Annotated in this window: 46 protein-coding genes and 3 pseudogenes (1 of these 49 cut by a window edge); 32 read left to right on the top strand and 17 right to left on the bottom strand. The window is 71.5% G+C overall.

The features are described from left to right. Positions 1 to 374 precede the first annotated feature (374 nt). Complete coding sequence (locus ABD339_RS15405) at positions 375 to 4,289, top strand: ABC transporter ATP-binding protein (protein ID WP_344566653.1); 3,915 nt, start codon at positions 375 to 377, stop codon at positions 4,287 to 4,289. Between the two features lie 76 nt (positions 4,290 to 4,365). On the opposite strand, the gene ABD339_RS15400 is transcribed toward ABD339_RS15405, so the two are convergent. Next, positions 4,366 to 4,596, bottom strand: a complete 231-nt coding sequence (locus ABD339_RS15400) for a hypothetical protein (protein ID WP_344566317.1) — start codon at positions 4,594 to 4,596, stop codon at positions 4,366 to 4,368. Between the two features lie 16 nt (positions 4,597 to 4,612). Then, positions 4,613 to 5,161, bottom strand: a complete 549-nt coding sequence (locus tag ABD339_RS15395; protein WP_344566315.1) for an NUDIX domain-containing protein — start codon at positions 5,159 to 5,161, stop codon at positions 4,613 to 4,615. 166 nt (positions 5,162 to 5,327) lie between these two features. Between ABD339_RS15395 and ABD339_RS15390 the strand changes: the two genes are divergently transcribed. Beyond that, complete coding sequence (locus ABD339_RS15390) at positions 5,328 to 6,743, top strand: S28 family serine protease (protein ID WP_344566313.1); 1,416 nt, start codon at positions 5,328 to 5,330, stop codon at positions 6,741 to 6,743. A 167-nt stretch (positions 6,744 to 6,910) separates the two neighbouring features. Here the strand turns inward: ABD339_RS15390 and ABD339_RS15385 are convergent, their stop codons facing one another. Then, positions 6,911 to 7,792 carry a sugar phosphate isomerase/epimerase family protein gene (locus ABD339_RS15385; protein WP_344566311.1) on the bottom strand — a complete coding sequence of 294 codons (882 nt, stop codon included), beginning with the start codon at positions 7,790 to 7,792 and terminating at the stop codon, positions 6,911 to 6,913. A 281-nt stretch (positions 7,793 to 8,073) separates the two neighbouring features. Here ABD339_RS15385 and ABD339_RS15380 point away from each other — a divergent pair, with 281 nt between their 5' ends. The 3 genes from ABD339_RS15380 to ABD339_RS15370 all read left to right on the top strand — a co-directional run bounded on the left by ABD339_RS15380 (position 8,074) and on the right by ABD339_RS15370 (position 11,347). Then, the gene (locus ABD339_RS15380) at positions 8,074 to 9,246 is read left to right on the top strand and encodes a Gfo/Idh/MocA family protein (protein ID WP_344566309.1); all 1,173 of its coding nucleotides are present in this window, start codon (positions 8,074 to 8,076) and stop codon (positions 9,244 to 9,246) included. Positions 9,247 to 9,251: 5 nt separating this feature from the next. Further along, positions 9,252 to 10,442 carry a dihydrodipicolinate synthase family protein gene (locus ABD339_RS15375; protein ID WP_425576005.1) on the top strand — a complete coding sequence of 397 codons (1,191 nt, stop codon included), beginning with the start codon at positions 9,252 to 9,254 and terminating at the stop codon, positions 10,440 to 10,442. Positions 10,443 to 10,510: 68 nt separating this feature from the next. Then, entirely contained in the window at positions 10,511 to 11,347 is an 837-nt protein-coding gene (locus tag ABD339_RS15370) for a sugar phosphate isomerase/epimerase family protein (protein WP_344566306.1), read from the top strand. A 311-nt stretch (positions 11,348 to 11,658) separates the two neighbouring features. Here the strand turns inward: ABD339_RS15370 and rbsD are convergent, their stop codons facing one another. The 5 genes and pseudogenes from rbsD to ABD339_RS15345 form a co-directional block, all read right to left on the bottom strand. Next, positions 11,659 to 12,048, bottom strand: a complete 390-nt coding sequence (gene rbsD, locus ABD339_RS15365; RefSeq protein WP_344566305.1) for a D-ribose pyranase — start codon at positions 12,046 to 12,048, stop codon at positions 11,659 to 11,661. Further along, positions 12,045 to 13,106 (bottom strand): ribokinase, encoded by a 1,062-nt coding sequence (locus ABD339_RS15360; protein WP_344566303.1) that lies wholly within the window; start codon positions 13,104 to 13,106, stop codon positions 12,045 to 12,047. Before ABD339_RS15360 ends, rbsD begins: the two co-directional genes overlap by 4 nt. A gap of 71 nt (positions 13,107 to 13,177) precedes the next feature. Then, positions 13,178 to 15,141: pseudogene (locus ABD339_RS15355) on the bottom strand (ABC transporter permease/substrate-binding protein). A 19-nt stretch (positions 15,142 to 15,160) separates the two neighbouring features. After that, positions 15,161 to 16,711, bottom strand: coding sequence for a sugar ABC transporter ATP-binding protein (locus ABD339_RS15350; RefSeq protein ID WP_344566301.1), 1,551 nt, complete (start codon positions 16,709 to 16,711; stop codon positions 15,161 to 15,163). Next, complete coding sequence (locus ABD339_RS15345) at positions 16,708 to 17,715, bottom strand: LacI family DNA-binding transcriptional regulator (RefSeq protein WP_344566299.1); 1,008 nt, start codon at positions 17,713 to 17,715, stop codon at positions 16,708 to 16,710. Before ABD339_RS15345 ends, ABD339_RS15350 begins: the two co-directional genes overlap by 4 nt. A 283-nt stretch (positions 17,716 to 17,998) precedes the next feature. On the opposite strand from ABD339_RS15345, the gene recD2 reads away from it, so the two are divergent. Then, entirely contained in the window at positions 17,999 to 20,245 is a 2,247-nt protein-coding gene (gene recD2 / locus ABD339_RS15340) for an SF1B family DNA helicase RecD2 (protein WP_344566297.1), read from the top strand. Positions 20,246 to 20,389: 144 nt separating this feature from the next. Next, the gene (locus ABD339_RS15335; protein WP_344566295.1) at positions 20,390 to 21,712 is read left to right on the top strand and encodes a citrate synthase; all 1,323 of its coding nucleotides are present in this window, start codon (positions 20,390 to 20,392) and stop codon (positions 21,710 to 21,712) included. 706 nt (positions 21,713 to 22,418) lie between these two features. Here ABD339_RS15335 and ABD339_RS15330 read toward each other — a convergent pair. Then, positions 22,419 to 22,682 (bottom strand): heavy-metal-associated domain-containing protein, encoded by a 264-nt coding sequence (locus ABD339_RS15330; protein WP_425576004.1) that lies wholly within the window; start codon positions 22,680 to 22,682, stop codon positions 22,419 to 22,421. Positions 22,683 to 22,823: 141 nt separating this feature from the next. Here ABD339_RS15330 and ABD339_RS15325 point away from each other — a divergent pair, with 141 nt between their 5' ends. Beyond that, entirely contained in the window at positions 22,824 to 23,633 is an 810-nt protein-coding gene (locus tag ABD339_RS15325; protein WP_344566651.1) for a DedA family protein, read from the top strand. Between the two features lie 58 nt (positions 23,634 to 23,691). Here the strand turns inward: ABD339_RS15325 and ABD339_RS15320 are convergent, their stop codons facing one another. Together ABD339_RS15320 and ABD339_RS15315 are read right to left on the bottom strand one after the other, a co-directional pair. Then, positions 23,692 to 23,889 (bottom strand): MerR family transcriptional regulator, encoded by a 198-nt coding sequence (locus tag ABD339_RS15320; RefSeq protein ID WP_344566290.1) that lies wholly within the window; start codon positions 23,887 to 23,889, stop codon positions 23,692 to 23,694. Between the two features lie 311 nt (positions 23,890 to 24,200). Beyond that, entirely contained in the window at positions 24,201 to 25,127 is a 927-nt protein-coding gene (locus ABD339_RS15315; RefSeq protein ID WP_344566289.1) for a sugar phosphate isomerase/epimerase family protein, read from the bottom strand. A 383-nt stretch (positions 25,128 to 25,510) separates the two neighbouring features. Here ABD339_RS15315 and iolC point away from each other — a divergent pair, with 383 nt between their 5' ends. From iolC to ABD339_RS15290, 5 genes are all read left to right on the top strand, one after another. Next, positions 25,511 to 26,602 carry a 5-dehydro-2-deoxygluconokinase gene (gene iolC, locus ABD339_RS15310; RefSeq protein WP_344566288.1) on the top strand — a complete coding sequence of 364 codons (1,092 nt, stop codon included), beginning with the start codon at positions 25,511 to 25,513 and terminating at the stop codon, positions 26,600 to 26,602. Between the two features lie 258 nt (positions 26,603 to 26,860). Further along, entirely contained in the window at positions 26,861 to 27,802 is a 942-nt protein-coding gene (locus ABD339_RS15305) for a Cgl0159 family (beta/alpha)8-fold protein (protein ID WP_344566287.1), read from the top strand. 246 nt (positions 27,803 to 28,048) lie between these two features. After that, a complete protein-coding gene (gene iolB / locus ABD339_RS15300) occupies positions 28,049 to 29,023 on the top strand; it encodes a 5-deoxy-glucuronate isomerase (RefSeq protein WP_344566649.1) in 975 nt (324 codons plus the stop codon). Further along, positions 29,020 to 30,915: a 3D-(3,5/4)-trihydroxycyclohexane-1,2-dione acylhydrolase (decyclizing) gene (gene iolD / locus ABD339_RS15295; RefSeq protein ID WP_344566286.1), complete on the top strand. Its 1,896-nt coding sequence runs from the start codon at positions 29,020 to 29,022 to the stop codon at positions 30,913 to 30,915. Before iolB ends, iolD begins: the two co-directional genes overlap by 4 nt. Before the next feature lie 91 nt (positions 30,916 to 31,006). Further along, entirely contained in the window at positions 31,007 to 32,503 is a 1,497-nt protein-coding gene (locus ABD339_RS15290; protein WP_344566285.1) for a CoA-acylating methylmalonate-semialdehyde dehydrogenase, read from the top strand. A gap of 93 nt (positions 32,504 to 32,596) precedes the next feature. Here ABD339_RS15290 and ABD339_RS15285 read toward each other — a convergent pair whose 3' ends face one another. Continuing rightward, entirely contained in the window at positions 32,597 to 33,574 is a 978-nt protein-coding gene (locus ABD339_RS15285) for a hypothetical protein (RefSeq protein WP_344566284.1), read from the bottom strand. A gap of 196 nt (positions 33,575 to 33,770) precedes the next feature. On the opposite strand from ABD339_RS15285, the gene ABD339_RS15280 reads away from it, so the two are divergent. Next, positions 33,771 to 36,173: an FUSC family protein gene (locus ABD339_RS15280; RefSeq protein ID WP_344566282.1), complete on the top strand. Its 2,403-nt coding sequence runs from the start codon at positions 33,771 to 33,773 to the stop codon at positions 36,171 to 36,173. A 47-nt stretch (positions 36,174 to 36,220) separates the two neighbouring features. On the opposite strand, the gene ABD339_RS15275 is transcribed toward ABD339_RS15280, so the two are convergent. Next, a complete protein-coding gene (locus ABD339_RS15275; RefSeq protein ID WP_344566280.1) occupies positions 36,221 to 36,442 on the bottom strand; it encodes a hypothetical protein in 222 nt (73 codons plus the stop codon). 384 nt (positions 36,443 to 36,826) lie between these two features. Between ABD339_RS15275 and ABD339_RS15270 the strand changes: the two genes are divergently transcribed. From ABD339_RS15270 to ABD339_RS15255, 4 genes and pseudogenes are all read left to right on the top strand, one after another. After that, complete coding sequence (locus tag ABD339_RS15270; RefSeq protein WP_344566278.1) at positions 36,827 to 37,753, top strand: helix-turn-helix domain-containing protein; 927 nt, start codon at positions 36,827 to 36,829, stop codon at positions 37,751 to 37,753. Continuing rightward, a pseudogene (locus ABD339_RS15265) lies at positions 37,722 to 37,835 on the top strand (DUF397 domain-containing protein); the annotation flags it as partial. The gene ABD339_RS15270 and the pseudogene ABD339_RS15265, both read left to right, overlap by 32 nt. A 20-nt stretch (positions 37,836 to 37,855) precedes the next feature. Beyond that, positions 37,856 to 38,047 (top strand): DUF397 domain-containing protein, encoded by a 192-nt coding sequence (locus tag ABD339_RS15260; RefSeq protein WP_344566276.1) that lies wholly within the window; start codon positions 37,856 to 37,858, stop codon positions 38,045 to 38,047. Positions 38,048 to 38,061: 14 nt separating this feature from the next. Next, positions 38,062 to 38,259 (top strand): DUF397 domain-containing protein, encoded by a 198-nt coding sequence (locus tag ABD339_RS15255; RefSeq protein ID WP_344566274.1) that lies wholly within the window; start codon positions 38,062 to 38,064, stop codon positions 38,257 to 38,259. 114 nt (positions 38,260 to 38,373) lie between these two features. Here the strand turns inward: ABD339_RS15255 and ABD339_RS15250 are convergent, their stop codons facing one another. Then, positions 38,374 to 39,264: a hypothetical protein gene (locus tag ABD339_RS15250; protein WP_344566272.1), complete on the bottom strand. Its 891-nt coding sequence runs from the start codon at positions 39,262 to 39,264 to the stop codon at positions 38,374 to 38,376. Between the two features lie 221 nt (positions 39,265 to 39,485). On the opposite strand from ABD339_RS15250, the gene ABD339_RS15245 reads away from it, so the two are divergent. Continuing rightward, entirely contained in the window at positions 39,486 to 40,880 is a 1,395-nt protein-coding gene (locus tag ABD339_RS15245; RefSeq protein ID WP_344566270.1) for a glycoside hydrolase family 183 protein, read from the top strand. 77 nt (positions 40,881 to 40,957) lie between these two features. Here ABD339_RS15245 and ABD339_RS15240 read toward each other — a convergent pair whose 3' ends face one another. Beyond that, positions 40,958 to 41,329 carry a hypothetical protein gene (locus ABD339_RS15240; protein WP_344566268.1) on the bottom strand — a complete coding sequence of 124 codons (372 nt, stop codon included), beginning with the start codon at positions 41,327 to 41,329 and terminating at the stop codon, positions 40,958 to 40,960. A gap of 412 nt (positions 41,330 to 41,741) precedes the next feature. Here ABD339_RS15240 and ABD339_RS15235 point away from each other — a divergent pair, with 412 nt between their 5' ends. The 13 genes and pseudogenes from ABD339_RS15235 to ABD339_RS33805 all read left to right on the top strand — a co-directional run bounded on the left by ABD339_RS15235 (position 41,742) and on the right by ABD339_RS33805 (position 56,322). Continuing rightward, on the top strand, positions 41,742 to 42,407 hold the full coding sequence (locus ABD339_RS15235; protein WP_344566267.1) for a hypothetical protein: 666 nt from the start codon (positions 41,742 to 41,744) through the stop codon (positions 42,405 to 42,407). 389 nt (positions 42,408 to 42,796) lie between these two features. After that, positions 42,797 to 43,912: a PucR family transcriptional regulator gene (locus tag ABD339_RS15230; RefSeq protein WP_344566266.1), complete on the top strand. Its 1,116-nt coding sequence runs from the start codon at positions 42,797 to 42,799 to the stop codon at positions 43,910 to 43,912. Positions 43,913 to 44,766: 854 nt separating this feature from the next. After that, positions 44,767 to 45,528 carry a hypothetical protein gene (locus ABD339_RS15225; RefSeq protein ID WP_344566265.1) on the top strand — a complete coding sequence of 254 codons (762 nt, stop codon included), beginning with the start codon at positions 44,767 to 44,769 and terminating at the stop codon, positions 45,526 to 45,528. 178 nt (positions 45,529 to 45,706) lie between these two features. After that, positions 45,707 to 46,894 carry a hypothetical protein gene (locus ABD339_RS15220; protein WP_344566263.1) on the top strand — a complete coding sequence of 396 codons (1,188 nt, stop codon included), beginning with the start codon at positions 45,707 to 45,709 and terminating at the stop codon, positions 46,892 to 46,894. After that, positions 46,891 to 48,204, top strand: coding sequence for a TadA family conjugal transfer-associated ATPase (locus ABD339_RS15215; RefSeq protein WP_344566262.1), 1,314 nt, complete (start codon positions 46,891 to 46,893; stop codon positions 48,202 to 48,204). Before ABD339_RS15220 ends, ABD339_RS15215 begins: the two co-directional genes overlap by 4 nt. Positions 48,205 to 48,226: 22 nt before the next feature. After that, complete coding sequence (locus ABD339_RS15210; RefSeq protein WP_344566647.1) at positions 48,227 to 49,327, top strand: type II secretion system F family protein; 1,101 nt, start codon at positions 48,227 to 48,229, stop codon at positions 49,325 to 49,327. Further along, complete coding sequence (locus ABD339_RS15205) at positions 49,324 to 50,253, top strand: type II secretion system F family protein (RefSeq protein ID WP_344566261.1); 930 nt, start codon at positions 49,324 to 49,326, stop codon at positions 50,251 to 50,253. The genes ABD339_RS15210 and ABD339_RS15205 overlap by 4 nt, the downstream gene beginning before the upstream one ends. A gap of 62 nt (positions 50,254 to 50,315) precedes the next feature. Further along, on the top strand, positions 50,316 to 50,570 hold the full coding sequence (locus ABD339_RS15200) for a hypothetical protein (RefSeq protein ID WP_344566259.1): 255 nt from the start codon (positions 50,316 to 50,318) through the stop codon (positions 50,568 to 50,570). 84 nt (positions 50,571 to 50,654) lie between these two features. Then, complete coding sequence (locus ABD339_RS15195) at positions 50,655 to 51,035, top strand: TadE family protein (RefSeq protein ID WP_344566258.1); 381 nt, start codon at positions 50,655 to 50,657, stop codon at positions 51,033 to 51,035. A gap of 46 nt (positions 51,036 to 51,081) precedes the next feature. After that, positions 51,082 to 51,510 (top strand): TadE/TadG family type IV pilus assembly protein, encoded by a 429-nt coding sequence (locus tag ABD339_RS15190; RefSeq protein WP_344566257.1) that lies wholly within the window; start codon positions 51,082 to 51,084, stop codon positions 51,508 to 51,510. A 77-nt stretch (positions 51,511 to 51,587) separates the two neighbouring features. Further along, positions 51,588 to 52,091, top strand: a complete 504-nt coding sequence (locus ABD339_RS15185) for a pilus assembly protein TadG-related protein (RefSeq protein ID WP_425576003.1) — start codon at positions 51,588 to 51,590, stop codon at positions 52,089 to 52,091. Positions 52,092 to 52,263: 172 nt separating this feature from the next. Then, positions 52,264 to 53,379 (top strand): annotated as a pseudogene (locus tag ABD339_RS33810) (LysM peptidoglycan-binding domain-containing protein); the annotation flags it as partial. Positions 53,380 to 54,999: 1,620 nt separating this feature from the next. Further along, positions 55,000 to 56,322 (top strand): BTAD domain-containing putative transcriptional regulator, encoded by a 1,323-nt coding sequence (locus ABD339_RS33805; RefSeq protein ID WP_425576002.1) that lies wholly within the window; start codon positions 55,000 to 55,002, stop codon positions 56,320 to 56,322. A gap of 196 nt (positions 56,323 to 56,518) precedes the next feature. On the opposite strand, the gene ABD339_RS15175 is transcribed toward ABD339_RS33805, so the two are convergent. Together ABD339_RS15175 and ABD339_RS15170 are read right to left on the bottom strand one after the other, a co-directional pair. Next, a complete protein-coding gene (locus ABD339_RS15175; RefSeq protein WP_344566251.1) occupies positions 56,519 to 57,205 on the bottom strand; it encodes a transglycosylase family protein in 687 nt (228 codons plus the stop codon). Between the two features lie 312 nt (positions 57,206 to 57,517). Then, on the bottom strand, positions 57,518 to 57,671 hold the 3' end of the coding sequence (locus ABD339_RS15170) for a cation diffusion facilitator family transporter (RefSeq protein ID WP_344566249.1). It continues 824 nt past the right edge of the window; 154 of the gene's 978 nt are visible here — the last part of the coding sequence; the start codon falls outside the window, past its right edge; it ends in the stop codon at positions 57,518 to 57,520.

The raw sequence follows: 57,671 nt of genomic DNA, 5'->3' as shown, positions 1-57,671 counted from the left end.
GCCCCTGCGCGGCCTCCCAGGCGTCAGCGCGCCATCCGCGGCACCAGGGCCGTCAGCCCCGCGGGCCCCTGAGTCCGCGACCGCGACCGCGTGCCCGAACCGCGCGGGCCTGCTTCCATCGAAAGGGCCTGCTTCCGTCGAGAGCGGTGAGCCGGAGGCGTATGCGAGCCGGAGGGATGCGCGAGCCGGGGCGTACGGGAGCACGGCGCCGGTCCTAGGACTTCCGCCCGGGCTTCCGTGCGCTCTGTCTCCGGCGGGATGAAAACCCGAAACTCCTACGTTGGTGTTTCCGGTACACGAACAGGTGACGTGAGGGGTCGCGCGTGGGGCGCAAGGCAGTGCAGAAGGCGGAGGGTGCGCCGGGCGGACGGGACGTGGGCCGCGCGCCGGATGAACGGGGCTGGGCCCGGCGGCTGGCCGGGTACTGCTGGCGGTACAAACGCGCGGTCGTTCTCGCCCTGGGGGCCTCGCTCGGCGGTATGGCCGTCATGGCGATGGTCCCTCTGCTGACCAAGATCATCATTGACGATGTGGTGGTCGGCGGCAGGGGCGGCCTGTGGATATGGATCGGGCTGCTCATAGCCGCCGCCGCGGTGATCTACGTCCTCACCTTCGCGCGCCGCTACTACGGCGGCAGACTCGCGCTGGATGTCCAGCACGACCTGCGCACCGAGATGTACCGCTCGATCGTCCGGCTCGACGGCCGCAGCCAGGACGAACTCTCGACCGGACAGGTCGTCGGACGCGGCACCAGCGACCTCCAGCTCGTACAGAGCCTCCTGTTCATGCTGCCGATGATGATCGGCAACGTCCTGCTGTTCCTGCTCGCGCTCGTCGTGATGCTCGCCTTGTCCCCGCTGCTGACGCTCGTGTCCGTCGCCGTCTTCCCGCTGCTGTGGTGGATAGCCAACCTCAGCCGCAAGCGCCTCTTCCCCGCGACCTGGTACGCGCAGCAGCAGGCCGGGGCCGTCGCCTCGGTGGTGGACGGTTCGGTCACCGGCGTCCGTGTCGTCAAGGGCTTCGGCCAGGAGGCGCAGGAGACCGGCAAGCTGCGCGCCATCAGCCGCAAGCTGTTCGCGGGCCGGATGCGCACCGTACGGCTCAACGCCCGCTACACCCCCTCCCTCCAGGCCGTGCCCTCGCTCGGCCAGGTCGCCATGCTGGCGCTCGGCGGCTGGATGGCCACCCAGGGGCAGATCACGCTGGGCACCTTCGTCGCCTTCTCCACCTACCTCGCGCAACTCGTGGGGCCCGTCCGGATGCTCGCGATGATGCTCACCGTCGGACAGCAGGCGCGCGCCGGAGTCGAACGCGTCTACGACCTCATCGACACCGAACCGCAGATGGCCGAGAGCCCGCACGCCATCGATCTGCCCGAAACAGCCGACGCCTCCGTCGAGTTCGACGACGTCACCTTCGGATACTCCTCCGAAACCCCCGTCCTCGACGGCTTCAGCCTGCGCATCGAGCCCGGTGAGACCGTTGCGCTCGTCGGCGCCAGCGGCAGCGGCAAATCCACCGTCTCCATGCTGCTGCCCCGCTACTACGACGTGACCGGCGGCGCCGTGCGCGTCGGCGGCCAGGACGTGCGCGAGCTGACCCTGGCCTCGCTGCGCTCGGCCATCGGCCACGTCCCCGAGAACAGCTTCCTGTTCTCCTCCTCCGTGCGGGAGAACATCGCCTACGGCGCGCCGGATGCCACGGATGAGCAGATACGCGCCGCCGCCCGCGCCGCACAGGCCGACGGCTTCATAGGCGAGCTGCCCGACGGCTACGAGACCGCCGTCGGTGAGCAGGGGCTGACGCTCTCCGGCGGCCAGCGCCAGCGCATAGCGCTCGCCCGCGCCATCCTCACCGACCCCCGGCTGCTGCTCCTGGACGACGCGACCTCCGCCGTGGACGCCCGGGTCGAGCACGAGATCCACGAGGCCCTGCGCGGCGTGATGGCGGGCCGCACGACGCTGCTGATCGCACACCGGCAATCCACCCTCGCACTGGCCGACCGCATCGCCGTACTGGACGGCGGGCGGCTGGCCGACTTCGGCACCCACGAGGAACTGACCGGCCGCTGTGCCCTGTACCGGCGCCTGCTGACCGATCCCGACGAGCTGGGCGAGGTGGACCGCGACCCGGCCGGAATGGCCGCACAGGGCGCGCACAGCGCCGTGGACGGCGTCACGCCCGAACTGTGGGTGCGCGCCGGGATCGAGGACGGCGGGAGCGACGAGGGCGCCGGACCCGGCGACGGCACCAAGTCCGGCCCGAGCGGCGGCGACGCGGCATCCGGCCGCCCCGGCGGCTTCGCCTCGGGACTGGCCGGATCGCCGGGCAGCCCCGAACTGCTCGCCCAGGTGGCCGCGCTGCCGCCCGCGCTCGATACCCCGGACATCGACGAGGAACGCGCCGAGGCCCGCGAGGACTCCTACGGACTCCGCCGGCTGCTGCGCGGCTTCGGCGCCGCGCTGCTGATCGCACTCGCCTTCGCCGCACTGGATGCCGGGTTCGGCCTGGTGCTGCCGGTGCTGATCCGGCACGGCATCGACAACGGCGTGGAAAAGGGCGCACTGAGCGCCGTATGGGCGGCCTCCGCGCTGGCGCTGGCCGTGGTGGTCGCCCAGTGGGCGGCCCAGACCGGCTCCCTGCTGCTGACGGGACGCACCGGAGAGCGGGTGCTGTACGCGCTGCGGGTGAAGATCTTCGCGCAGCTCCAGCGCCTCGGCCTCGACTACTACGAACGGCATCTGGCGGGCGCCGTGATGACCCGGATGACGACAGACGTGGACGCGCTCTCCACGTTCTTGCAGACCGGCCTGGTCACCGCCGTCGTCTCGCTGTTCACCTTCCTGGGCATTCTGGGCGCGCTGCTGGTGATCGACGTCCAGCTCGCACTGGTCGTCTTCGCGACGCTGCCGCTGCTCGTCCTCGGCACGTTCTTCTTCCGCAGGCAGAGCGTCAAGGCGTACGAACTGGCGCGCGAGCGGGTCAGCGTCGTGAACTCCAACCTCCAGGAGTCCGTTGCGGGCCTCCGGATGGTGCAGGCGTTCCGGGGCGAGGAGCGCGGCGCCGTCCAGTTCGAGCGTCGCAGCGACGGATACCGGCGCGCCCGGGTACGCGGACAGTGGCTGATCTCCGTCTACTTCCCCTTCGTCCAGCTTCTCGCCTCCCTGGCGACCGCCGCCGTACTCGTCGTGGGCGCGGGCCGGATCGAGAACGGCACGCTGACCGCGGGCGCGCTGGTGGCCTATCTCCTCTACATCGAGCTGTTCTTCGCACCCGTACAGCAGCTCTCACAGGTCTTCGACGGATACCAGCAGGCGGCCGTCTCGCTGCGCCGCATCCAGGAGCTGCTGCGCGAGGAGACCAGCACGCCACAGCCCCGCGCACCGCGTCCGGTCGAGGCACTGCGCGGCGACATCGTCTTCCAGGACGTCCACTTCCGGTACGCGGCCTCGGACGCGCCCGCGCAGACGGAACCGGTTGAGCAGCCGGCGGGTGCTTCATCCGGTGCGGCGAAACCGGCCGGCGCTTCATCCGGTGGGGCGGGAACGAACGGTGCTCCATCCGGTGGCGAGGAAGCGCTGTCGGGTATCCGGCTGACGATTCCGGCCGGGCAGACCGTCGCGTTCGTCGGCGAGACCGGTGCGGGCAAATCCACCCTGGTCAAGCTCGTCGCCCGGTTCTACGACCCGAGCGAGGGCGCCGTCCTGGTCGATGGCCAGGACCTGCGCGATGTGGAGCTGACCGGATACCGGCAGAAACTCGGCGTCGTGCCCCAGGAGCCCTACCTGTTCCCCGGCACCGTGCGGGACGCCATCGCCTACGGGCGGATGGACGCGAGCGACGCGCAGGTCGAGGCGGCGGCGCGCGCCGTGGGGGCGCACGACATGATCGCCTCGCTCTCGGGCGGCTACCTGCACGAGGTGGACGAGCGGGGCCGCAACCTGTCCGCGGGCCAGCGACAGCTGATAGCGCTCGCCCGTGCGGAACTCGTCGATCCCGGCATCCTGCTGCTGGACGAGGCGACCGCGGCGCTCGACCTGGCCACCGAGTCGCTGGTCAACGAAGCCACCGACCAGCTCGCCGGATCGCGTACCACCCTGGTGGTGGCCCACCGGCTGACGACAGCCTCCCGCGCCGACCGCGTCATCGTCCTCGACCACGGCCGGGTCGTGGAGGACGGCACCCACACCGAACTGCTTGCTCTGGAGGGCCGGTACGCGCGGCTGTGGCGCACCTACACGGGCGCGGCCGGAGCGCGGGAGACGGCATCCGCGCCCGTGGCGAGCTGAGCGCGGGCGCGGAGGCACGGAGCCGGTGCTCCGGGGCGGGGCGGTTGCCCCGCCCCGGAGCGGCGGCGGTCAGTGGCTAACGGCCGCGCACGTTCTTCCGGCTCGGCGGTTCACTGGCGGGCTGGTAGTCGCCCGACCAGCGGGACATCACCAGTTGTGCCGCGACGGTGCCCCCGGCGGCGGTGACCTCGGTGAGGAAGTGCTCGGCACGCTCCGCGCGCAGGACGATGCTCAGGCTGCCGTGGTGGCAGATGATCACGGACCCGTCGCCGCGCCGTTCGTAGGTGAAGCCTTGAGGTGCTGCCATAGCCCGACCATACGCCTCACTCAGCGCACATTTTCACCAGGTACTCGTCAACAGTCTGCGTCTGCCCGAAGGGGAGCGGCTCCTCGCCCGCACGCCAGTGGATGTCGCTGATCTCGCTGTTCGCCACGAACGGCAGCACACGCGTCAGCTCACCGGTGAACAGCGCCCCGTACAGGATTCGTTGCCGCGCCCCCAGGGCCGTACGGGAGAAGCCCACGAAGCGCAGCGCTGCGGGGTCCGTCACCTGGCAGGTCTCCTCGCGCAGTTCGCGGACCGCCGCTGCCCGGGGGCTCTCACCTTCCTCGATGCTGCCGCCGGGCAGCTCCCAGCACTCCCGGTCCCGCTCGTAGACCATCAGCAGCCGCCCCTCGTGCCGGACGGCCACCAGCGCATAGCCGACGGGGGCGTCCTCGAAGCGGGTGCCCTCCGGCTCCCGGTGGAAGGAGAGCAGCCGCATCCCACGTGGCCCCGTGGCCAGCGGAGCGGATGCCGGTGCGACGGCCTCCGGCGGCATGGCGGACCCCGGCGGAGTGACGGATTCCGGCGGTGTGGCGGATTCGGTCATGCGGCCGAGCGTAGTACGCGGCTGCGTCGGCCCCTCGGTGCAGCGGCGGAATCCGGAGAACCGCTCAGCGGTGTGCGCTTTCCCGTATACGTACACCTGGGTCTGGCGGAGCGGGGGTTGCGCCGATAGGTTCACGACGACTTTTGGCGATGTAAGGGGAGGGTGAATGCGTAAAACGCTCAGATGGCTGCTGTCACTGGTGGTACTCATAAGCACCGTCGGCATCGGCAGCGCCTCCGCGGGGGCCGCCACCACGGCGGCCGGGGCCGACATCAAGGACCGCATCCTCGCGGTGCCCGGCATGAGCCTCATCGAGGAGAAGCCGGTCAACGGATACCGCTACTTCGTCCTCAACTACCAACAGCCCATTGACCACCGGCATCCGGGCAAGGGCACGTTCAAGCAGCGCATTTCGATCCTGCACAAGGGTGAGGACCGCCCCACGGTCTTCTTCACCGGCGGGTACAACCTGAGCACGACCCCCAGCCGGAGCGAGCCGACCCAGATGACGGACGGCAACCAGGTCTCCATGGAGTACCGCTTCTTCACCCCCTCGCGGCCCGATCCGGCCGACTGGTCGAAGCTCGACATCTGGCAGGCCGCCAGCGACCAGCACCGCATCTTCAAGGCGCTGAAGAAGATCTACGGCAAGAACTGGATCGCGACCGGCGGCAGCAAGGGCGGCATGACCGCGACCTATTTCCGCCGCTTCTACCCGCACGACATGGACGGCACCGTCGCCTACGTGGCACCCGACGACGTGCGCAACGCGGAGGACTCCGCCTACGAGAAGTTCTTCAAGAACGTCGGCTCCAAGGAGTGCCGCGCCAAGCTCAACGGCGTCCAGCACGAGATCTTCGAACGGCGCGGCGAGATGGTCCCGCGCCTCAAGAAGTGGGCCGAGGAGAACGACTACACCTTCAAGCTGGCGGGCAGCGCCGACAAGGCGTTCGAACTGGTCGCGCAGGACCTGGTGTGGGGCTTTTGGCAGTACCACCTGGAGTCCGAGTGCGACCAGGTGCCGGCCACCGGCGCCTCCACCGACGACCTCTACAAGTGGGCCGACGAGATCGGCGGCTGGGATGCCGGTACCGACCAGGGCATGCTCCCGTACACGCCGTACTACTACCAGGCCGGCACCCAGATGGGCTCGCCCGACTACGAGGAGCCCCTCCTCGACGACGTGCGCAAGTACCCGGGCCTGAACGTGCCGCGCACCTATGTGCCGCGTGACATCCCGATGAAGTTCAACAAGCACGACAAGGCGATGCGCGACGTGGACGCCTGGGTGCGCCACCACTCCTCGCAGATGCTCTTCGTCTACGGCCAGAACGACCCCTGGGGGGCCGAGCCGTTCCGTCCGGGCAAGGGCACCAAGGACACCGCCGTCTACACGGCGCCGGGCCAGAACCACGGCGCCAACATCGCCAAGCTCCAGGAGGACGACCGCGCCGACGCGACCCGCGCCCTCATGAAGTGGGCCGGGGTGAAGGTCGGCCCGGACGAGAAGCCCAAGCGCCTGACGGCGTACGACAAGAAGCTCGACCGTCCCCAGAAGGACGCGCTGACGCTGCGGCCCTGACCGGGCCCGCTTTGCCGAGGAGCGGCCCGCCCCGGGCAGCCGCCGCTCCGGAGGAGCAGCCGCCGCGCTGACCGAGCGCGGCGGCTGCTGCCTGTTCGCGGCGGCGTGCTGGACGCGGAAGGGCCGGTCCCGTCAGCGGGGCCCCTCCGCGAGGCCGCTCAGCGGGCTCAGCGGGGTGTGCGGCGGGGCACTCCGCGCCGTCCGGTGCGGCTCTGCGCCGCGTCCGCGAGGAGGCCGCGCAGATGGTCACGCACGCCGGGCAACAGCGCGGGGAGTTCGGCCACCTCCGGATACCAGCGTTTTTCGTACTCCCAGCACAGCCAGTCCGCCGCGCCGCCGCCCGCCGAGGTGTCCGGCCCCTCGGCGGTGTCGCGCGCCCTGGTGAGGAGTTCCATGACCTGGGCGAGCGGCAGCACCCCCTTGCCCGGCGGCAGCGGCATGCTGTCCGACCGGGAGGCCACATCCTTGACCTGGACGTAGCCCAGGTACGGAGCGAGCATCCGGTGCGTCGTTTCCGGGTCCTCCCCGCCGAGCCAGGTGTGCAGCACGTCCCACAGCACCCCGGCCCCCGGATGGCCGACGGCTCGCAGCACCCGTGCCGCGTCCGCGCCCGTGCGGTGCGAATCGTGGGTCTCCAGCAGCACCCGGACCCCCAGATCCGTGGCCATCGCCGCGCCCTTCCGCAGCCGGCGCACCGCCGTGGCGTCCCCCTCGGCGGGGCCCGCGTCCACGCCCCCGGGGAAGACCCGTGCGTACGGTGCGCCCAGGTCGCGGGCCAGTTCCAGGAGAGCGCGCAGCTCAGCCAGTACGGGGGCGTCCTCGCCGCCCTCGGCGACCTTCGGGTATCCGGCGACGCACAGGATCTGGACGCCCGCGTCCTTGAACCGCTCCACGACCTCCACGCGCTCGGTCAGCCCGAGGCCGGGGTGGACCGGCTCCTCCGGATGGGCGCGCAGTTCGACTCCGTGGAATCCGGCGCCGGATGCCAGGCGCAGCACCTCGGGAACGGGCATGCCGGGGAGGCCGAGAGTGGAGAAGGCGAGTCGCATGGGGTCAGAGGACCAGATGCGCTCCCCTCGTACAAGGTTGCCGCCGTTACCGGGGTGGCGGTCCGCCGACGCCGGAGCGCGTCTCCGCTCGCGCGTTCGACTCGCCTCGCCCCCTGGCCACCCCCTCGCCCCGCCGCCACCCCCGCCGCACCGGGTGTCAAGTCCCTTGTTGATGTGACTTCTTGGCCGTAGCGTTCCCGGCATTGAGGGCTTTTCGCCGGTGTCCGCCGAGAGGGCCGGCGGAGCCGAGGGGCCTGGCGGGAAGAGGGGGACGAGCCCACGTGACACGCAGGACAGTCCGGATCGCGATGAACGGTGTGACCGGCCGGATGGGGCACCGTCAGCACCTCGTCCGCTCCCTCCTCGCCCTGCGCAAGGAAGGCGGGCTCGACCTCGGCGGTGGCGAGCGGCTGTGGCCCGAGCCGGTTCTGGTGGGCCGCACAGAGCCCGCGCTCAGGGCACTGGCCGAGGAGTACGGGCTCGATCCCGGCCAGGTCTCCACCGATCTGGACGCGGTGCTCTCCGATGAGACCGTGGACGTCTACTTCGACGCGCAGGTCACCTCGGCGCGCCAGGAAGCCCTCAAGAAGGCGATCGCCGCCGGGAAGCACGTCTACACGGAAAAGCCGACGGCCACCTCGCTCGACGGCGCCCTGGAGCTGGCCAGAGCCGCCGACCGGGCGGGCGTCGAGCACGGCGTCGTCCAGGACAAGCTCTTCCTCCCGGGCCTGCGCAAGCTCCGGCGCCTGGTGGAGAGCGGCTTCTTCGGCAGAATCCTGTCCGTACGCGGCGAGTTCGGATACTGGGTCTTCGAAGGCGACCGCCAGCCGGCCCAGCGCCCGTCGTGGAACTACCGCGCGGAGGACGGCGGCGGCATCGTCAGCGACATGTTCCCGCACTGGGAGTACGTGCTGCACAACCTCTTCGGCCGGGTCACCTCCGTGCAGGCGCAGGCCGTGACGCACATCCCGCGCCGCTGGGACGAGCGGGGCGAGCCGTACGCGGCGACGGCGGACGACGCGGCCTACGGCATCTTCACGCTGGAGGGCGGCGCCATCGCGCAGATCAACTCCTCCTGGGCGGTGCGGGTGCACCGCGACGAACTGGTGGAGTTCCAGGTGGACGGCACCGAGGGCTCGGCCGTCGCCGGGCTGCGCGGCTGCCGCTACCAGCACCGGGCCGGCACCCCCAAGCCGGTGTGGAACCCGGATCTGCCCGCCACCGAACGCTTCCGCGACCAGTGGCAGGAGGTTCCGGACAACGACGGTGACGAGGGCACCAACGGGTTCAAGGCCCAGTGGGAGCAGTTCCTGCGCCAGGTGGCGGCCCCCGACCCAGGCCGCCCCCGCGCCTGGGGCCTGCTGGCGGGAGCACGCGGCGTACAACTGGCCGAACTGGGCCTGCGGTCCTCGGCCGAGGGCCGCCGCTACGAGGTGCCGGAGCTGACCCTGTGATCCTGCTGCCCGAGCCCTCCGGGGGGACCCGCGCCCACGTGCCCGGCGCGGCCTCGCCCGCTCTGAGCCGGGGGCCGGGGGCGCCGCCGGTCTCCCGGGTGGTCTTCGCGGCGGCGCACGTGGTGGCCGACACCGTGCCGGGCGGGCCCGCCGCGCTCGACTGGGACGCCACGCTCGCCTTCCGCCGCCACCTGTGGGCGCACGGGCTGGGCGTGGCAGAGGCGATGGACACCGCACAGCGCGGCATGGGCCTGGAGTGGGCGGGTGCCGCCGAGCTGATCCGGCGTTCGGCGGCCGAGGCGAAGGCCACCGGCGGACGTATCGCCTGCGGCGTCGGCACCGACCAACTCCCCGCGCCCCTCGGCCGGGCCGACGCGGATGCGGCCGACGCTCCCGGGGGCTCCGCCGCCGCGGCGCGGCTGACCCGGATCACCCGCGCCTACGAGGAGCAGCTCGAACTGGTCGAGGACGGCGGAGCGCAGGCCATCCTCATGGCCTCCCGTGCGCTGGCGGCCACGGCGCGCGGTCCCGAGGACTACGAGCACGTGTACGGCGCCCTGTTGCGGCAGGCGGCCCGCCCGGTCATCCTGCACTGGCTCGGCCCCATGTTCGACCCCGCGCTGGAGGGCTACTGGGGCAGCGGCGATCTGGAGGAGGCCACCGACACCTTCCTGGAGATCATCGCGGGGCACCCCGGCAAGATCGACGGCGTGAAGGTCTCCCTCCTGGACGCGGAGCGCGAGGCCGCGCTGCGCCTGCGGCTGCCCGAGGGCGTGCGCTGCTACACGGGCGACGACTTCCACTATCCGGAGCTGATCGAGGGCGACGGGGCGGCGCACAGTGACGCGCTGCTCGGCGTTTTCGACCCCCTGGCCCCGCTGGCGGCCGACGCCGTGCGGATGCTGGACGACGGCGACCGCGCGGCATTCCGCGCCGCACTCGACCCCACCGTCCCGCTCGCCCGGCATCTGTTCCAGCATCCGACGCGCTACTACAAGACGGGCGTGGTGCTGCTGGCCTGGCTGGCCGGGCACCAACGGCACTTCACCATGGCCGGCGGGCTCCAGTCGGCCCGCTCCCTGCCGCACCTCGCACGCGCCTACGAACTCGCCGACGGCATCGGCATGTTCCCCGACCCCGAGCTGGCCGAGCACCGGATGAAGCAGCTCCTCGCCCTCCACGGAGTGGATCAGTGAGCGCCCCCGGCCCGGTTCCTGCCTCTGGTCCGGCCCCTGGTCCGGCCCCCGCCCCCGGCCCTGCCGCCGTGCGGGCTGCCGCTCTCGCCCGGCTGTCGGTCAACCAGGAGACCGTGCGTCAACTCTCCCTCCCCGAACTGGCCCGGGAGACGGCCGCACTCGGCATCGGAGGGGTGGGGCTGTGGCGCGATCCGGTGCGCGGGTACGGCGCCGAGGCCGCCGGGCGGCTCATGCGCGCGCACGGACTGCGCGTCACCTCCCTGTGCAGAGGCGGCTTCTTCACCGCGAAGGACCCGGCCGGGCGCCGTGCCGCGCTCGATGACAACCGCGCGGCGGTCGAGGAGGCCGCCGCGCTGGGCACCGGCACGCTCGTCCTGGTGTCCGGCGGGCTGCCCGCGGGGGAGCATGACCTGCCCGGCGCGCGCGAGCGTGTCGCCGACGCGCTCGCCGAACTGGCGCCCTACGCCGAGGAGCGGGCCGTGCGGCTCGCGGTGGAGCCGCTGCACCCGATGTACGCCTCGGACCGCTGCGTGGTCTCCACCCTCGGCCAGGCCCTCGCGCTGGCCGAGCGGTTCTCGGCCCGGCAGGTGGGCGTCGTCGTGGACACCTACCACCTGTGGTGGGACGAGCGGGTGCCGGATCAGCTCGCTCGGGCGGGGGAGCAGGGCCGCATCGCCGCCTTCCAGCTCGCCGACTGGGTCACCCCGCTCCCCGAGGGCGTGCTGCTGGGCCGGGGCCAGCTCGGGGACGGCTGCGTGGACTTTCGGGCTTTCCGTGAACTGACCGACGCGGCCGGCTACTCGGGGCCCGTCGAGGTGGAATTGTTCAACCCCGCGCTGTGGGCGCGCGACGGGGCCGACGTCCTCAAGGAGACCGCCGAGCGCTACCTCACGCACGTGCTGTGACCACCGGCACGTGTCGGAAGCCCGCCCCCGGTACCCGGTGCGATATGGGCGGGTCGTGCGACGCGGGCGCCCCGTTCCGGACGGAAAAAAATCACGCAGGGCCCTGCAATCATTTCGGAGAGTCGCGGGTCTTCTCTGTGTCGGCGCTCTCCGGGGGAAATCGGGGGAATTCCAAGGGAAAGGGAGAAGCCGAGGGGGGAAAGGGAAGGGCCCGGTCCATTGGACCGGGCCCTTCGAACTGGCAGCGGACTGCGGGAGATTCAGCTGTGCCCCGCAGATTCAGCTGTGTCCCGCGTGGGCCGTGCGCGGGGTCAGAACGGCACGCCGCAGCGCAGCAGTACGTTGGCGTACGGCCTGGCCTCGCCCGTGCGTACCACCAGCTTCGCTTCCCTGGTCCTGGCCTTCAGCTCCTCGTGCGAGATCAGCTCAAGTCCGGGGAAATGGCCGGTGAGCAGCTCGGTTGCCGCCGGGTTGGCCTCGCGTACCTCCTCGGCCGCCACGGCGCCCTCCACCTCCAACTCGTCGAGGATCCCCGTCAGGACGTCGGCGAAGGAGGGCACGCCTGCCCGGAATGCGAGGTCCACGACCGAGGGGCCCTCGGGAATGGGAAGTCCGGCATCGCACACCACGACCAGATCGGTGTGCCCCAACCGGGCCAGCGCTCCGGAGAGATGGCGGTTGAGTATCCCGGACTTCTTCACTCTGTTGTCTCCTCGCTCGCTCCGGCAGCACCGGATGCTCCCGTGCTTCCGGCCGCACTGGATGCCCCGACGCTTCCAGGCGCACCGGATGCTCCAGTGTTTCCGGCAGCACCGGATGCTCCGGCGCTTCCGGAAACACTGGAGGTCTCCACCTCGGCAGCGCTCGGATAGGACTCCTGCGCTCCCGCCCGGGTGACCGCGAAGGAGCCGACGCGTACGGCGTACCGCACGGCCTGCTCCAACCCGTCCCCGCGGCCCAGCCGCCAGCCGAGCGCCCCGGTGAAGGCGTCGCCGGCGCCGGTGGTGTCCACGGCCTTGACCGGGGGGCTGGGCACCAGGACCGCGCCTGCCGTACCCGCTCCTGGGCCCGCCACCAGCGCGCCACCGGCGCCCAGGGTGATGACCACGCTGCGCGGCCCCAGCCCGAGGAGGGCGGTGGCCCACTCCTTCGGATCGGTGCTCAGCGTGTGGCCGGGCAACAGGCGCCGTGCCTCATGCTCGTTGACCACCAGCGGGTCGCAGAGCGCGAGCACGTCCTCGGGCAGGGGAGCGGGCGGCGAGGGGTTGAGCACGATGCGGGCGCCGTGCTCCGCGGCGGCTCGCGCCGCCGCGGCGACCGTCTCCAGGGGGATCTCCAGTTGGAGGGAGACCACGGCCGCGGCCTCGAAGAGGGCGCTCGCCCCGGCGATGTCATCCGGCGTGAGCCGGGCGTTGGCGCCGGGTGCGACGACGATGCTGTTGTCACCGGCCGCATCGACGGTGATGAGGGCGACGCCGGTAGGTGCGTCCTTGCCCTCCAGCAGACCGGCGGTGTCCGCCCCAGCGGCACGCTGGGCCTCGGCGAGCAGTCGCCCGTACGTGTCGTCGCCGACGCGCGCGAGCAGGGTGGTGCGGGCGCCGAGCCGGGCGGCGGCTGCCGCCTGGTTGGCTCCCTTGCCGCCCGGGTGGATGACCAGATCCGACCCGAGCACTGTCTCGCCCGCCGCCGGCCTGCGGTCGACTCCCACGACCAGGTCGGCGTTGGCGGACCCGACGACCAGGAGGTCGTATCCGTGCATCCGGTGCTCCTTCTCGGCCCGTGCGGGGCCCGGCCCAGGGAAGGGCCGATCAGCTTGCCCTGTGCCGTCGGTCAGGAGAACCGCTCGACGTTCTTCTTGGTGACGACCTTGACCGGCACCTTGATCTTCGGGTCGACGGTCGAACCGTCGATGATGCGCATGGCGTTGCGGACGGCCATCTTGCCCAGCTCGGCGGGCTGCTGGGCCACGGTGGAGCTGAGAGTGCCCTTCTTGACGGCCTTCAGCGCCTCGGGGGTGCCGTCGAAGCCGACGACCTTCACGTCGCCGCCGGACTTGGAGCCCAGCGCCTTGGCGGCGCCCAGCGCCATCTCGTCGTTCTCCGCGAAGATGCCGTCCAGGTCCGGGTGGGCCTGCATGACGTTGGTGGTGACGTCCAGGCCCTTGTCCCGCAGGAAGTTGGCGGGCTGCTTGGCCACGATCTTGATGCCGGGGTACTTCTTGATGCCCTCGGCGAAGCCCTTGGCGCGCTCGCGGGAGGAGGATGTGCCCACCTGGCCGCGCAGGACGAGGATCTTGCCCTTGCCGCCGAGCTGGTCGGCCAGGCTCTTGGCGGCCATCTTGCCGCCGTCGACGTTGTCGGAGGCGACGGTGGTCTTGACCTCGGCCTTGTTGACCCCGCGGTCCACTGCGACGACCGGGATGTTCGCGTTCGCGGCGGCCTTGACGGAGGGGCCGGCGGCGTCGGAGTCGACCGGGTTGATGATCAGGGCCTTCACGTTCTTCGACGTGAAGTTCTGCACCTGGTTCGCCTGGGTCGAGGCGTCCTCCTGGGCGTCCTGGACGGTGATCTCGGCGCCCTGGGCCTTTGCCTCTTCCTCGGCGCCCTTCTTCATCTGGGTCATGAAGGGCTGGTTCAGCGCGGATATCGCGAAGCCCAGCTTCGCCTTCTCCTTGCCGCCGCTGGAGCCGGAGCCGGAGCCGCAGGCGGAGGCGGTCAGTGCGACTGCCGTGGCCACGACGACCACGGACGTGTTCTTTCTCTTGCTCATTGCTGCATTCCTTGCAGTCGGCAGATGGATTGAACTACGTGCGCTCCCCCGTCGCACAAAGATCATGCGCGGCGACGCAGTGTATCGAGAAGTACGGCCAGTGCAATCACGGCCCCGATAACAACTTGCTGCCAGAAAGCGGAAACGTCGAGAAGGTTGAGTCCATTGCGAAGAACAGCGAGGATGAGCGCGCCAATCAGCGTTCCGGAAGCCTTGCCCACACCTCCGGCGAGGCTCGCGCCACCGATGACGACCGCCGCGATCGCGTCCAGTTCGTAACCTGTGGCGGCCTGCGGCTGGGCCGAGGCGAGACGGGTCGCCAGGACGATTCCGGCAACCGCGGCGAAGGTGCCCACCAGTGCGTAGATGACCAGCTTCTGGCGTCGCACCCGGATTCCCGACAGGTGCGCGGCCTCCTCGTTGCCGCCGATCGCGTACATCGCCCGGCCGCTGTAGGTGCGGATGAGGATCACGGCGGCGACAACGCCCATCAGGATCATCACGAGCACCGGCACCGGCAGCCAGTCGCCGAGGGTCTCGCCGACCCAGGAGATGGACTCGGGCAGCGTGATCGGGGTGCCGTCGGAGACGACCAGGGCCAGGCCGCGCGCCGCGGAGAGCATCGCCAGCGTGGCGATGAACGGCGGCAGTTTGCCGTAGGAGATCAGGACGCCGTTGACCAGGCCGCACGCGGTGCCGGTCAGGATGGCGAGGATGACGCCCAGGAAGACCGGCATGCCCTCGGTGGTGCTGAACCAGCCGAGCATGACAGCGGAGAAGGCCGCCACCGAACCGACCGAGAGGTCGATGCCGCCCGCGACGATGGCGAAGGTGACGCCGAAGGCGAGGATGGCGGTCACGGCCGCCTGGACGCCGACGTTCAGCAGGTTCTGGGTGCTGAGGAAGTCGCCCGACATGATCGTCATCAGCACGATCATGGCCACCAGCGCGGTCAGCGCGCCGTTCTCCAGCAGGAGACGTCGTAGGACGTTGGGCGGCCCGTTGCCGCCGGGGCGCTTGTCCAGGCGATGACCCGGCTGCGTGTCAATGGCCACGGGGAGAATCCTCCATCTCGCTCGTTCCAGGTGCGGAGCTGCCGACGGCCAGGGCCATCACGGCGTCCTGGCTGGCCTCCCGCGCGGTCAGTTCGCCCGCGATCCGGCCCTGGGACATCACCAGGATCCGGTCGCTCATGCCCAGCACCTCGGGGAGGTCGCTGGAGATCATCAACACCGCGTGACCAGAGGCCGTCAGCTCGTTGATGAGCTGGTAGATCTCGACCTTGGCGCCCACATCGATGCCGCGGGTGGGCTCGTCGAGGATCAGCACGCGGCTCTGGGCGAGCAGCCACTTGCCGATCACGACTTTCTGCTGGTTTCCGCCGGAGAGAGTGCGCACGTGCTGGTCGAGACCGGCCATCCGCACGCCCAGCCGGTCGGCGATCCGGCCGGCCTCCTTGCGCTGGCTGCCCCGGTCCACGAAGCCGCCCTTGCTCGACTCGCGCAAGGTGACCAGGCCGAGGTTGTCGGCGACCGAGGCGTCGGGCAGCAGGCCCTGGCCCTTGCGGTCCTCGGGTACCAGGCCGAGCCCGGCCGCGTGCGAGGCCCACACGTCGTTGCCCTTGAGCTTCTTGCCGCGCACCTCGACCCGGCCCGCGTCGTAGCCGTCGGCGCCGAAGACCGCGCGGACGACCTCGGTCCGGCCCGCCCCGACCAGTCCCGCGACGCCGACGACCTCCCCGGCGCGCACCTCGAAGCTGATGTCCTGGAAGACGCCTTCCTTGCGCAGTCCGGTCACCCGCAGCAGCGGCTGGCCCGCCTGGTCGGCGGTCTTGCGCGGGTACTGCTGCTCGATGTCGCGGCCCACCATGAGCTTGACCAGTTCGTCCTGGGGGGTGTCGGCGGGCACTTGGCCGACGCTGCGCCCGTCACGCACGACGGTGACCCGGTCGCCGATGGCGGGGATCTCCTCCAGGTGGTGGGTGATCAGGATGATCCCGACGCCTTCGGAGCGCAGCTTGCGCACGATGGTGAAGAGCCGGCCGACCTCCTCGGCGGTGAGCACCGCGGTCGGCTCGTCCATGATCAGTACGCTGGTGCGCAGGCTGAGGGCCTTGGCGATCTCCACCATCTGCCGACCGGCGATGCCCAGCTTGCTGACCGGGGTGCGCGGCGGGGCGGTGATGCCGACCCTGTCCAGCAGTTCGGCCGCGTCCGCCTCCATCTTCTTGCGGTCGATCATGCCCCGGCGGCGCGGCTGGCGGCCGAGGAAGATGTTCTCCGCGATGGACAGGTGGGGGACCAGGTTGAACTCCTGGTGAATGGTGGCGATGCCGAGCTTCGCCGCCGCCTCGGCCCCGGAGATGCGCACCGGTTTGCCGTCCCGCAGGACCCGCCCCGCGTCCGCGCGGTAGGCGCCGGAGAGCACCTTGATCAGAGTGCTCTTGCCTGCTCCGTTCTCGCCCAGCAGCACATGGACTTCACCCGCGCGCAGGTCGAAGTCCACGCCGTCGAGGGCGACCACGCCGGGGAAGGTCTTCCGGATGCCCTCCGTTCGCAGCAACTCCCGTGCCGGGGGCGGGTCTGGGGTGGTCAACGGCGCGTCCTTTCGTCTTCGCCGCAGGAGCGGCGCGCTATGAGATGGGCGGAGAGCGTGACGGAGCCGGCGCTCCTCCCCTCCACCAGGTCGGTCAGGGCAGCGACCGCGCGGTGGCCCAGCTCCTGGGTCGGCTGGGCGATCGCGGTGATCGGGGGATCGGTGTGCAGGAACCAGGGGATGTCGTCGAACGCCGCCAGCGACACGTCGTCCGGCACGCGCAGGCCGAGCATGCGCAGCTGTTCCATCACACCCAGCGCCATCAGGTTGTCCGTCGCGAAGACCGCGTCCGGCGGCTCCGGGAGGGCGAAGAAGTCGCCTGCGACCCTGCGCCCGCTGGCGGTCTGGAAGTCGCCCTGGCCGATATAGGCCGCGGGCAGCGGCAGCCCGTGCTCGCGCAGGGCCGACCGGAAGGCGTGGACCCGCTCGTTGCTCGTCGTGCTCGCGACGGGCCCGGTGATGATAGCCAGCCTGCGGTGACCAAGGGCGTACAGATGAGCGACGAGAGAGCGAACGGCGGACCGCCCGTCGGCGCGTACCAGCGGCACGTCCAGGCCCTCGATCCAGCGGTCCACGAAGACCATCGGGATCCCGGAGACGGCCGCCTCCCGCAGCGCCAGGGACTGGCCGTCGGCCGGCGAGACCAGCAGCCCGTCGATACGGCGGTCCAGCAGCGTGCGCACATGGTGGTCCTGGAGCGTGAGCTGCTCGTCGGCGTTGCCGATGATGACGCTGTAGCCCCTGCTGCGCGCCGCGTCCTCGACCGCCCGGGCCAGCTCGGTGAAGAACGGATTCAGCACATCGCTGATGACCAGGCCGAGGGTGCGGGTCTGGTCCGTACGCAGGGATCTGGCCAGGGTGTTGGGGCGGTAGCGCAGCTCGGCGACCGCCTCCAGTACCCGGGTCCTGGTCTCGTCGCGGACTCCGCTGTGCCCGTTCAGCACACGCGAGACCGTGGCGACCGAGACGCCCGCATGCGCCGCGACGTCCTTGATGCCTGCCATTGGTGTGCCGGGTCCCGGAAGTGGAATTGGATACGGGGGCGGAAGCGGAACTGTAAGTGGCTCCGTGCGCACGGCGGTCGGGCTCGCTCCGCTCCCCGCGTGGAAACGATTACATCGCACATGGAAGGGGATGCGCCGGGTGTGACGCAAGGGGCTGATGCAGGATCGTGACCCCCTTTTGGGAACAAGTCTTCGAGAGGGGTGGGAGGTAACTCCGGCACTCGTTCCGAGGGTTATCCACAGGGCTGCCGCGATGTCGGCACTCGGGGCTACGGTCTGTGACATGACGTTCCAGCCTGCGGTGCTCGAAGGGGTCCTAGAGCGCATCACCTACGCCAATGAGGACAATGGGTACACCGTCGCGCGGGTCGATACCGGCCGCGGCGGCGAACTCCTCACGGTGGTGGGCGCGTTGCTGGGCGCCCAGGCGGGCGAATCGCTGCGCATGGAGGGCCGCTGGGGCTCCCACCCGCAATACGGCCGCCAGTTCCATGTGGACAACTACGTCACGGTGCTGCCCGCCACCATCCAGGGCATCCGCCGCTATCTGGGCTCGGGGCTGGTCAAGGGCGTGGGCCCGCGCATCGCCGACCGCATCGTGACCCACTTCGGTGTGGAGACCCTGGATGTCATCGAGGCCGACCCCAAGAAGCTCATCGAAGTCCCCGGCCTCGGCCCCAAGCGCACCAAACTGATCGCCGCCGCGTGGGAGGAGCAGAAGGCCATCAAGGAGGTCATGGTCTTCCTCCAGGGCGTCGGCGTCTCCACCTCCATCGCCGTGCGCATCTACAAGCAGTACGGCGACGCTTCGATCTCCGTGGTGCGCGCCAACCCCTACCGGCTGGCGGCCGACGTATGGGGCATCGGCTTCCTGACCGCCGACCGCATCGCCCAGTCCGTCGGCATTCCGCACGACAGCCCCGAGCGGGTCAAGGCCGGGCTGCGGCACGCCCTTTCCCAGTCCGCCGACCAGGGGCACTGCTATCTGCCCGAGGAGCGTCTGCTGTCCGACGCGGTCAAGCTCCTCCAGGTGGACACGGGCCTGGTGATCGACTGCCTGGGCGAGCTGGCGGGCGAGGAGGAGGGCGTGGTGCGTGAGCCGGTGCCCGACCCGGAGGAGCCCTCGCGCACGCTGAACGCCGTCTATCTCGTCCCCTTCCACCGCGCGGAAACGGCGCTCGCCGCCCAGCTCCGGCGGCTGCTGCGCACCCCGGAGGACCGGCTGCCCGCCTTCCAGGACGTCGATTGGGACAAGGCGCTGGCCTGGCTCGCCGCGCGCACCGGAGCGGAGCTGGCCCCCGAGCAGCGCGAGGCGGTGCGCCTCGCGCTGACCCGCAAGGTCGCGGTGCTGACCGGGGGCCCGGGGTGCGGCAAGTCCTTCACCGTCCGCTCGGTGGTCGAACTGGCCGCCGCCAAGCAGGCCCGGGTGCTGCTGGCGGCCCCCACCGGCCGCGCCGCCAAACGCCTCTCGGAGCTGACCGGCGCCGAGGCGTCCACGGTGCACCGGCTGCTGGAGCTGAAGCCGGGCGGCGATGCGGCCTACGACAAGGACCGCCCCTTGGAGGCCGACCTGGTGGTGGTCGACGAGGCGTCCATGCTCGACCTGCTGCTGGCCAACAAGCTGCTGAAGGCCGTCCCCCCGGGCGCCCATCTGCTGCTGGTCGGCGATGTGGACCAGCTGCCCTCGGTGGGCGCGGGGGAGGTCCTGCGCGACCTGCTGGCCGAGGACGGACCGGTGCCCGCCGTGCGGCTGCGGCGCATCTTCCGCCAGGCCCAGCAGTCGGGTGTGGTGACCAACGCCCACCGCATCAACTCCGGCGCCCAGCCGCTCACCCAGGGGCTGAGCGATTTCTTCTTCTTCGTGGAGGACGACACGGAGGCCGCGGGGCTGCTGGCCGTGGATGTGGCGGCCCGCCGCCTCCCGGCGAAGTTCGGGCTGGATCCCCGCCGCGACGTACAGGTCCTGGCCCCGATGCACCGGGGCCCGGCCGGTGCCGGTGCGCTCAACGGGCTGCTCCAGCAGGCGGTCACCCCCGCACGCCCCGGCCTGCCGGAGAAGCGCTTCGGCGGGCGCGTCTTCCGGGTGGGCGACAAGGTCACCCAGATACGGAACAACTACGAGAAAGGGGCCAACGGCGTCTTCAACGGCACCGTCGGAGTGGTCACCGACCTCCACCCGGACGACCAGCGGTTGACGGTGCGCACGGAGGAGGACGAGGAGATCGGCTACGACTTCGACGAGCTGGACGAGCTGGCCCACGCCTACGCCGTCACCATCCACCGCTCCCAGGGCAGCGAGTATCCAGCCGTGGTGATTCCCGTCACCACGGGGGCATGGATGATGCTCCAGCGCAACCTTCTCTACACCGCCGTGACGCGGGCCAAGCGGCTGGTGGTGCTGGTCGGCTCCCGAAGAGCGCTCGGTCAGGCCGTCCGCACGGTCTCGGCCGGGCGGCGCTGCACGGCCCTCGACCACCGGCTGCGCGGCCTTCCGGCCGCCTCGACGGGCGCTTTGGCTTCCGGGGGGTGACCATGACGGCCTGGAGGGTGCAGGATAGCCAGACAGGCGGCACTCCGTGCCACCATGGAGCCTTCTGGCTGACCCCCAGTGCACCGCACTGCACCGGATGGGGGAAAGTGGAGAGAAGTCAGGGCACCTCGAAGAAGAGGCACTATGTCGGTGAGGGATGACGTGAGCGAACACCGCGACAGCGAGAAATCCGTAGTACTGCGGTACGGGGACGGCGAGTACAGCTACCCGGTCGTCGAGAGCACGGTGGGCGACCGTGGGTTCGACATCAGCAAGCTGCGTGCCCAGACCGGTCTGGTGACCCTGGACTCGGGCTACGGCAACACCGCCGCGTACAAATCCGCCATCACCTATCTCGACGGTGAGCAGGGCATCCTGCGCTACCGCGGCTATCCGATCGAGCAGCTGGCCGAGCACGGCTCCTTCCTGGAGACCGCCTACCTGCTGATCCACGGCGAGCTGCCGACCGTCGATGAGCTGGCCTCGTTCAAGAACGAGATCACCCAGCACACCCTGCTGCACGAGGACGTCAAGCGGTTCTACGACGGCTTCCCGCGTGACGCCCACCCCATGGCCATGCTGTCCTCGGTGGTCAGCGCGCTGTCCACCTTCTACCAGGACAGCCACAATCCCTTCGACGAGCAGCAGCGCCACCTCTCGACCATAAGGCTGCTGGCCAAGCTGCCGACGATCGCGGCCTACGCCTACAAGAAGGCCGTCGGCCACCCGGTCGCCTACCCGAGCAACGACCTCGGCTACGTCGAGAACTTCCTGCGGATGACCTTCTCGGTCCCGGCGCAGCAGTACGACCTGGACCCGGTCGTGGTCAACGCCCTCGACAAGCTGCTGATCCTGCACGCGGACCACGAGCAGAACTGTTCGACCTCCACGGTGCGCCTGGTCGGCTCGTCGCAGGCCAACATGTTCGCCTCCATCTCCGCCGGCATCAACGCACTGTGGGGACCCCTGCACGGCGGCGCCAACCAGAGCGTGCTGGAGATGCTCCAGGGCATCCAGGCATCCGGCGGCGACGTCGATACCTTCATCCGGAAGGTGAAGGACAAGGAAGACGGCGTCAAGCTCATGGGCTTCGGGCACCGCGTCTACAAGAACTTCGACCCCCGCGCGAAGATCATCAAGGCGGCGGCGCACGACGTGCTCTCGGCCCTCGGCAAGAGCGACGAGCTGCTCGACATCGCGCTCCGCCTGGAGGAGCACGCGCTGTCCGACGACTACTTCGTCGAGCGCAAGCTCTACCCGAACGTGGACTTCTACACCGGCCTGATCTACCGGGCCATGGGCTTCCCGACCAGCATGTTCACCGTGCTGTTCGCGCTCGGCCGGCTGCCCGGCTGGATCGCCCAGTGGCACGAGATGATCAAGGAGCCGAACTCGCGCATCGGCCGCCCGCGCCAGATCTACACCGGCGTGGTCGAGCGGAACTACGTGCCGGTCGAGTCGCGCTGACCTGACCCGCACCACGCGGATACCGGCACTGCTCTGGTACCTGCACTACGCCAGATGGAAGGCCCCGGTCCGATCGGACCGGGGCCTTCCGTTTGTGTGGACCTCCAGAGAGACGTAGGTCACAGAAATTGGGGGGTAACCATTGGGCCGGGTCGGGTGTCTAACCGGGTGGCGTCGGCCTCCCGGCGGAGGCTTCGCCATACTCCGGAGTCGTCTTGGGGGACGGATTCGGTGTGAAGATAAGGTGAACGTGCCCGGGGGAGCTTGAGCGGCCCTCCCGCTCGCGCGTGCAGCCAGTAAGCGCCCGGCCAGGATCCCGTGGGGGGAATCCGTGACCGGGGAACGGAAGCGCCCCGTTGACGGGCCCGTGGGGGGACCTGGTCAACGGGGCGCTTTTCGCTGCCCGCGAGGCGTTGTGCCCGCCTGCACTGTGTGATGGGGCTGCCCCGTGGTGAGTCGCCTCCCCGTTCGGCGCTGTTCGACCTGATTCGGCCCCCCTCGGGCGCCCTTCGTGATCCGGGCCCGTTCGGGCTCGCGCTCCGCGATTCGTTTGTCGCGGGGGCTCTTCCTCGTGGGCCGGTCGGCGGTGCGGTCGCCGTGCGGTTCGCCCCGGCGTGCGGTTCGTCCCGGAATGCGGTATGTCCGGTGCGGCGCGATACTGGAAGTGGTCGGCGTCCGGATGGATGGACGGACGGCCCGGAGTCCGTTACGCCCGGCCCGCCAGCTCGTACCCCGCCTCATCGACGGCGTCGCGTACGGCGGCGTCGTCCAGTTCGCCGGAGGAGGTGACGGTGACCTCGCCGGAGGCGGCCACGGCCTTCACGTCCGAGACGCCCTCGATGCGCGACAGTTCCTCGGACACGGCACCCTCGCAGTGGCCGCAGGTCATTCCGGAAACCTTGTACGTGGTCGTCACGATGCTCATGGCCATTCCTCGCTCTCGATAGGTGCCCCCACGGGCCGCATCAATGGTGCTGGTGCGTGCGGCTGGTGCTGCGGGAGGCGGTGCGGGGTCCACGGTATACCCCCTGTGGGTATGCGACCAACCCCGTGGCCGGGGCTCGGCTTCACGTGAGGAAAGGCAGCACGTGGAGGAAGGCAGGTGGTCGGCATGCAGGGCGCGCTGTGGGCCGCGTACGCGCTGCTGATGCTCACCACACTGCCGCCGCTCGTGCCCAACTCCGCGCTCATCGCGACCGCCGGGGCACTCGCCGCGACCGGCCGCCTCTCCCTCCCGCTGGTGCTGCTCGTCGTGGCGGGCAGCGCGCTGGTGGGGGACATGGCAATCCACTGGCTGGGGCGGCGCACGGGGCCCAGGACGCGCGCCTGGCTCTCGTCGAGCCCCCGGCGCAAAGCGGCACTCGACTGGACGGCGGCGCGCGTGTGGCGGCACGGAGTGCCGTTCGTCATCGTCATCCGCTTCCTGCCCAGCGGCAGGGTCGCCGGAGGGCTGGCGACCGGCACCGTCGGCTACCCGGCGCGCCGCTTCCTGCTCGGCGCCGGAGTCGCGGAACTGCTCTGGGCGGGCTACTCGGTCGGCCTCGGCTACTGGGGCGGGCTCATCCTGGCCGGGACACTGTCGGGCGCGCTGGCCGGGCTGGGCGCCTCGCTGCTGGTGGCGGGTGGGGCCATGGGGGTGCAGTGGGTGATGCGTCACCGGACGCGAACGCGGACACGGACAGCGCCGGGGGCGGGCGCGGGAACGGAACCCGGCTCGGAAGAGGGGCGGGGAACAGCGGAAGCGGCGGACCCCCTCCCGGCGCGTGTACGTGTGCGCGTGCCGGCGCCCGCCCGTCGGCGCGCGGGCGAGAGCGATGAGAGCGATGAGGGTGACGAGAGCGACGAGGGTGAAGGGCCCCGGTCGGCGTCCGTGGGGGCGCCGGCCGGGGCCCGGGGCGGTCATCGGGGGAGCGGGGGGTGAGGGGAAGCGAAGGGCTGCGGCGGAGGGGGAGCGTGGGCCCACCACCGCCGGGGCGGCCTCATTGGCCGCCGCCGCGGTGTCCGGGCCTGCGGGTGACCCAGTCCCGGATGGTGTCGGCGAACCAGTAGGGCTTTCCGGCCTCCACGAGGTCGGAAGGGGGTAGGAGGCCGTGCTTGCGGTAGGAGCGCACGGTGTCCGGCTGGACGCCGATGTGCGCGGCGATTTCCTTGTACGACCAGAGGCTTCGGTCGGCCATCTCTCGCACCTCCCAGGGGTGGCTGGTGATCACCAGCCTGTGCCGGGTGAACGACGCGGAGTGAGGCCGGACGGAGGCTGTGCGCCGCCTGTGACGGCAGAGCCGTGTAACGGTGACATTGGTGACCGGACCGGAACATGGTGTTCCTGTTGGCCTGTTGGCCTGTTGGCCTGTTGGCCTGTTGGCCTGTTGGCCTGTTGGCCTGTTGGCCTGTTGGCCTGTTGGCCTGTTGGCCTGTTGGCCTGTTGGCCGTTGGTCCGTGCATCCGGTGCCCGCCGCTGACGGGCTGGTGTCCCGTCCGGTGCCGTCCCCTACGCCCCGCAGCCGCGCAGAAAGCGCCGCGTGCGCTCCGCGATGGGCAACGGCTGGTCGGGCGGGCACGGGTACATGTCCTGTTCGACGATGGCGAAGAGATCGACGCCCAGTCCCTGAGCCGCCGTCAGGACCGGCTCCAGCGCGGGCAATCCGCCCGGCGGCTCGCACATCACGCCCTGGCGCACGGCGGGCCCGAACGGCGTTCCGTCGCGGACGACTTCGGCGAGGACGCGCGGGTCCACCTGCTTGAGGTGCAGATAGCCGATCCGCTCGCCGTAGGTCTCGATCAGCTTGACGCTGTCGCCGCCGCAGTAGGCGTAATGGCCGGTGTCCAGGCAGAGGTTGACCAGCGCCGGGTCGGTGGCGTCGAGGAAGCGGGTGACGTGCTCCTCGGTGTCGATGTGGGTGTCGGCGTGCGGGTGGACGGCGATCTCCAGGCCGTAGCGTTCGCGCACCTCGCGTGCCAGCCGCTCTGTGCCCTCAGCGAGGTGGCGCCACTGTTCGGTGGTGAGTTCGGACGGCTCGATGAGCGCGGCGGTCTTGTCGTCGCGCCAGAAGGAGGGGATGACCACGAGGTGTGCCGCGCCCATCGCGCGGGTCAGCGTCGCGACGCGGGAGACCTGTTCCCAGGTCTCGTCCCAGACGGCGGGCCCCTGGTGGAGCGAGGTGAAGACGGTGCCGGCGGAGACCCGGAGGTTCCGGGCGGCGGTCTCGTCGGCGAGGCGGGCGGGGTCGGTCGGGAGGTAGCCGTAGGGGCCCAGCTCGATCCATTGGTACCCGGCCTGGCTCACCTCGTCGAGGAAGCGCTGCCAGGGCACCTGTTCGGGATCCTCGGGAAACCAGACGCCCCAGGAGTCGGGTGCCGAGCCGACCCGGATGCGGTCGAGCGTGCGGCTGGGGCCGGGGGAGGGAGTGCCAGTCATGGGGCGAGCCAAACCGGTGGCGCGCGCCCCGGTCAAGAGTTTGTCAGGACAACATCGTGTCCTGGCGTGCGGCGCTGTTGTGCGCCGTGCGCCGTGCGCCGTGCACCGGGTGTGTGCCGTGCGGGGTGTGCCGAGTGTGCGCCCTGCGCCGTGGTCGGGAGGCGCGCGCGCCCTGCGCCGTGGTCGGGAGGCGCGCGCGCCCTGCGTGGCGTGCCGTCCGTGCGTACCGCGCCCCGCCCGCTGTGGACGTCCGTATGTAAGGACAAAGCGTTGACAGTGGTCAGCCGCCGGACGGACCATGAGTCGGCAAGGCGCGGCCCGCGGGAGGCAGTCGGGCCGGGACGGGGGGCGTGGCCGGCCGACGGAAGAGAGGCACCGGATCCATGAGCGAGCCGCACGACGTGGTCACGATGGGGCGCATCGGGGTCGATATCTACCCTCTTCAGACGGGCGTTCCGCTCCAGCACGTGGAGAGCTTCGGCAAGTTCCTCGGCGGCTCCGCCACCAACGTCGCCGTCGCCGCCGCCCGGCTCGGCCGCTCCAGCGCCGTCATCAGCCGGACCGGTGACGACCCGTTCGGCATCTACTGCCACGAGGCGCTCCGTGGCTTCGGCGTGGACGACCGGTGGGTGACGCCGGTCGGCGCGTATCCGACGCCGGTGACCTTCTGCGAGATCTTCCCGCCCGACGACTTCCCGCTCTACTTCTACCGGCTGCCCAAGGCCCCGGACCTGGAGATCCACGGCGCGGAGCTGGACCTGGCCCGGATCGCCGCCGCGAAGATCTTCTGGATGACGGGCACCGGGCTGTGCGCGGAGCCCAGCCGGAGCGCCACGCTCGGCGCGCTCGCCGCCCGGGACGCCCCGCGAAATGCCGCGCGGGACGCGGTACGTACCGAGGCCGTGGCCACTGTCTTCGACCTCGACTGGCGGCCGATGTTCTGGGATGGGGGCGCGGGTCCGGGCTCGGGCGCAGGCGCCCATGCCGGTGCCGGTGCCGGTGCCGGTGCCGGTGCCGGTGCTGGTGACGGGGACGGCGACGGGGCGTCGTCGCCCGGCGCCGTGGAGGCCGCCAGGCCGTACTACCGCGAGGCGCTCGCGCACGCCACCGTCGCCGTGGGCAACGTCGCGGAGTGCGAGGTCGCGACCGGCGCGCGCGAGCCCCGCGCGTGCGCCGAAGCGCTCTTGGACGCCGGGGTCGAGCTGGCGGTCGTCAAACAGGGGCCCAAGGGCGTGCTCGCGCTCCACCGGGACGGGGCGGTCGCCGAGGTTCCGCCGCACCCGGTCGAGGTCGTCAACGGCCTCGGCGCGGGCGACGCGTTCGGCGGCGCGCTGTGCCACGGGCTGCTGGCCGGCTGGGACCTGGATTACACGATGCGGTACGCCAACGCGGCAGGGGCCCTGGTCGCCTCGCGGCTGGCCTGCTCCTCCGCCATGCCCACGGCGGACGAGGTCGAGGCCCTGCTGCGGGCCTGACCCGGACGCGTGACGATCGTCCGCGCGTGCCACGACAATCCGGATGTGCGACGAGGGTCCGTGCGTGCGGCCCCGGTCCGGTCACGCGGCCCCCGCGGGGTCGCGGCTGCGGTCCCCCCCACCGCGATCACCGCAACCACCGCGATCACCGCAACCACCGCGGTCACCGCGATCGGCCGCGGTCACCGCGATCGCCGCACCGGAGCGGACCGGCACGCCGCGCCTGGCCACCCCCAACATTCCGAAAGCGAGCATGAGTTGAGCAGCAGCAGTGTCACCGTCTCCGAGCTGGCCTCCATACGGGCCCGGCATCCGGAGGCCATCGCGGCGGCCTGGGCACGGCGCGTCCGCCGCCCGCTCCTGGGCGACAGCGGGCGCCTGATGATCGTCGCGGCCGACCATCCGGCGCGCGGCGCGCTGGCCGTCGGCGGCGACAAGCTCGCCATGGCCCACCGCGCCGGACTGCTGGAGCGTCTCACGCTCGCCCTCTCCCGCCCCGGGGTGGACGGCGTGCTGGCCACCGCCGACGTGCTGGAGGACCTGCTGCTGCTGGGCGCGCTGGAGAACAAGGTCGTCCTCGGCTCGATGAACCGGGGCGGGCTGGCCGGAGCCGCCTTCGAACTGGACGACCGCTTCACCGGATACCGCGCGCAGGACATCGAACGGCTGCGCCTGGACGCGGGAAAGCTGCTGCTGCGCATCGACTACGAGGATCCTGGTTCGCTGCGCACGCTGGAGTCGGCGGCCCGCGCCGTGGACGACATGGCGGCGCGCGGGCTGCCCGTCTTCGTCGAGCCGTTCATCTCCCGGCGGGCGATGGGCAAGGCAGGCACGACAGGCGAGGTGGACAAGGCAGGCAAGGCAGATGGGGCGGGCAAGGTGGTCAACGACCTCAGCGCGGAGGCCGTCGCCCGCTCCGTGGCCATAGCCTCCGGGCTCGGCGGCACCTCCGCCTACACCTGGCTCAAGCTGCCGGTCACCGCCGACCCTGAAGACATGGCCCGGGTGTGCGAGACGTCCACGCTGCCGGTCGTCCTGCTCGGCGGCGAGGTCAACGGCGAGCAGGAGGCCGCCTACGAGAAGTGGCGCACGGCGCTGAGCCTGCCGACGGTGCGCGGGCTGGTCGTCGGCCGCTCGCTGCTCTACCCGGCCGACGGCGACGTGCGTGCCGCCGTGGATACGGCCGTCGGACTGCTGTGAGCGTCTCGGCGGTCTCACCCGGGAGGTGTCGGCCTGTCGGCCGGAGAGGCGTCAGCACGTGAAGTACCAAGCTGGGAAAGCTCAGGCTGGAACGTCTGGGAACGTTCAGAAAGGGGCCCGCGCGTGACCACCACCGACTCCGACTCCGACTCCGGTACAGAGCCCGACTCCAGTACAGAGCCCGACTCAGGTACCGAGCCCGACTCCGCCGCCCACTCCCACTCCGTCGCCGACTCCGGCTTCCACCTGCGCACCGGGAGTGCCGCTGCGGGGCCCTACGCCCTGGACATCGACCCCGTACGGGCCGGCTGGGGCTACTCCTCGCTGCGCGTTCTCGAACTGGCGCCCGGTGCGCAGCACCGCTTCGCCACCGGGGAGAGCGAGTGGATCGTGCTGCCGCTCAGCGGGGGCTGCACCGTCGAGGCCGACGGCGAAACCCTCGAACTGCGCGGCAGGCGGAGCGTGTTCAGCGGTGTGAGCGACTTCGCGTATGTGCCGCGCGACGCGGAGGTACGGCTCAGCAGCGCGGGCGGCGGACGGTTCGCGCTCCCGGGCGCGCGCTGCGAGCGGCGGCTGGCGGTGCGCTACGGCGCCGCCGAGGACGTCCCCGTCGAGCTGCGCGGCAGCGGCGCGTGTTCGCGGCAGGTCAACAACTTCGGCGCCGCCCACGTGTTCGAGGCGGACCGGCTCATCGCGGTCGAGGTGCTGACCCCGGGCGGCAACTGGTCCTCCTACCCGCCGCACAAGCACGACGAGTACCGCGAGGGCGCCGAGAGCGAGCTGGAGGAGATCTACTACTTCGAGATCGCCCCCCACGGTGCCACCGAGGGGTTCGGCTACCAGCGGGTGTCTCCCAGTGGTCAGGGCAAGGGCACCGATGTGCTCGCCGAGGTGCGCGGCGGCGATGCGGTGCTCATCCCGGACGGCTGGCACGGCCCCTCCATGGCGGCGCCGGGGCACGACATGTACTACCTGAATGTGATGGCGGGCCCGGGGGTGGATCGCGCGTGGCTTATCTGCGACCATCCTGATCACGCGTGGATCCGTGGTTCCTGGGCCGAAATGGCAGTGGATCCAAGGCTCCCGCTGTACGGGACGAAGGAAATTGAGGGTCCCCAGGGAGTCCAAGGGGCCCACGGGCTCCAGGAGGCGCAGGGAGCCCAGGGGCTCCGGGAAGCCGGGAAAATCCAGCAAGCCGGGGAAGGGGAGGGTGCCAAGTGACCACGGACACCGTCAGGCTCACCACCGCGCAGGCACTCGTCCGTTTCCTGGCCGTCCAGTACACCGAGCGCGACGGCAGGCGGCACCGGCTCATCGACTCCTGCTGGGGCATCTTCGGCCACGGCAACGTCGCGGGCCTCGGCCAGGCGCTGGTGGAGAGCGGCCAGGGGCCCGGCGCGCCGCTCCCCTTCCACCAGGGGCGCAACGAGCAGGCCATGGTGCACGCCGCGGTCGGCTTCGCCCGTCAGCACAACCGGCTGACGGCCCAGGCCGTGACGACCTCCATCGGACCGGGCGCCACCAACTTGGTCACGGGGGCCGCGCTGGCCACCGTCAACCGGCTGCCGGTGCTGCTGCTGCCCGGCGACACCTTCGCGAACCGCGTCCCCGACCCCGTTCTCCAGCAGCTCGAAGTGCCCTGCGCGGGCGATGTCTCCGTCAACGACGCGCTGCGGCCCGTCTCCCGCTACTTCGACCGCGTCACCCGGCCCGAGGCGCTGATCCCCGCCGCGCTCGCCGCGATGCGGGTGCTGGCCGACCCGGCCGAGACCGGCGCCGTCACCCTGGCCCTGCCGCAGGACGTGCAGACCGAGGCGTACGCGTGGCCGGGCGAGTTCTTCGCCGAGCGGGTGTGGCGGGTGGGGCGGCCGGGGCTTGAGGCGGAGGTGCTGGCCCAGGCGGCCGAGGCGGTTCGCGCCGCGCGCCGCCCGCTGCTGGTGGCCGGTGGCGGCGTCCACCACAGCGAGGCCGAGGACGCGCTGCGGGCCCTCGCCGACACGACCGGTATCCCGGTGGCCTCCACCCAGGCGGGCAAGGGCTCGCTCCCCCATGACCACCCCTGTGACGTGGGCGGGCTCGGGCACACCGGAACGGCCGTCGCGGACGAACTCGCCCGCGCCGCCGACCTGGTCATCGGCGTCGGCACTCGCTGGAGCGACTTCACGACCGCCTCCAGCACGCTGTTCGCGGCGCCCGGCGTGCGCTTCGTCAACCTCAACATCACCTCCTTCGACGGCCACAAGCTCGGCGCGCTGCCCGCCCTCGCCGACGCGCGTGCCGGCCTGGAGGCACTGGCCGGGGCCCTGCGCGGCTACCGCGTCTCGCCCGACTACGAGGCCGAGTACGGGCGCGGCAAGGAGAACTGGGAGCGGGTGGTGGCCGAGGCGTTCGCCCCGCACCCGGTGGAGGAGAAGGCCCGCCCCTCCCAGACCCAGGTGCTCGGCGCGCTGGACTCGGTCGTGGACGGGACGGACGTGATCATCAACGCGGCCGGGTCCCTGCCCGGCGACCTGCACAAGCTGTGGCGGGCCCGGTCGGCCCGGCAATACCACCTGGAGTACGGGTACTCGTGCATGGGCTACGAGATCCCGGCCGCCATCGGCGTGCGCATGGCGGCGCCCGAGCGGCCCGTGTGGGCGCTGGTGGGCGACGGCACCTATCTGATGCTGCCCACCGAGATCGTCACGGCGGTCCAGGAGGGCATCAACATCAACGTCGTGCTGGTGCAGAACCACGGCTACGCCTCCATCGGCGGACTGTCCGAGCAGACCGGTGCCGAACGCTTCGGCACGGCCTACCGCTTCCGGGACGCCCAGGGCGGCTACACCGGGGCGCCGCTGCCCGTCGATCTGGCCGCCAACGCGGCGTCGCTCGGCATGGAGGTGCTGCGGGCGACCACGTACGGCGAACTGCGCGAGGCCCTGGCGGCGGCGCGCACCTCCGCCCGCCCCACCTGTGTGTACGTCGAGACCGACACCAGCCCGCCTGTGCCCGCGCCCGGCCCCCAGGCGTGGTGGGACGTGGCCGTCGCCGAGACCTCGGGCCGCGCGGCGGCCCGCGCGGCCCGGGAGGAGTACGAGCGCCGACGTGCCCAGCAGCGGCGGCACTTGTGAGCTTCCCCGGACCGTTCGCCCCGATCTCCCAGGTCACCCCGATCGCCCCGGCCGCCGCCGGGACCCGCACGCCTCACGAAAGGTCCGCACCATGAAGACCCTCGGCCACTGGATCGGCGGCAAGCCCGTCGAGTCCGTCTCCGGCTCCTTCGGGCCGGTCTACAACCCGGCGACCGGCGCCCAGCCCACCCAGGTCTCCCTCGCCTCCGTCGAGGAGGTGGACGCGGCGGTCGCGGCGGCCAAGGACGCGTACGCGAGCTGGTCGCAGTCCTCGCTGGCCACGCGCACCGCCTTCTTGTTCAAGTACCGCGCGCTGCTGGACGCGCGGCGCGACGAGATCGCCGCGCTGATCACGGCCGAGCACGGCAAGGTGCACTCCGACGCGCTCGGTGAGGTCGCGCGCGGCATGGAGATCGTGGAACTGGCCTGCGGGATCCCCGAGAAGCTCAAGGGCGAGCTGTCCACCCAGGTCTCCACCCGGGTGGACGTCTCATCCATCCGGCAGGCGGTCGGCGTGGTGGCGGGCATCACGCCGTTCAACTTCCCCGCCATGGTGCCGATGTGGATGTTCCCGCTGGCGATCGCCTGCGGCAACACCTTCGTCCTCAAGCCCAGCGAGAAGGACCCCTCGGCCGCGTACCGCCTCGCGGAGATCGCCACCGAGGCCGGCCTGCCCGAGGGCGTACTCAACGTCGTCAACGGCGACAAGCCGGCCGTTGACCGGCTGCTGTCCCACCCGGACGTGGCCGCCGTCTCCTTCGTCGGCTCCACCCCCATCGCGCGGCACATCCAGGCCGAGGCCACCGCGCACGGCAAGCGCGTGCAGGCCCTCGGCGGCGCGAAGAACCACATGATGGTGCTCCCCGACGCCGACTTGGACCACGCGGCGGACAACGCCATCAACGCCGCCTACGGCTCGGCCGGTGAGCGCTGCATGGCCGTCTCCGTCGTCGTCGCCGTCGGCGGGATCGGCGACGAACTGGTCGCCAGGATCGCCGAGCGGGCCGGCAAGCTGCGGATCGGCCCCGGCGACGACCCGGCCAGCGAGATGGGCCCCCTGATCACCCGCGAGCACCGCGACAAGGTCGCCTCCTACGTCACCGGAGCCGCGGCGCAGGGCGCCGAGGTCGTGGTGGACGGCACCGGTTTCACGGTGGCGGGTCACGAGGACGGCTTCTTCACCGGCGTCTCGCTGCTCGACAAGGTCAAGCCCGGGATGGCCGCCTACGACGACGAGATCTTCGGGCCCGTGCTGTGCGTGGTGCGCGCGGAGACGTACGACGAGGGCATCGCGCTCATCAACTCCAGCAAGTGGGGCAACGGCACCGCCGTCTTCACCCGGGACGGCGGCGCGGCCCGGCGCTTCCAGCTGGAGGTCGAGGCGGGCATGGTCGGCGTCAACGTGCCGATCCCCGTCCCCGTCGGCTACCACTCCTTCGGCGGCTGGAAGCAGAGCCTCTTCGGGGACCTGCACATCTACGGCAACGACGGTGTGGCCTTCTACACCCGCGGTAAGGTCATCACCACCCGCTGGCCCGACCCGGCCGACGCCGGGGGCATCAACCTCGGTTTCCCGACGTCGGCGTAGCGCGTTCCGCGCGTTCCGCGCGGTTCCTGGCGACTCGCTGTTCCGCCCCCGGTCCGCGCATGTGCACGCGCGGACCGGGGGCGGGGGCCCGCTTCAGCGGCTGGACGACCTGCGCGGCGCGGGGGAGGGGGAGCCGTGGGTGCGGTCGCCGGGTGGCCTCGTGCCCCTGGTGTTCCCCGGGCCCGACGGGGTGGGCAGCGCCCTGGCCGAACTGCGGACGGCTTCGGCTATGCCCGACTGCTGCGCCGACGGCTGCGCCCGCTGTGCCGACTGGGCTGACCGGGGCTGCTGTTCGGGCCGGTTCAGCCAGGTGACCAGGCGCTCGCGGAAGATGCTCTCGCGGTTGTGCTGCACCCTTCGCGCCAGCTCCTCCTGTATCGGACCGAGTTGCTCTCTGCCGGATTCGGCGACGGAAGCCAGGGCGGCAACGCCGGCGAGTTCCTCCATCGAATCGGAACGGGGAGAGTTCTGTACCGTGTCGTCAAGTGCTTCCACGAAGTTGCTCAGCTCGCGTTTGTCTTTGAACAGATGCCGCGCACCGTCCACCTGCTTTGACAGTTCATTCCCATTCAGCGCCCCAGCCAATTCCAATGGCGGCGCCTTCTCGCCGGCCAGGGCATGAGCCGACGCCGTCGCCCACACGAAAGCTCTGCTTTCCACCAGATGTTGGTCGGCGAGCCAACTCCGCATACGGTCATTGACTCCCACGAAGACGGCCTGGACCTGCTCGCTCTCGGGCAGGTTCCGGTCCCGCACGCTCTCGACCGACTCTCCGCGGACCCTCCTGGTGGTCAGGTAGAAGTCGGTTTCGAACTGCGTGGGAAACGTCCCGCGGCCCCGCTGGAATCTGTCTTCCAGCCTGCTGTGCAGCTCGCTGTCCAGATCGTCGTACGCTTTACGTTCGACGATGTCCGATGCGCGCTTCATCTCCTCCCTGAATATTTCCACGGCCGCAGCTGATTTTCGCTCGGGCGGCACACCGTCGGAAAGTATCTTCCTGACGGTCAGCAGCGCCTGGTATGTATCGACCAGAAGCCTGACTTCATGGTGGCTAGGGGTGATTTCCGGCACAATATTCCTCTCGACAGCCGATGTTCCGGTTCATAAAACGCTCGTCAACACCGGCCGGTTCACAGTGAGTTGACGCGCTTCGCGGCCGCTTTGCCGCAGCCGATGGCGAGGCGCCCCCGTGGTCACCGGCAATTCCCCCCGCCCACGGACGTATCGGAACCCTGGCCGGGATCACCGTTTCGATAGGCTCGGGCACATGCTCGGGTACTTGAAGGCCGCACCGCTGCACTGGCTCCGGGCGCTCAAGGAGACGGCGCAGTCGGGGCTCAGTGTGGAGCGGGCCTCGCTGACGCCGCTGATAGCGGTGCGCGGGGCGTGCGGGGTGGCGCTCGTGGTCGGGTTCGCGCTGCTGGTCGGCTCCCCGCAGCTCGCCGTATCCAGCGCGTTCGGCGCCTTCGCCTCCGGCATCGCCACCTTCCAGCGCAGCTGGCGCCCCCGGCCCGTACTGGCGCTCGCCGCGGCGGCCGGGCTGGCCCTCTCCACCTTCCTCGGCTACCTGGTGGCCGCATGGCCCCCGGCGTTCGTGCTGCTGCTGGCCGTATGGGCGTTCCTGGCCGGCATGGCCTGGTCGATGGGGCCCACTTCGGGCGTGGTCGCGGCCTTCAACGTCTCTGTGATGCTGATCACCGTCACCCTGCCGACGAGTGTCCTGGGCGCGCTCAGCCATGCCGCGCTCATCGCCGTCGGCGGGATCGTGCAGGCGGCGTTGATCGTGCTGTTTCCCATCCGCCCCTGGGGCGAGCGGCGCGACACCCTCGCGGACGCGCTCGCCGCCGTCGCCGACTACGCGCGCCGGCTGCGGCACGACCCCATGGCCCCCTTCGACCCCGAACCGCTGATCGAGGCCCGCAGCGCCGCCGCCGTCACCCCGCGTCAGGCCCGGCGCAGGCCCCGGCAGTTGCGGGGCTACCGTGCGATGGCCGAGCGCTTCCGGCCCGTCCTCGCCTCGCTCGCCGACCCCGTCGTCGGCGGTGCCCCGCTGGTGGGGCCCGAGCGCGACCGCGTACGCGAACTGCTGTCCGCCGCCGCCACTGTTCTGGACGCCACCGCGCGCGCCATCCGCCGGGGCGAGCGCGTCCGTCTGCCCGACCAGGCGCTGGACGTCCTCCAGGTCCCCAAGGAAGGCCCGGTCCTCTCGGGTCCCGCGCGCCGCGCCGGACTGCGGCTGATCGCGCTCACCGACGACGCCGTGGAGGCCGCCCAGGAACCCGTCGAGGTCACCCGGCACGGACTGCTGGCCCGGGTGACCTGGCACGTCGCCGACCGCGAGGGCCACCGCCCCGGATTCCCCGGCCACAAACCGCTGGTGGGCGCCAGCCTGGACGGCCCCTACGGCCCCGACCCCGAGGAAGAGGCCGCCGAGGAGGCGGCCAAGGCCGAACAGGAGGAGAAGGCGAAGGCCGCCGGGGGGAAGCACACCCCCGCCGCCGGGCACGCCCTCGCCCGCGAGCGCCATCTGCACATGCCCACCCTCGCGGCGATGGTGCCCGTGGCGATGCGGGCCTTCCGCCGCGAAACGCACTGGAAGTCGCCCATCCTGCGGCACGCGCTGCGCGTCAGCGCCGTGGCCTCGGTCGGCTATGTGCTGGGCAAGTCGCTGCCGCCCTCGCACGGGTACTGGGTGCCGCTGACCGCGGTCGTCGTCCTGCGGCCCGACTTCTCCCGCACCTACGAGCGGGGCGTCGGCCGTTTCGTCGGCACGCTCATCGGCGTCGGTGTCGCGGGCACGGTGATGGCACTGGCCCACCCGGGCCCCTATCTGAACGCGGCGCTGGCCGTGGTGAGCGTCGGCTTCATGTATCTGCTGATGCGCACCGGATACGCCATCGCGCAGATCTGCACCGGCTCCTACGTCGTCTTCCTGCTCGGCATCCTGGGCGCCCAGTGGGCCGAAACCGCCTTCGAACGCGTATGGCTCACCGCGCTCGGCGGGGTACTCGCGATGATCAGCTACGCACTCTTCCCCGCCTGGGAGACCCCGCTGCTGCGCGACCGGCTCGCCGACTGGCTGGCGGCGACGGGCCGTTACGCCATCGCCGTACTGGACGCCTTCGCACAGCCCGACGCGCGCACCCCCCGCCAGGTGCGCGAGGCCCTTCTGGACACGCGGGCCGCGCGCATGGAGTGGGAGCAGACCGTCAGCCGCGCGGAGGCCGAACCCGTACGGCACCGGGGCCGCCTGTCGCCCCGCTCGGTGGCCGACGCGCAGTCCGCGCTGGTCACCATGGGGCGCGCCACGATGCTCCTGGAAGCCCACATTCCCGACCGGGACGCGCAGCCCTCGCCGGGCGCGGGGGAGTTCTCCGCCGCGCTCGCCCCCGCCGTCTCCCACGCGGTCGAAGCGATCCGCGAGAGCGCTCCGCTGGAGTGGGGGAGCGTGCACGAGGCCCTGTCCAACTGGTGGGACCAGGCCGACGACCCGCCCCCCGTGGACCTGCGCACGGCGGAACTCCTCACGGACGCGCTGGACGACCTGGCCGAGGCCGCCGACCCGAAGAAGGGCGAGTCCCGGCCGGACCGGGACGCGGACCGGGATGCCGATCCGGATGCCGAACGGGATGAGGATGAGGGCCCGGGCCTCGGCGAGGCGGGGCGGTAAGCGGGCGCGGTTCGCGGCGGGTGCGATGGGCGCGGCCCCGCCCTTCATCAGGGGCGCTCGGCCGGGTGTTGGACCACTTGGGGCCGGGGCGGTACGCGAGGAGGCACGCGGCGCAGCTGGTGGCCGTAGCGGTAGATCATGACGGGCGGCGACCCGTCCGCCATCTCCACCATGATCCGGTAGATGAAGGGCGCCGGACCGGTCACCTGCACCACCGTTCCCGCCTTGCCGGTCTTCTCGTCGCGCACGCTCTCGCCCTCGGTCCACATGTCAGACACTCCGCGGCCCACGCGCTTCGTCGCCGTGCCGGCGCCGCAGGTGAGCGCCGTAGAGCGCCTCCAGATCGGCGCGGGGCCGCGGGTCCCCCGCAGCGCGGTTGATCTGCACGCGGTACCAGTCACAGTCCAGGCACGCCCCGCGCGCCAGCCGCGCCTGGAGCGTTTCGAGTGTCCGGCGCGTTTGCGGCGTGCGCGGCGTCTGCCGCGTCTGGTGTGGACGGTCCGCCGGCGCGTCGTCGTCTGTCCGCTCGTGGCCCATAGTTGTCCCTCACTGCTCGGTTCACTGCTTCTCGGCATCAAGGGTGGGTGACTGGAAGTAGTCTCAACAGCACCGACAGCATTAGTGGTTGAGAAGTAATAAGCCGAGGTGAGCCCATGGCCAACGGTCAGCTCGACCCGTCAACGAGCATGGCGGCACTGTTCGGAGTCCATCTCAAACGACTCCGCGAACTGCGCGGCTGGAGCCAGCAGGAGCTGGGCCGCAAGGTGTTCGTCAGCCAGTCGCGCGTGGCACAGCTGGAGCGGGCGTCGGGCGCCCGCCCGACGTTGGACCTCACGCGGGACCTTGACGCCGTACTCGGCGCGGGCGGCCTGCTCATTGATCTGTGGCCGCATGTCTACCGGGAGAGCTTTCCGGATTGGGCACGGCGGTTCATGGACCTCGCCGGGAAGGCGCTGGTTATCCGGGAGTACGCCTCGCAAGCGGTGCCTGGGCTTCTCCAGACGGAACCGTACGCCAGAGCGGTGCTGCGCGTCGGGCGTACGGTGACGAATCCGGAGGTGCTCGAAGAGCGTGTCGCACTCCGCATGGCGCGACAGAAGCGGCTCCAGGAGTCCGATGCTCCCACGCTCCATGTGGTGCTTGACGAGTCCGTTCTCGCACGGCGGGTGGGCGGCGAGAGCACGATGCGCGAGCAGCTCTTGAGGCTGAGGCGGACGTGTGACCAACACAGCATTCAGGTTCTTCCGTTCGAATCCGGGGCGCATCCGATGCTGGGCGGGTCGCTCACCGTTCTGACCATGCCCGACGGTTCCGAAGTGGCGTATGCCGAGGGGGCTGACCAGGGGCAGCTGTTTGAAGAACCGGGCGATGTCGCGTTGTGCGTTCGGGCTTACGATCAGTTGCGCGCGGACTCGCTGCCCAAGGTGATGTCCGCGCGGATGATCTCCGACGCAGTGGAGGGCTATAGCCATGGTGGATCTGACCGGCGCGCGGTGGCGCGCAAGCAGCTACAGCAACCCGGAGGGCGGCAACTGCGTCGAGGTTGCGGACGGGTTCCCCGGCGTCGTCCCGGTGCGTGACAGCAAGGACCCGTCCCGCGCGCAGTTGTTGTTTTCGGCGGCGTCCTGGGAAGCCTTCGTTGACGTGGTGAAGAGTGACTGACTCAGCGGAGGGCTACAGTCATGGTGGATGTGACCGGCGCGCGGTGGCGCGCGAGTAGCTACAGCAATCAGGAGGGCGGCAACTGCGTCGAGGTGGCGGACGGGTTCCCCGGCGTCGTCCCGGTGCGTGACAGCAAGGATCCTTCTCGTGAGCAGCTGTTGTTTCCGGCGGTGTCCTGGGGAGTCTTCGTTGACGCGCTGAAGGGCGACTGACTCTGCGGAGGGCTATGGCCATGGTCGATCTGACCGGCGCGCGTTGGCGCGCAAGCAGCTACAGCAATCAGGAGGGCGGGGATTGCGTCGAGGTGGCGGACGGTTTCCCCGGCGTCGTCCCGGTGCGTGACAGCAAGGACCCGTCCCGCGCGCAGTTGTTGTTTTCGGCGGCGTCCTGGGAAGCCTTCGTTGACGTGGTGAAGGGCGACTGACTCACAAAGAGTGCGGAGCGCCGACGAGAGGCTCCTGCGCGCAGGCGGGTTGAGGGTGCACACATCCCACGCCAGCGGCGCAGGAGCCTTTTCCTGTGGGGCGTCAGCCCCTCCTCATCGGCCCCTGGACGGCGAAGCGCCCTTGCGCTGCTGGGTCGTTGCGGCGGGCGTGCCGGGACGGGAGCTGTAAGGGGGCGGGCCGGGAGGCGGAGCGTAGGAGTAGCCCTGCGGGTTGTACTGCCTCGCGTTGGGGACGGGAGCCTGCTGTGTCGGGTGCTGTGTCGGCTGCTGATACGCGGCCTGCGGCGCCTGGCCCTGCGACTGGGCGCGTGCCTCCTCCGCGGCTATCTCCTGAAGGAGCTTGACGTGGACCGAGAGCGGTTGTTCCTGTAGCCACTGCTCGGATACCCGTTGGAGATCGCGTTCCTGCTGAGGAGTGGGCCGCGGAGGCGCGAAGTGCTGGGCAGCGGGCTGCTGGAAGGCGGTTTGGTGGAAGTCGCGTGGCTGAAGGTGTGCCGCGTTCTGCTGGGCCATCGACTGCTGCATGTTCTGTGCGTGCGGGTACGCCCGGGGGTCCATACCGGGGGCGGCTCCGGGCATCCAGTTCTGCCCCATCTGCGCCGACTGGCCCCTCTGCGTCTGCGGCGTCTGTGAGGCGAACCCGGCAGCCGCCGCCCTCTTCTCGTCCCCACGGGCCTGGATGTACATGACGACACCGGTGACGACCATCGCGGCACCGACCGCAGGCGCCAGTCCGGTGGCCGCCAGCACTGTCGCCACCGCGACCCCGCCTACGGCCAGGGCCGCACCCATCACCTTCCTGCCGCGCGGCGTCTGGATGGCGCGCGAAGCGCTCGACATCAGGGAGCGGGTGCCTCTGGCGGCGCGACGCAGCCTTCCGTCTCGGTCCTGTTTCGAGGGGTCGGCCTCCGGGCGGGGCTTCTGGAGTCTTCTCCGCTCGCGCTGTTGCGTCTTCTTCTCGTCGCCCCGGTCCACATCGGCCACGGCCCACTCCTGTCCTGCCGGCGGGGAACTGCTTGCGGCTACCACTCGCCCGGCATGGCCTTGCCGCGTCGCCATGAGGGGAGACTCCTCGTTGGACAACGGTGGGGCGTCCCCATCGGTTCAATCGTCTCGGTCGTCAACTCGCCGAGGGGCACGGGCAGGTGGAATGCGTCGGCCCGGTGACAACGCCGCAGCGCGCACGCCGCCTAGCCTTGGGGCTGATGGTGCGTCATGGAGCGGTGCGCGCGGGCCGGTCGGAGGCCCGGTCCAGGTGGTACGTCGGATTCGGGCTGGTGGCTGTCCTGATACTGCTCGCGGTGCTGCTCTCGGCCCCGGGCAGCGGCGAGGATCAGGCGTGTGGCGGGGCGCGGGTCACCGGGTGGCGGGCCGATGAGCGGATGACGCGGGAGCTGGCCCGGTACGGGGACGACAATGCGCGGCTGGACGACTGGACGGGCGGTGACGGCACCCGCTCCGTCCGGCTGCCGGACGGGCGCACACTGTGGATGTCGGCCGACACTTTTCTCGATGAGGTTTACGGCGGAAAGAGCCGCAAACCGAACCCCGTGTGGGTGCGTAATGCGGGGCTGTTGATGTCCGCGAACGGGAAGTTCGAGCGCACCCTGCTGGGCGGAACCGGAACCGGAACCGGAACCGGAACCGGAACCGGAACCGGAACGGGCACCAACTTCCGACCCGCGGCGCTGTTTCCCGGCACGGCGGCCGAGGACGGGCGCGAGGTGTGGCGATGGCCGGTGCAGGCCGTGGTCGAGCCGCGCCGTCCCGGCTCGCGGGAGAAGGTCGTACGGGTCCTGCTGTGGCAGCGCGAGGCCGGACGGGCGCCGTGGATCTACGGGGTGCCGCGCGCCAGTGAGGTGGCGACGCTCTCCCTTCCGGACCTCGAACTGGAGCGCGTCGCCCGCATCCACGCGCCCCGCCACACCGACGTCGAACGCCGCGTCCTGTACGGCACGTCCGCCCTCACCGAGGAGGGCTGGACCTACGTGTTCGGCGCGGACGAGGGCAGCGTCAGCGGCAAGGCATCCCGTGCTCACGTCGCGCGGGCCCCGGTGGGACGGCTGGACGAACCGGATGCCTGGCAATTCTGGGGCGGCGCGGTCGGCGGGGGCAGCGGCCGACAGGACGGCGACGGCCCCCGCTGGCAGCAGGATCCGGCCCGTTCCGTGCCGATACTCGTCGGCGAGACCGCGCAGCGCGGCGCCACCGGCACGTACACCGTCGCCCGGCGCGGCGACACCTGGCTGCTGCTGACCATGGACGCGGGCGCACAAGACGGCCGTGGCATGACGGACGTGGTCTCGTACTGGTCGTGCGCCCCGACCGGCCCCTGGCACGGCCCTTCCGAGGTCGCGAAGCCACCGCTCCCCCCGGGCGCGGCCCAGGCGGGCGCCGTCGCGTACAACCCGCAGGTCCACGCGGAGTTCAGCGGCAGCGCACACCGCAACGGTGACGGCGGGGCCGGACTGCTGCTCAGCTACGACGTCAACGTCCTGAACTCGACGGCCGCCGTCCACCAGAACGTCGCCTACTACCGGCCCCGCTTCCTGCGCCTGGTCACCGAGCCGGTCGAAGACGACGACAGGCCAGGAGCATGAGCACCGGCTTCCGGGCTCCGGGCTCCCGGCTCCGGGCTTCCTGACAGGCCGGGATTCCCCGTCGTACGGAGTGGCGATCAGCCCCAGATCAGGACGCCGACCAGGGCGTGCACCACAGCCGCGACGGTAGCGCCGACGACTTGGCGCGGATCGCGCCGCCCGAGTCCGATGGCCGCGTCCATCGCCTGGGAGAGGGCCGCGTCCATCGCCTGGGAGAGGGCCGCGCCGAACAGGCACAAGCCGGGTACGGCTCCCGTGGTGAGAAACGGGACGGCGGCGGCGAGCAGGCAGAGCGGGACGGCTTTGGCCGCGTACATCCGTGCGTAGAAAAGTACGCCCACCCCTTCCGCACCCTCTGTGACAAGCACGGAGGGACGGAGCGCCGCGAGCATCGCGAAGAATATGCCACCGGCGGCGAGAACCGCGTTCAGGACAAAGAGAATGATCACGGTTGAAGTCTGCCTGTTCCTGCCAAGGCGAAGTCCAAGAGAGTTGTGACACCGCGACGTCGCCGCCTCCGCCCTGTGGGTGATGCTCCGCGCCGGGGGAGGAGGCGTCGAGTCGCCGGCACTGTCCAGTTCGGGACAGTGCCGTGAACCGCGCGGATCGAGCACGCGTTGTATCCGTCGGCCGAAGCCGTCGATTCCGGGCTTCACCGGTACGGCGTCGTTGACGCGGGCGGTGCACGGCACGGCTGGGACATCGCGGCGGCGGTGCGGCGGCAGACGAACAGGCAGGACGGCAGGGCCTTCTGCGCGGGGGCGGGGCATGCCGACGGCCGTTCGAGGCGTGGTCCGCTTCTCACCGTTCGGCGCGAGCCGTTGTTCAGGACAAGAGCCACACACTCAGGAGGAACCACAGGTGCCGAACTGGAACCGGCTGGGACAGAGCCCCTATTCGAGCGAGAGCGAAGCTGCCCGGTCGGACGAAAGCCTCAGCAGCGTCGGGACGCAGCTCACCGAGGCTGAGGTGTTGCTCAACGAAGAATGGAACAGTTCGGCAGAGACCCTCAACGAACCCCTGCCTGACGAAAGCACCGGGCTCGCGTGGTTGAACCAGTCCTCGGACAGCTGGACTCCGGAGCAGCGTGCCGAGGCTGTATTGCGCGCCATGACTTATCTGCGCATCGGTCAGCAGCCTCACGCGGTCAGGCCCGCGTGGATGAACCAGGAAATCGGTCTATGGAACGAGGAGCAGCATATCGAGGCGGCAGCGCGCACCATTCCGGAGTGGTCAGCGACGGCGAACCAGGACGCAAGCACCTGGACCCGGCAGCAGTTCACCCGACCCGCACCGCGGCCGGAGTGGATGAAACACCCCACGAACACCTGGACCCCGGAGCAGCATCAAAGGGCCGCACGTGACATTCAGCATGCCATGCGCGCTGTAGCCGCCCGGTCGGCACCTCCTGGGGCGAGGCCCGGGAATGGGGTGGGTGCGGCGACTCGTCCGGAGAATTCGATGACGCGGAGCCGGACTCAGGAGCCGGGCCAACGTCGAGGCAACGGCCCGTCCGGGCGTCGCTGACTCGTGGCGTGGGCCTGCGGACGGCCTCCAACCGTTTGTCACAGGCGCCGGACGTGCGGCGCGGCAGCGCATCCGCCCTGCCTCCGCGCGGTGATGCCCGGACTTCCGTGCGGTGGCGGCCCGTTCGCGCGGCGGCGCCTGCCCGCCGGTCAGCACCCGCACCTCGACAGCCGACCGTATTCACGCGCGAGTGCTGAACCGGCTGGTATTCCAGACCGGTTCAGCGATCCCGCGCAGGCCCGACCGGGAACGGGCACGGCGCCCCGCGTGATCACCGCACGCGGTACGGGAGCTGCCCGCGCCGCGCCCCGCGCCTACGCTGGCCCCCCGCCCGCGAGGTCCACGGCCCCGCAGGGCCCGCATCAGGAACCCCCGGGGGAGAAGCGCACGTGAAACGCCAGCCCATACCCAGCTCCTTTCTGGGGGACTACCCGCTGCTGCTCTCCGAGGTCTCGCGCACGGGCAGACTGCCCCGGCGCGACGAATTGGACGCCTTCCGTGAACTGGGCGAGCGGGCCGCCGAACGCGGGTTCGGGTTGCAGAGCCTGGTGGGGCTCTATCTGGGGGAGACCCGGCGGCTGTGGAGCACGTTGCCGGGCGTGGTGAGCGCGGCGCGCGGGGGTGGCCCGGAGGGGCATGTGCGTACCGGGGACGCGGTGTTGGGCGCGGTGGACGGCGCTGTGGCCGCGCTCGGTGAGGGGCACGAGCGGGCGCAGCGGCTCGCGGTGCGCCAGGAGGAGGGCGAGCGGCGGGAGTTCATCGACGACCTGCTCTACGGGCGCAGCGACCTGAGCCGGCTCGCCGAGCGCGCCCAGCGCTTCGGGCTCCACCTGGCCGACCGCCACGCGGTGGCGGTGGCGGCGGCGAGCGAGCCGTATGACGACGTGCACCCCGCCGTACGCCGTATCGAACGCGACCTGCTGGGGCGGTTCGGCCAGCGCGATGTGCTGCTGTCCACGAAGGAAGGGCGGCTGGTGTGCATCGCCTCCAGCGGCGACAGCGCCGTACTGGATGCCTTCGCGCGGCTCGCGGAGGACCCGGGCCCCGGATGCCCGGCCGCGTACCGGGTCGTGCTCGGGCGCGAACACTCCGGCGCGAGCGGGGTGGTGCGCAGCTACGACGAGGCGGTCGAGGCGCTCACCTTCGCCGACCGGGTGGGGCTGAACCAGGTGCGGCTGAGCGCGGAGAAGATGCTGGTCTTCCCCGTACTGCTGCGCGACCGCCCGGCGATCGCGGACCTGGTGCGCACGGTGCTGGGCCCCCTCACCCAGGCGCGGGGCGGTGCCAGGCCGCTGCTGCGGACGATCGAGGTGTGTGCGGCGGCCGGTTACGTCAACGCGGAGGCGGCGCGGCGGCTGGGCGTCAGCGTGCGGACGCTGTCCTACCGGCTGGAGCGCATCAAGGCGCTGACGGGCTACGACCCGGGCGACGCGCTCCAGCGCTTCTCCCTGGAGACCGCCGAACTGGGCGCCCGGCTGCTGGACTGGCCCGACACGGAGCTGTAGACGCGCCGCTGTCGGCCGGGTTGCCGGGGTCGCGTTGCCGGGGTGGGGTCGCCCGGGTCGTGTTGCCGGGTCGCGTGGCCGGGGACCGGTTGCCGGGGTCGTGCGGCGGTCGCTGCCGGGTGAGGCGTGGGGCAGGTTCGGGAACAGGGCTGTTGCGTGGGCGTGGCACAGCTGTATCAGGCGACCGGAACCGGCCGTGGTTCCACTCCGAGCCGGACATAAGAAAGGTGTAAAGATTGCCAGGTTCTGGCAGTGTGCTGCGCCCGTGGCGGATGTCAGGATGAAGGCACACCGCACGGGGGTGACGGTGTCCGGCGACGGGGGAGCGCGCGACCGCGAGGTCCGCGCCGCCGCCGGCTCCACACGTAGTCGCTGTCCTCGCAAGTGGCGGCGGACGGGTGGAGCGGAGTCGATGCCTTCCACGGGGGTGAAGGCATCGGCTTCGCCCAGCGGTCGGAACGCGCTCCGGCACCTTCCACGGGGCACGACGCGGCTTTCGGACGTTGCCGGAATCATGAGGAGTACAGGGAGAGCGGAAGGATGGTTTCCGGACAGGCCGCCGCGCCTCGTCCATGACTCTCGCGCAGCTCTCGTCCACCCTCTCGTCCGCGCCTCTCGCGCCTCTCGTCGATCCGGCTTCCCCAGCGCGGGCGCGTGGTGGTCCGGAGCGCGGGCGCGTGGTGGTCCGGGCGGCTCCGAACCGCCTTGAGGGGCCTGGTGGGCGCTGATACTGTGCCTTGGATTTACATGGCGTAGCCGCCTGTTGTTCACGGGAACACCCGACCTGGCGGTGACGGGGGCGAGTTGATGCACACAATGACGCGCGAGGCGCGCGAGGCGACGGGGGCGGTGTGATGAGGACTCAGGAGCGAAGCTCCGCGGGAGCACGTCGCACCGCCGCGATCGCCGCACCCACCGGTGACCGGCTGCCGTCGGCACCCAGGGAGCGCAAACCCGCACTGGCGGCGCTGGCCGTCCTGCTCGTCCTGCTCGGCGCGCTGGGCGCGACCGTGCTGGTGATGCGGGCCGGGGACAGAGTCGAGGCCGTCGCGCTCACCCAGCGCGTACCGCAGGGCCAGCCGGTGCCGGATTCCGCCATCAGATCGGTGATGGTCGCCGCGGACAGTGACGTCAAGTACGTCCGCTGGGATCAGCGCGGACTGCTCAAGAAGTACCGCTCCGCCACCGACCTCGTGGACGGCACCGTGCTGGTGGGCAGCATGCTCACCAAGGAGAAGGGCCTGGCCCGGGGCAAGTCCGTGGTCGGCCTCTCGCTGAAGAGCGGCCAGTACCCGCCGCGCCTGGAGGAGGGCGACACCGTCTCCGCCTACCGCGTCGGCAACCGCCAGGCGTCCTCGGGCGGCGACTCGGGCGGTTCCGGCGACTCCGGCGACGACCAGGGAGGCTCGGGCGGCTCAGGGGGCGGCGCCTCGGCCGACGCGGTGCTCGCCGACGGCGCCAGGGTGCAGACGATCAAGAAGGAGACGGGCGGCACGGGTTACAGCGGTGACCTGCCGGTCTCGGTCGTCGTGGACAAGGGCGATGTCGCCGAACTGACGGCGGCGGCCTCCAACGGGGAAGTGTCCCTCGTGCTCGACTCCGCCAGCGGAAACTGACCTTGAACGGGCACGCCGCGGCAGCGGGGCACCGGCCGTGCGGTGCGCGGACGGCACACTCGGCGCATCCGGCCGGTACGGAATGCCCGGCCGGGCCGGCGATTCCGGCCGGGCCGGCGTACCCGGTCCGCCTCGTGAGCACAGGGCGTGAGATCGAGCCGAAGAGGGGCGTAGCTGGATGGCGCTGATCGCACTCGCCGCCGACAAGGGCGCACCCGGGGTCACCACGGCCGCCGTCGCCCTCTCGGCGGTGTGGCCGCGCCGCGCGCTGCTGGCCGAGGTGGACACCGGGGGCGGCGATCTCGTCTACCGCGGAGTGAGCACCGACGGCGGTCCGCTGGACCCGAACACCGGACTGCTCTCGCTGGCCGCCACCGCGCGCAGGGGCCTGGCCGCCGAGCAACTGTGGGACCACGCACAGCGTCTCGGGGGCGGACTGGAGATCCTCGTCGGACTGGGCAACGCCGAGCAGTCGGCCGGGCTCGCCGGACAGTGGGACACCCTCGGCCGCGCCTTCGCGACGCTCGGCGACTCCCCGCACCCGCAGCTCGCGGCCGATGTCATCGCCGACTGCGGACGCGTCGGGCCCGAGGCCGCCTCGGTCGCGCTCTTCCCGCACGCCGCGCTGGTGCTGCTCGTCGCGCGCGGCGAACCCGGCCAGATCGCCCGCGTCCGCGACCGCGCCGCGGCGCTCTCCGCGCGTCTGCACGGCGGGCAGCGCGGCATGGCGCAGCTCGCGCAGCCGCTCATCGGAGTGCTGCTGATAGCGGAGGCACAGGGCGCGGCCAAGGTCGCGAGCCAGGTCAACGACATGCTCGTCGCCTCCCGGGCCGGCGCACAGGTGCTCGGGGTGATCGCCTACGACCCGGCGGGCGCCGAACAGTTGGCGGGCCGCCGACGCGGACGCGTGGAGAAGTCGCTGCTCGTACGGTCGGTGCGCAAGGTCGCCGCCGACCTGCACCAGCAGTACGGCGCCGCGTGGGCGGGCGGCGCCCCGCAGCCCTCACAGCCCGCCGGGACCGGCTCCGCCGCCCCGACCGCCGCGCTTGGCTCCGCCGCCCCGTACGCCGCTCCGCCGTCGCCGGCCGTCTCCGGACAGCGCGTGCCGCCACCGGCCGCCGCGTCTCCCGTACCGCCGCCCGCACCCGCCGACTTGGGGCAGCCCGCCGCGCCCGCGCCGCCCGTCCCTGGGCACGCGCCGCAGGCACAACCACCGCAGGCACGACCGCAATCGGAGCCTCTGCCCCAACAACACCAGCCCCAGCAGGTCCGGCAGGAGCGGACGCAGCGGATCCGGGCCGTCGGTGCCCGGCCGTTGCCCGCGGCTCCCGCGCCGCTGCCCGGCGGTGAGGGGGCCGCGCCGTGACCGGGACCGTGGTGGACCACCAGCTCGTCAAGCGGTTCCGGCAGGAGGCCGGTGACCGGATCGCCGAGCAGCGCCGTATCGACCAGGCATCCGGTGTCGCGCCGATGTCCACCGAGGACGAACGGCAGTTCGCGCGGGCGGTGATCGCGCAGATCCTGGAGGAGTACGCGCGCGCCGAGATCACCGCCGGCCGTACCCCGCCCGACGCGCAGGGCGAGGAGGCGTACGCGGCGGCCGTGCACGCCGCGCTCTTCGGTGTCGGCCGCCTCCAGCCGCTCCTGGACGACCCCGAGGTCGAGAACATCGACGTCAACGGCTACGACCAGGTCTTCGTCGGCTACGCCAACGGGTACGAGACACGCGGCGAGCCGGTGGCCGAGTCCGACGAGGAACTGGTCGAGCTGATCCAGGTACTGGGCGCCTACTCCGGCCTGTCCTCCCGCTCGTTCGACACCGCCAACCCGCAACTGGACCTGCGGCTGCCCGACGGCTCGCGGCTCTCCGCCGTCATGGACGTCACCCGGCGCCCCGCGCTGTCCATCCGCCGCGCCCGGATGGGCAAGGTCTTCATCTCCGACCTGGTGGGCAACGGCACGCTCACCCCCGAGCTGGGCAGCTTCCTGACGGCGGCCGTGCGCGCCCGCAAGAACGTCATGATCGCGGGGGCGACCAACGCCGGGAAGACCACGCTGCTGCGCGCGCTGGCCAACGAGATACCCCCTTCCGAGCGCCTCATCACGGTGGAGCGGGCGCTGGAGCTGGGCCTGGACCAGTTCCCTGAACTGCACCCGAACGTGGTCGCCTTCGAGGAGCGGCTGGCCAACTCCGAGGGCCAGGGCGCCATCAGCATGGCCGAACTGGTGCGCAGGTCCCTGCGCATGAACCCCTCGCGGGTGATCGTCGGCGAGGTGCTGGGCGACGAGATCGTGACCATGCTCAACGCCATGTCACAGGGCAACGACGGCTCCCTCTCCACGATCCACGCCAACAGCTCCAGCGAGGTCTTCAACCGCATCTCCACCTACGCCCTCCAGGCCGCCGAACGGCTGCCGATCGAGGCCACCCAGATGCTGATCGCGGGCGCCATCAACTTCGTCGTCTTCCTCGAACGCCGCAACGCCTATGCCAGCGGCGGACGGCTGACCCGCTCGGTCACCTCCGTCCGCGAGATCAACGGGGTGGACGGGCGGGTGCTCTCCAGCGAGGTGTTCGCACAGGCGCCCGACGGGCGGCTGCTGGCACACGCGCCGGTCTCCTGCGCGCGGGAGCTGGCCTTCCACGGATACAAGCCGACCGGGAACTGGGGGTGAGAATGTGCCTGTCACCGGAGGTATGGGCGGCATCTTCTCCCTGGCCACACTCGCCGCGCTCGCCTGCGGCGTCGCCGTGGGCGGCGGGCTCGCGCTGCTGATCGTCGCGCTGGTCGGACTGCCGGCCAAGACGCCCGGCCAGAAGCGCGATTCGGGGCGCCGCGCCTTCGAACTGGCCCGCTTCATGAGCAGACGCGGCTCCATCGCCGCGTGCGCCGGACTGCTCGTGCTGCTGCTGACCCGCTGGCCCGTCGCGGCACTCGCCACCGGCGTGCTCGTCTTCCTGTGGGAGAAGCTGTTCGGCGGCGCGGCCGAGGAGCGCGCCGGCATGCGGCGCGTGGAGGCGCTGGCCGCCTGGACGGAGTCCCTGCGCGACACCATCGCGGGCGCCGTCGGCCTCGAACAGGCCATACCCGCCTCGGCCCGGGCCGCCGCGCCCTCGCTGCGCCCCCACCTGGACGCGCTCATCGACCGGCTGCGTGCCCGCACCCCGCTGCCGGTGGCGCTCCAGCACCTGGCCGACGAACTGGACGACCCCTCGGCCGACATCGTCGTCGCGGCACTCATCCTCAACTCCAAGCTGCGCGGCCCCGGGCTGCGCGAGGTGCTGGGCGCGCTGGCCAAGTCGGCGCGCGAGGAAGTGGACATGCGCCAGCGGGTGATGGCCCAGCGAGCCTCCACGCGGCGCAGCGTGCAGATCGTGGTCGGCGTCAGCGTCGCGTTCGTGCTGGGCCTGGCCGTCTTCAACCGTGACTTCGTCCAGCCCTACGGAACCCCGCTGGGACAGGTCGTCCTGGCGTGCGTGTGCGGGATGTTCGCCTGCGGCTTCTGGTGGCTGCGCAAGCTGTCGCGGATCGAGACGCCGGAGCGGTTCCTCGTCCGCACCGAAGCGGACGCGCCGGCGCCGCGTACGGCCGCGGCTGCCGGTACCGCTGGTGCGGTTGTCGCCGGTACCGCCGGCGCGGCTGGTGCTTCGGCCACCGGGGCCGCCGCAGCAACCGGAACTGCCGCAGCAACCGGAACTGCCGCAGGCACCGGAACCGCCATGGGGACGACGGCCGGTGGCCGGGGGACGGGCGGAACGGCCCGTACCGGCGGGGGCCAGGAGGTGCTGCCCGGATGAACTCGTTCACGCTGACCGCGCTGACCGGCGCCGTCATCGGCCTCGGCGTCTTCCTCCTCGTCCGCGCCCTCGCCCCCGGCAAGAAGAGCGTCGTCGCCTCCGTCGCGGAGATCGACGCGCTGCGCGCCCGCGCCGCCGCCCACCCGCCCGGCGCGGGCGGCCCCGCGGCGGAGGCCGGACGGTTCGGCAGCGCGCGGGCCCGGATCGGCGCCCGCGTCGCGGACTTGTACGTGCGGCAGGGCTGGGAGCAGCGCAGCCTGCGCTCCGACTTGGACCTGCTGGAGCGCGGCTGGGAGAACTTCCTGGCCACCAAGGTGCTGCTGGGGGCCGCCGGGCTGTTCTTCGGCCCGTTCCTGTTCTCCATCGTCTGGCTCATCGGGTTCGGCAGCAGCCCGCTGATCCCGCTGTGGCTGGCGCTGATCTTCGCGGCGCTGTTCTTCATGCTGCCGGACCTGGAAGTCCGGCGGGACGCCGCCGCCAAACGGCGTGACCTGCGGCGCGTGGTCGGTGCCTACCTCGACCTGGTCGCCATGAACCTGGCGGGCGGGCGGGGGCTGCCCGAGGCGCTGAAGGCGGCGAGCGAGGTCGGGGACGGCTGGGCGCTGCGCCGTATCCGCGACACGCTGGCGGACGCGCGGATCACCGGCCACAGCCAGTGGCACGCGCTGGGACAGCTCGGGACGCGCCTGGGCGTGGACGAACTCAAGGACCTGTCGGCCTCGCTCGCGCTGGTCGCCGACGACGGCGCCAAGGTGCGCTCCTCGCTCGCCTCGCGCGCGGAGACCATGCGGCACAGAGAGCTGGCCGAGATCGAGGGCAGCGCGGGCGAGAAGTCCCAGTCGATGCTCGTGGCCCAGCTGATGCTCTGCGCCGGATTTCTCGTCTTCCTCATCTATCCGGCGGCCATGCGCGTCTTCCAGATCTGACCTCGGGGGCAGCGCGCGCATCCGCCCCACCCCCACGACCCTTTGGGAAAGGACTGAGAACGATGCCGATCAAACCGTTCCGCTCCGTGCGCCACCCGGCGCTGGACCTGCTCGTCACCTTCGTACGGGGCCGCATCCAGCGGGCGCGCTCCGGTGAGCTGGACCGGGGCGCCTCCGCCGTCGAGTGGGTGATCATCTCCGCCGTCGTCGTCGCGATCGTCGGAGTGGTCGCCGCGATCATCAACATGGCGCTGCGCAACGGTGCCGACAAGGTGAGCGACTGCATCGACGGCGCGGACGCCGACGGGACCTGCTAGGCACCGCCGGTGGGAGGGGGCAGACGACTCGCGACATGGGCACGCCGCAGGGGGGAGAAGATCTCCCGCCGCGGCGACAGCGGCATGACCGCGATCGAGTTCGTCATCCTCACCCCGGTGCTCTTCCTGCTGCTGTTCGCGTCCGTTCAGTTCGCGCTGTACTTCTTCGCCGACCACGTGGCACAGGCGGCGGCGCAGGCCGGAGCGCGCAAGGCGCGCCAGGAGGCGGACGCCGACCCGCGCGGCTGGCGGGAGAAGGCCGCTGAGACCTCCGGCTCCTACATCGAGCAGCTCGGCCCCAAGCTCGTCCTGAAACCGGACGTCCGGATGCTGCGTCCGGAGGCACACACCGTAGGGGTGGAGATCCGCGCCAAGGTGCCCGCCGTCTTCCCCGGCCTCGACCTCGATGTGCACGCCCTGTCCCAGGGCCCGGTCGAACGGTTCGTACCGGACGGGGGTGGGTGAGATGACGCGGGTGGGTGAGGCGACGCGCGCGGGGCATGTGAGGCGTGTGCGTGAGGTGACCCGCCGCCTGGAGGAGCGCTGGGGGGACGCGGGGCTCTCCACCATCGAAGTCGTGATCCTGGCGCCGGTGATGATGCTCTTCATCCTGGTCCTCGTCGGCTTCGGCCAGCTCGTGGACGGACGGGGCGCGGTGGACAGCGCCGCCCGGGACGCCGCCCGCGCCGGCTCCCTCCAGCACGGCAGCCACGGATCCGCGATGGGCGCGGCACAGCGCGCCGCGACCGCCACCTTGCGGGGCACCTGCGCCGGAGGCGTGACCGTACGGGACGCGGGCAGCGACTACCGCTCCGGTGGGCTCTTCACCGTCGAGGTGAGCTGCCGGGTGCGCGGGCTGGACCTGCTGGGCCTGGACATCGCCAAGGAGATCGCGGGCCGGTCGAGTTCGCCGATCGACCCGTACCGGAGGACCGGATGAGCGGGGATTTTCCGGGGCACCGGATGCAGGCCGATTCGGTGGCGGACCGGAGGGTGGCGAATTTTGCGGCGGACCGGATGGTGGTGGATCCGGGGGAGCGCCGGACGGTGGCGCTCCGCAGGCGGGCAGCGGCGGGGGAGTGGCTCCGGTCGCGGCGCGGCGCCTGCGGCGACCGTGGCTCGGGCGCCGGAGCCGTCATCATCTTCGCGCTGCTGTTCCTGGCCCTCGCGGCCTTCGTCGTGGACGGCGGCCTGTCGATCTCACAGCGCGAACGCGCCGCCGACATCGCGGAACAGGCCGCGCGCTACGCGGCACAGGACATCGACGAGGAGGCCCTGCGTGCCAGCCGGGGCAAGAACGCGCCCATCAACTACGAGAACTGCCCCGGCCGGGTCAGCAAGTTCGCCCGCCAGTCCGGCCTGTCGGGCGCCGATGTCGCGGCGTCCGGCTGCGTCTCGGCGAGCGCCCAGCAGGTGGAGGTGCGCATCCGGCTGACGTACCGACCGGTGCTCACCGGACTCTTCTACAGCGCACCGCTCACGGTCCACGGCACGGCCAAGGCTGAGTCCGTGACCGGCTGACCAGCTGACGGGCTGACCGGCTGCCTCGCTGACCGGCTGACCGGCTGCCTCGCTGACCGGCCGACCGTCAGCCGGGCCGGGCCACCGGTCAGCGCGTTCGCCCCCAGACCGAGTCCCTTCCCTCCTCGCCCCCTCCAGACCTCGCCCCTTCTAGCCTTCGGGAGCACACGACATGGCGCGCCGCAGCACGACACCGGCACCGGCCCCGGGCGGGCCCACGGCCCGCACGCGCACGCCCGTCCCGGTGCGGACGCGGCGCACGTTCGGGGACGTGATCAAGGCGCTGGGCGCGGTGGTCGCCCTCGCCGTGCTGGTCGTAGGGGTACCGCTGGCGCTCGCGGCCGTCATCGGCTGGCCGCTGCCGCACCGGATGCCGTCCCTGGACACGCTGCGCGAGGAGGTCAGCGCCGGGGTCTTCATCAACGTCCTGACGGTCGTGGTGTGGCTGGCCTGGGCGCAGTTCACCGCGTGTGTCCTGGTCGAGGTGAAGGCGGCCGTCTCCGGGGTGGGGCTGCCCGCGCGGGTGCCGGGTGCCGGGCCCAGCCAGATGCTGGCGCGGCAACTGGTGGCCGCCGTACTGCTGCTGGGCTCGACAGCGGGCAGCTTCGCACCCGGCCTCGCACAGTTGGGACCCGGGTTCGCGCCGCACCATCAGCAGACCGTCGCGGCGGCCGAGCTGACCCCGGGTGCGCAGCACGGCGCCACCGGGGCGGCGCAGGCGTCGTCCGGGCACGGCATGAGCACCATGGGGGAGCGCGACGGAAGCGGGGGAGCGGGCGGGGCCGGGGACCGCGCGGCGGAGGACGGCCTCGCACCGGATGGTGGCAGAAAACAGGCGCACGCCGTGCGGGGGCCGGAGGATCCGGCCGGAACGGATCGCGCGGGGGCCTCGTCGTCGTCGGCCCCGTCGGCCGCCGCGAAGACGAAGTTCTACCGCATCCAGCCGCCGCAAGGACGCCACCACGACTCGCTGTGGGAGGTCGCCGAGCGGCACCTGGACGACGGACGTCGCTACAAGGAGATCTACCGGCTCAACAAGGACAGGGTGCAGCCGGATGGTTCACGGCTGTCCGAGGCCAGCTTGATCAGACCGGGCTGGATCATGGAGATGCCCGCCGACGCGCACGGCGGCGAACTGGTCGAAATGCCCGACGACGCCCACGAGATCAGCGCCCAGGAGCGCCGACAGTACGAGGCGTACCAGAACAGCGGCGGCGACCAGGGGCAGGGCGACGGCTCCCGGCGGCAACAGCCCCCGCGTCCCGACGGCACGGACGAGCGGGAGCAGCCGGGCGGTCCGGGGGACCACCGGAGGGACGGCGTCCAGCCCGGGGGCCAGGACAGGTCCGACGACAAGCCCGACGCGCCGGATGCCCCGGGCGTCTCGAATGTTCCGGATGTTCCAGATGCCCCGGATGCGCCAGAGGGCTCGGAAGATCCCGACCGGGCGCCGCAGCCGGACACGCCGAGCACACCGGATGCATCGGACAGGTCGGATACGTCGGATGTGCCGTCCGTGCCGGACGCGCCGGGTGACCGGCGGGACAGCCGGCGCGGCGATCAGCCTGACGACCAGACCGACGACCGGTCCGATGTCCGGCCGGGGGGCCAGGACGGCGACAAGGGCGGCAACCAGGACAGCGATCAGCCCATTGTCGATCCCGGTGACCAGGACGGCGGCCACCCCGGCGATCCGGGGAAGGCCCCGGGCAGCGACCGGGGTGATGGGCAGGGCGGCGACCGGGGTGACGACCGGGGTGGTGCCAAGGACAAGACCGCCGTCGTGCCGCCGCCCGCCGAGCACACTCCCGACCGTCAGAAGCAGTCGGTGCCCGAAACCCCGGGAGAGCAGTCCGCCCGGCCGGACCAGGCGGGTCGGCACGGGGACGGCGCCGGGGGCAGTGGCAGCGGCAGCGTCGATACCAGTGGTATCGACGGCAGCGACGACCGGGACGGCCTGCCCGGCCCCGGCATTCCCCAGCCGGACGTCATCCGCCCCGGCGCGCCCGGCACATCGCCCGACGTGCCCGGCGACTCCGCGCCGTCGCGGCCGGGCCCGGAGGCGTCGGTACCGGACTCCCCCTCCTCCCCTTCATCGCCCTCGGACGGGAAGGGCGGACGAGGCGAGGGCAACCCCTCCTCCGACCTCGCCGGAATCCCCGACTCCGCCGACGGCACCAGCGAACTCAAGGCGGACAAAGGGGGCGAGGCTGGCCATAGTTCCCGACAGGGCGGTGACAGCATCCTCGGCCCGGTCGGACTGCCCGAAACCCTGCTCGGCGCCCCGCTGTTGGCCGCAGGTGTGCTGGCGGCGCTGGGCAGGCGGCGGCGCGCGGCGCTGTGGCGGTCGGTCACCCAAGCGGGCACGCGGCGGCGGCCGGGCGACGACTTCCCCGCGCCGAGCGAACCGGCGGCAGCCGCCGGGGACGCGCTGCTGGTCGGCGCCGACCCGGAGGCCGTGCGCTTCTTGGACCGCGCGCTGCGCGGACTGGCCGAGGACCTCGCCGAGCGGGGCAGGCCGCTGCCCGTCGTCTACGCGGCCTGGCTGAGCGGTCAGGAGCTGCACCTCCAACTCGCCGAGGAGTACGGGGCGCCGCCCGCGCCCTGGCGGTTCGGCCAGAGCCCGAGCTTCTGGACCATCCAGCGCGCACACACCCGTATCGACGTGGACGGCGCGGCGCCCGTCCCGTACCCGGGCCTCGTCAGCCTCGGGCTGCGCGGTACCACCCGGCTGCTGCTCAACCTGGAGGCGGTGCCGGGGCTCGTCTCGGTCGCCGGGAGCCAGGAGCAGCGCACCTCGCTCCTCGCCTCGATCGCCGCCGAACTGGCCACCGGAAGCTGGTCGGAGGGCGTCTCCCTCACGCTCGTCGGCTTCGGCGCCGAGCTGACGGCGCTGGCGCCCGGCCGTATGCGGCATCTCGCGAGCGTGGCCGAACTGCTGCGCGAGGAACGCGAGGGGGGTGCGGGGCGCGAGGCAGGGGGCGGGCGCTCCGTGCTGCGGGGGCCCCATGTGGTGCTCGTCGGAGGCGGCGGAAGTGGAGCAGGAAGTGGAGCCGGAAGCGGCGGTACCGGCTCCGGAAGTGGCAGCGGCTCCGACAACGGCAGCGACTCCGACAACGGCAGCGACTCCGGGGACGGCAGCGGCTCCGGCGGCGAAAGCGGCGGTGCGCCGGACGTGGATGAGGCGGCGCGGCTGGCCGAGCTGGCCTCGGGCGGCGTCGGATGTGTGGTCGGCCTCCCGGCCGGGGCGCTGCCCGGCGCCGTATGGGAGTTCGAGATCGGGGACGACGGCACCCTCGTCGCCCCGCGGATGGGCCTTGAGGTGAGCGCCCAGCTGTTGCCCGCGGACCAGCGCGCCGCCGTCGTCGAACTGTTCGCCGGAGCGGACGAGGACGACGCCGGGGCGGCGGGCGAAGGTCCGGCCTTCCGTGTGGACCTGAGCGACGGCGGACGGCCCGCCGTCTACGCGCGGCTGATGGGCCCGTACGAGATCCTCGGGCTGGAGGAGCCGGAGGAGTCGCGCAGCGCCCAGCTCCACGAGGCCCTGGCGCTGCTCCTGCTGCACCGCGAGGGCGTGCACCCCCGGGTGCTGGCCTCGGCGCTGTGGCCCAAGGGCGTCACGGACGACGTGGTCGAGGCGCTGGTCGAGCGGCTGCGCCATTGGCTGGGCATCGAGACCGACGGCACGCCCCGGCTGGGTACCGGGCCGGACGGCCGGCTGGTATTGCGGCCCTCCGTCGTCTCCGACTGGGACGTACTGCGCACCCTGCACCACGGCTGCACGGGCGAGCGCGGCGCCCGGCTCGCTCCGCGGCTCCGTCGGCGTCAGCTCGCGGACGCGCTGGAGCTGGCGCGCGGTCCCCTGCTCGCGGACCGGCCCGAGGGGCGGTACGGCTGGCTGGCGTACGAGGTGACCGAGGCGCAGCACCCGTTGGTCGTCGCCGAGACCGGGCTGGCGCTGGCCGTCGAACACTTGCGCGTCAGGGAGCCGGAGCAGGCCGTGGCCGCCGTCCGCGCGGCGCTGCGCAGCGCCCCGTCCGACGAGCGGCTGTGGGAACAACTGCTGCGCACGGCCCACGCCACCGGGAGCCAGGCGGAACTGGGCGAGGCCGTTCGCTGGGTGACGGAGCGCAGCGCTCGGCTGCACGGACCGGAGCGCGGCATGCCGCCGCGCACCGCCGCACTCCTGGACGAGCTGGCCCCGGGTCGGAACAGAGGCGGACCGGCGTGAGCCGAGTCAGCCCGGCAGGGCGCGATCGGTCCATCGGCACATATCGCCTGTAAGGCCCGAAAAAGAGCCATGGCCCGCGCCTTCGGGGGAAGAGGCGCGGGTCATGGCGGTCCTGCGGGACAAGTCCGGCGCTTCAGCCGACCTGAAGCCGGCCGGAACCTGAGTCGGCGGGAACCCGAGTCGGCCGGAACCTGAGTCAGCCGATCTGGAGCTTCTGTCCCGGGAAGATGAGGTCGGCGTCGTCGCCGACGGTGGACTTGTTGTCCTGGTACAGCGTGTGCCACGAGGTGTGGTGCGCCTCGGCGATCTTGGAGAGGGTGTCGCCGGACTTGACGGTGTAGTTGCCGTGGCCGGTCTGCGGCGCCTGCTTCGGCTGCGGCGCGCGCTGCTGCGGCTGGGCGGACCGCTGTTCGGGCTGGGCCTGCTGCTTCGGATGCTGCTTCTGCTGCGACTGCGCGCCGGAGTTGTTGCCGCTGCCACCGTCCGGGTTGACATTGGCGGCGGGGCCGCCGGAGGTCAGGCCGCCGGCTCCGGCGCAGGACCAGGCGCCGGGGCCCTGCATAGCGAGGAGCTTCTCTGCGGTGGCGATCTGCTGCTCCTTGGTGGCCTGGTCGGCGCGGGGAGCGTACTTGGTTCCGCCGGCGGCGGCCCAGCTGGAGTTGTTGAACTGGAGCCCGCCGTAGTAGCCGTTGCCGGTGTTGGCCTGCCAGTTACCGCTGGACTCGCACTGGGCGACCTTGTCCCACGTGTCCACGGAGGCGGCCTGCGCGCCGGTCGCGGACACGAGCGGGATCGTCACGGCTGCACCGGCGACGCCCGTCACGGTCGCGATACGGACGGCCTTGGAGGGACGACGGTGGCGGCCCTTTCCGGAGAACAGCATGTCTTTCTTCCTTACGGTCGCGGCTGTTCGCCACAGGAGTTCGCGGCGAACGTGTCGAGCGGAGCGACAGTAAGCACACGTGTCCGGATGCTCCAAGAAACTCCGGCAAAGATCGTTAAAGGCGCTTGACACGCAACAGCGGCATCCGTGCTGGTGATGCGCGTGCGGCCGGTCCGGCGGCGGCGGATGTGACGTAGCCGTCCGAGATAAGCGTCACAGGTGCGAAGTGCGTGTGTGCGAGGTGTGCCGCCAGGGGGCGCCGCTCCCGCCGGGCGCAGCTCGCCAAATCCCCCGTAGCGGATCAAATCTTCTCTAATGCGAGGGGTGTTCGGGGTCCTCCTCGGTCCGCCACCGCCCGCGCTCCTCCACTTGGATCGTCGCGTGTGTAATGCCGTACTCCCGTTCCAGCAGGGCGAGTACGGATTCCAGGACGCGGGTCGGGCTGCCTTCGTCGTCCAGGACGACA

Origin of the sequence: Streptomyces axinellae (assembly GCF_039532135.1) — a bacterium.
GTDB lineage: Bacteria > Actinomycetota > Actinomycetes > Streptomycetales > Streptomycetaceae > Streptomyces > Streptomyces axinellae.
The sequence above is the reverse complement of the archived record's forward strand: the minus strand, read 5'-3'. Positions and strand labels throughout refer to the sequence as shown.

Excerpts from the sequence above, each read along its gene's own strand:
- ABD339_RS15400 (WP_344566317.1), bottom strand. The coding sequence starts at position 4,596 with ATGGCAGCACCTCAAGGCTTCACCTACGAACGGCGCGGCGACGGGTCC.
- ABD339_RS15395 (WP_344566315.1), bottom strand. The coding sequence starts at position 5,161 with ATGACCGAATCCGCCACACCGCCGGAATCCGTCACTCCGCCGGGGTCC.
- ABD339_RS15390 (WP_344566313.1), top strand. The coding sequence starts at position 5,328 with ATGCGTAAAACGCTCAGATGGCTGCTGTCACTGGTGGTACTCATAAGC.
- ABD339_RS15385 (WP_344566311.1), bottom strand. The coding sequence starts at position 7,792 with ATGCGACTCGCCTTCTCCACTCTCGGCCTCCCCGGCATGCCCGTTCCC.
- ABD339_RS15360 (WP_344566303.1), bottom strand. The coding sequence starts at position 13,106 with ATGCACGGATACGACCTCCTGGTCGTCGGGTCCGCCAACGCCGACCTG.
- ABD339_RS15345 (WP_344566299.1), bottom strand. The coding sequence starts at position 17,715 with ATGGCAGGCATCAAGGACGTCGCGGCGCATGCGGGCGTCTCGGTCGCC.
- recD2 (WP_344566297.1), top strand. The coding sequence starts at position 17,999 with ATGACGTTCCAGCCTGCGGTGCTCGAAGGGGTCCTAGAGCGCATCACC.
- ABD339_RS15335 (WP_344566295.1), top strand. The coding sequence starts at position 20,390 with ATGTCGGTGAGGGATGACGTGAGCGAACACCGCGACAGCGAGAAATCC.
- ABD339_RS15325 (WP_344566651.1), top strand. The coding sequence starts at position 22,824 with ATGCAGGGCGCGCTGTGGGCCGCGTACGCGCTGCTGATGCTCACCACA.
- ABD339_RS15320 (WP_344566290.1), bottom strand. The coding sequence starts at position 23,889 with ATGGCCGACCGAAGCCTCTGGTCGTACAAGGAAATCGCCGCGCACATC.
- ABD339_RS15315 (WP_344566289.1), bottom strand. The coding sequence starts at position 25,127 with ATGACTGGCACTCCCTCCCCCGGCCCCAGCCGCACGCTCGACCGCATC.
- iolC (WP_344566288.1), top strand. The coding sequence starts at position 25,511 with ATGAGCGAGCCGCACGACGTGGTCACGATGGGGCGCATCGGGGTCGAT.
- ABD339_RS15290 (WP_344566285.1), top strand. The coding sequence starts at position 31,007 with ATGAAGACCCTCGGCCACTGGATCGGCGGCAAGCCCGTCGAGTCCGTC.
- ABD339_RS15280 (WP_344566282.1), top strand. The coding sequence starts at position 33,771 with ATGCTCGGGTACTTGAAGGCCGCACCGCTGCACTGGCTCCGGGCGCTC.
- ABD339_RS15275 (WP_344566280.1), bottom strand. The coding sequence starts at position 36,442 with ATGTGGACCGAGGGCGAGAGCGTGCGCGACGAGAAGACCGGCAAGGCG.
- ABD339_RS15270 (WP_344566278.1), top strand. The coding sequence starts at position 36,827 with ATGGCCAACGGTCAGCTCGACCCGTCAACGAGCATGGCGGCACTGTTC.
- ABD339_RS15260 (WP_344566276.1), top strand. The coding sequence starts at position 37,856 with ATGGTGGATGTGACCGGCGCGCGGTGGCGCGCGAGTAGCTACAGCAAT.
- ABD339_RS15255 (WP_344566274.1), top strand. The coding sequence starts at position 38,062 with ATGGCCATGGTCGATCTGACCGGCGCGCGTTGGCGCGCAAGCAGCTAC.
- ABD339_RS15245 (WP_344566270.1), top strand. The coding sequence starts at position 39,486 with ATGGTGCGTCATGGAGCGGTGCGCGCGGGCCGGTCGGAGGCCCGGTCC.
- ABD339_RS15225 (WP_344566265.1), top strand. The coding sequence starts at position 44,767 with ATGAGGACTCAGGAGCGAAGCTCCGCGGGAGCACGTCGCACCGCCGCG.
- ABD339_RS15220 (WP_344566263.1), top strand. The coding sequence starts at position 45,707 with ATGGCGCTGATCGCACTCGCCGCCGACAAGGGCGCACCCGGGGTCACC.
- ABD339_RS15210 (WP_344566647.1), top strand. The coding sequence starts at position 48,227 with ATGGGCGGCATCTTCTCCCTGGCCACACTCGCCGCGCTCGCCTGCGGC.
- ABD339_RS15205 (WP_344566261.1), top strand. The coding sequence starts at position 49,324 with ATGAACTCGTTCACGCTGACCGCGCTGACCGGCGCCGTCATCGGCCTC.
- ABD339_RS15200 (WP_344566259.1), top strand. The coding sequence starts at position 50,316 with ATGCCGATCAAACCGTTCCGCTCCGTGCGCCACCCGGCGCTGGACCTG.
- ABD339_RS15195 (WP_344566258.1), top strand. The coding sequence starts at position 50,655 with ATGACCGCGATCGAGTTCGTCATCCTCACCCCGGTGCTCTTCCTGCTG.
- ABD339_RS15185 (WP_425576003.1), top strand. The coding sequence starts at position 51,588 with ATGGTGGTGGATCCGGGGGAGCGCCGGACGGTGGCGCTCCGCAGGCGG.
- ABD339_RS33805 (WP_425576002.1), top strand. The coding sequence starts at position 55,000 with ATGCGGCATCTCGCGAGCGTGGCCGAACTGCTGCGCGAGGAACGCGAG.
- ABD339_RS15175 (WP_344566251.1), bottom strand. The coding sequence starts at position 57,205 with ATGCTGTTCTCCGGAAAGGGCCGCCACCGTCGTCCCTCCAAGGCCGTC.